The following is a 57,203-nucleotide window of genomic DNA, read 5'->3' as shown; positions in this document are numbered from 1 at the left end:
CTATCCGCCGGGCGGGCGGGCCCGGGTGCCCCTGACGGACCGCCTCCCAGTCGACCGGGAGGCCGTGCACATGCAGCCGGGCGAGTGCCGCCAGGAGCGTGCCGGGCTCCGGGTGGCCGGGCCTGGTCGTCGCGGTGAACACGCGGTCCCCGGGCTCCCCGACGGTGCTCAGCGCGGCCGAGGTGAGGTGGGCGCCGGGACCGGCCTCGGCGAAGGCGGTCACCCCCGCTTCGTCCGCGAGGTGGCGCACGGCGTCGGCGAAGCGCACCGTCTCACGGGCGTGGCGGACCCAGTAGGCCGGTGAGCGCAGGTCGTCCCCGGTGGCCGGGCGCCCCGTGAGGGCCGAGACGACCGGGATGCGGGGCTCGTGGAAGGCGGCGCGCGACATGGCCCGGGCGAACTCCGCCAGCGCCGGTTCGACCAGCGGAGAGTGGAAGGCGTGACTGGTCCGCAGGCGTTCGGTGCGGCGCCCGCGGGCCTCGAAGCGTGCCGCCACCGCCGCCACCGCCGGCTCCGCCCCGGAGACGACGACCGACCGGGGGCCGTTCACCGCCGCGACCGCCACCGGCCCGGCCGCGGCCGGGGTCCTCGCGAGTTCCGCCGTCGCCTCCTCCTCGGTGGCATCCAGGACGACCATGGCGCCGCCGGCCGGAAGGCGCTGCATCAGCCGGCCCCGGGCGGCGACCAGACCGACGGCGTCGTCCTCGGTGAGGATCCCGGCGGTGTGCGCCGCGGCCAGCTCCCCGACGGAGTGTCCGGCCAGGACGTCGGGCCGCACTCCCCAGGAGGCGAGCAGCCTGAACAGGGCGACCTCGAACGCGAACAGGCCGGCCTGGACGACATCGGTCCGGTCGAGGGCGTCGGCGGCCTTGCCCGGCTCGGGCCACAGGCTCTCGCGCAGCGGCCGGTCCCCCACGCCGACGGCGTCGAACCGGCCGCACAGCGCGTCGAAGGCGTCGGCGAAGACCGGGTAGGCGGCGTGCAGTTCCCTGCCGAGGCCCGGCCGTGCGGCACCCTGGCCGGTGAAGAGCAGGGCCAGCCGTGGGCCCGTACGAACCGGTTCGGGCGCCGTCGTCCCGGCGGCGAGCCCGTCCAGTCCGCTCAGCAGGCCGGCGCGGTCGTCCGCAGGTACCGCCGCCCGGTACCGGAGCGCGGCCCGTGCGGTGGCGGCGGAGAACACCACGTCCCCGAGGGGCTGTTCGGGCCGCTCCCGGAGGAACGCGGCCGTACGCCGTGCCTGGGCCCGCAGAGCGCCCGCGTCGGCGCCGGACAGCAGGAGCGGCGGGTGCGGAGCGGCCGGGGTACCGCCGGGCTCCCCCGCGTCCCGCTCCACGACGGCCTCCTCCAGGATCACATGAGCGTTGGTGCCGCCGATGCCGAAGGCCGACACCGCGGCGCGGCGGGGCTGCCCGGGGGCGGGCCGCCACGGCTGCTCCCGGGTCAGTGGCCGTACGGCGCCGGAGGACCAGTCGACCCCGGGGGACGGCTCGTCGAGGTGCAGCGTGCGCGGCAGCACGCCGTGCCGCATCGCCAGCACGGTCTTGATGACCCCGGCGACACCGGCCGCGGCCTGGGTGTGTCCGAGGTTGGACTTGAGGGATCCGAGCCACAGGGGCCGGTCGGCCGGGCGGTCGTGCCCGTAGGCGGCGAGGAGCGCACGGGCCTCGACGGGGTCGCCGAGCGGGGTGCCGGTACCGTGCGCCTCCACGGCATCGATCTCGGCCGGGGTGAGCCCGGCGGCGGCCAGGGCGTCGCCGATCAGCCGCTCCTGGGCGGGTCCGCTGGGCGCGGTCAGGCCGTTGGACGCGCCGTCTGCGTTGACGGCGGAGCCGCGGAGCACGGCGAGCACCGGATGGTTGTTGCGCCGTGCGTCAGCGAGCCGTTCCAGCAGGACCAGTCCGACGCCCTCGCCCCAGGCGGTTCCGTCGGCCGCGGCGGAGAACGGCTTGCAGCGGCCGTCCGGGGAGAGTGCGCGCAGCCTGCTGAACGCGACGAACGGCACCGGGCTGGCCATGACGGTGGCGCCGCCGGCCACGGCGAGGGAGCACTGTCCCGAGCGCAGCGCCCGCGCCGCCCAGTCCATGGCCACCAGCGACGAGGAGCAGGCCGTGTCCACGGTCACCGCGGGCCCCTCCAGGCCAAGGGTGTAGGCGATGCGCCCGGAGGCCACGCTGCCGGCGGATCCGAGCGCGAGGTGGGCCTCGTACGCGTGGCCCCCTCGGTGCAGCAGACGGCCGCCGTAGTCGCCGTGCATCACTCCGACGAAGACACCGGTGTCGCTGCCGCGCAGGGCGGTGGGGGCGAGGCCCGCCCGTTCCACGACCTCCCAGGCGGTCTCCAGCAGCAGCCGCTGCTGGGGGTCGGTGGCCAGCGCCTCCCGGGGGGACATGCCGAAGAAGGCCGCGTCGAAGTCGGCGGCCCGGCGCAGGAACCCGCCGCGCCGGGTGACCGAGGTGCCCGGTCGGTCGGGGTCGGGGTCGTAGAGGGCGGCCAGGTCCCAGCCCCGGTCGACGGGGAACCCGGAGGTGGCGTCCGCTCCGTCGGCGAGCAGCCGCCACAGCTCCTCCGGGGTGCGGACGTCGTCCACGGGTCCCGGGAAGCGGCAGGCCATCGCGACGACGGCCACCGGCTCGTCGGGCGGCGGGGCGTCACCGCGGGTGCCGGGCCCGGCCGGGCGGGCCGCCGGGGGCGGTGCGCCGAGCAGCGCGTCGTGCAGGAAGCCGGCCACCGCGTCCGGTGTCGGACGGTCGAAGACCAGGGTCGAGGGCAGGTCGAGGCCGGTGGCCGTCCCGAGCCGGTCGCGCAGCAGCACACCCTGGAGGGAGCCGAGTCCCAGGTCGGCGAAGGTCTGTTCGGGGTCGGGTTGGGTCCCCCGCGCCTCGTCCGCCTCGGCCGTGGCGTCGAGGACGAGGCGCAGCACGGTGCGGCGCCGCTCCCGGGCGGGCAGTGCGAGCAACCTGGCGCGCAGCCCGGCGCGGGTGTTCGCGCCGTCGTGTGCGAGGGCCTCGGCCAGCCGGGCGGCGAGGACGGTCCGTCGGATCTTGCCGGAGGAGGTGCGGGGCAGGGAAGCGCTCGGCCGGATCTCGTCCGGCACCTTGAACGCGGACAGCCGCTTGCGGCACGCGGCCCGCAGTCCGGCGAGGTCGGTGCCCTGCGGGCCGGGGACGACGAACGCCACCGGGACCTCTCCCAGCACGTCGTGGGAGCGGCCGACGACCGCCGCGTCCGCGACTCCGGGGCAGGACAGCAGCACCTGCTCCACTTCCACCGGGTTGACGTTCTGGCCGCCGCGGATGATCAGGTCGCCCACGCGACCGGTGACCCGCAGCCCACCGCCCGGTGTGCGGTGGCCGAGGTCGCCGGTGCGGTACCAGCCGTCCCGCAGGACCTGCGCCGTGCTGTCGGGGCGGTTGTGGTAGCCGCTCATCAGACCGGGGCCTCGCACCCAGATCTCGCCCTCGTCGCCGTCCGAGACGGTGTCCGCGGAGACCGGGTGGGCGATCCGGACGTCGACGCCGGGCAGCGGCTGCGGCACGCGGTCCGGGCCCGGCGTGCCGGGCCGGGCGAGCGCGATCTTGCCGCTGGTCTCGGTGGCGCCGTAGCCGTCCAGCAGCGGTGCGCCGAGCAACTCCTCCATCGAGGCGCGCAGTTCCGCGGGGCAGGGTGCTCCGGCGGTGACGCACACCCGCAACCCGCCGGGGACCGGCCGGGTCCGGCGCAGTGCGCTCACCAGCAGGTGGTAGGTGGCCGGGACCCCGGCCAGCATCGTGAAGGGCTCGTCGGGCGGCTGTCGCCGCAGAGCCTCCACGACGTCCACACCCCGGTCCAGGAGGCAGGCGCTCGCGCCGGTGGCGACCACCGCGACGACGCACAGCGAATGCGCGTAGGCGTGGTGCACCGGCAGCGGCCACAGCAGCCGGTCCCGCTCGGACATGCCGAGGAGCGGTGCGTAGGCGGCGGCGGTCGACCACAGCGCCGCCCGCTGGCTCGTCACCGCGCCCTTGCGCGTGCCGGTGGTGCCGGAGGTGTAGAGGATCCACGCCGGCTCGTCCAGGCCGAGGTCGTCGCGCGGCGGTCCTGGCGCGTCGGTCCCGGCGAGTTCCTCGTACGGCACCACGTCCGCGGGCGGCCCGGGCGACGGTGCCACCGTGCCCACGACCACGCTCACCCGCAGCGGGCGGCGCCCGGCCGCCACCCGCGTCAGCCGTTCGAGGAGCGGCGCCTCGGCCACGGTCGCCACCGCGCCGCTGTCGCCGAGGACGTGGGCCAGTTCGTCGTCGGCCGCTCCCGGGTCCAGTGGCACTCCGACGGCGCCGGCCCGCAGGGCCGCCAGGCAGCTCTCCACCATTTCCACCCGGCTGGGCAGGCAGAGCAGCACCCGGTCCCCGCGGCGTACGCCCAGCCGTGCCAGATGCCCCGCGACACGGGCCGTCCGGCGTTCCAACTGTGCCCAGGTCACCTCCCGTTGCCCGTCCCGGAAGGCGGTCCTCTCGCCCGTGCGTGCAGCGTGCGCCCTCAGCACCTCGGCCAACGGGCGGACCAGTTCCGCGCGAACCTCCGCCATGCGTACCCCTCTTGTGCTCCCGGGTCCCCCGACACCCAACGACTATAGGGTCAGCGGAGGTTCGGCTCCGTCAGGCGCTCCGGGCACGGCTCGTCGCGCGGGTTCGGGCGGAGGCGGCCGTGCCCGGGCAGGGGTGCCGGCCGGCCTGCACGTCGCACATCACCAGGGCGCAGTCCAGCGTGGCGGTCCCGGGCGGGAAATCCGGGTCGCCGAAGAAGAAGGACGCGGCGGAGCGGACCCGGGCCGCCTCCATGTGCCAGGCGCCGGGCCTGAGTTCCATCGTGTCCAGTGGTGGCAGACGGACTGGGGAATGAGGATCAAGGGTCCGCCGGCCGAGGTCACCCAGGTGTTGTCGCTGTTCATGCTGCTTCCTTGCTATCGAGGCGCGGTTGGGGTGCTGGGTGCTGATGCGGCGCTTGATCGGAGGCTGACGTCTGCGGCGTAGGCAGCCCAGTCCCCAGCTGATGCCTGCTGCCATTGGACGGCGACTTTGATGTGGGCCCCGAGCATCCGGGCGAGGATCGCGGCGGGGAGTTCGGTCGCGAAAGTGAACAGCGCGCTGGATCGATCCTGTTTGGGCCGGATTCCGATCTTGTGGAGGCGCTTGGCGATCTGGCTGTCGGTGAGAGGGCGCCCGGGGTGCCCTCCCGGGAACAGCCAGGGGACGTCGTCCGGGGTGCCGATCTTGGCCTTGCCTCGGCGGGTCGCGAGGAGCTCGCGGACCAGGCTGGCCAGCGGCGCGGGGAGGACGACCGGTGAGGTGCCGAACGTGATGGAGGCGGTGTCGTCGTCGATGTGGACGTCGTCGACGGTGAGCTGGCTGATGGTGGCAATCTTTCGTGCGTAGAGGATCAGCAGTAGTCCGGCGACGCGGTCAGGGGGCGGCAGCGTGTCGTCGTTGAGGAGGCGCCGGGCGTCGGCCCAGCGTTTCTCGCTGTCGATGGTGCTGAGCGGGGCGGTGTGGGGAAGTCGGGCGGTGTGGGCCGGTAGCCGCCGGCCACGTTGCGGGGACTGAACGGCGGCGGCTTGGTCGAGGACCCATCATGGGATCGCAGGCTGATCAGCCGGCGGGCGACCTCGGCTCCCACGCGAATGCCCGCCTGCTTGCCGGGGCCGCTGGGAATCGCGGACAACTGGCTGCTCAGCCGTCGGTCCACGCTTGCGCGCTTGGCCGGGTACAGGGCCACCAGCACATCGTGGGCTGCTTGGTCCGCTGCGGCGTCTGCACGGGCGCCTCGCGGCGCCGACACCGAGAACAAGTAGGCAGGGCCGACCCGCGTGACCGATACCACCGCGTCGTACTCGGCAGCCTGAAGGAGCGCGAAGCTGCGCGTGGGGTGAATGGTGGGCGGTTGGGCCTTCGGATCGCTCGGGACGGTGATGAGCTCACGGTTCCACTCCACGACCGACATCCCGGAGTGAGCTGAGACGATCGATCCCCGGATGGACGGGGTAGAGCAGTATCGACTGATTCAATTACGTCAGGGAGCCGATGAGTACGAAGCCCGCACGTCCACGCAATCTGCTCAGATACCTAACGATCACATCAATCGCCATGATCATTGTGGGGCTGTGCGGTTCCGTCACGATCGCGATATTCATCATACCGAACCACAGCAAGGTGATATCTACCTTGAAGAGCCACGGGGTTCAGACCAACGCGAATGTCACGAGATGCCAGCAAGCCCTCCATGACGAAAATGGTGGCGAGCTGTCTGTCACCTGCTGGGTGCGCTTTTCCCCGCCCGGCGGGCGTTCCGTTGAATCGCCGCTGCAATTTAAGACACATCAGGTGAGGGACGGCTACACCATGGTAGTCGTGTACGACCCGAACGATACCGGCACAGTCGCCCTTCCCTCGGACCTCGGCTACTGGAATACCCTCACCAGGAACACTATCGATTTGCTTTTGCTGCTCATCTCAGCAGCAATGGTTCCGCTCGGAATCGCAGGTATCGCCCTGCGGAGGCTTTTCGGGCGCTTCACGAAGCGGTACACGGAAAGTTTCGATGAAACTGAGCCATTCTCGGTAACGTCTCGTGACGGTTCGTGATCTTCGTTCAGCTGGCGCGGCCGTGTTCCATCTGGAGCAGGACGAGGGCGGCGCGGGTGATCCGGGTGATCGCCTTGGGGTCGAGGCTGACCCTGCGTAGAGCTTTGAAGGTCACCTTGAGCAGGGCGTTGGCGCGTTCGGCCACGCCGTGGACGCCTCGGATCACGGAGTTGAACGCCTTGGCCTCGTCGGTGAGTTCGCTGCCCTTGGGTCTTTTTAACTGGGTGGCGGAGGCCGGCTCCGGCGTCCTGGTAGCCGAGGTCGGTCGGGGTGGGGATGTCGAGGGTGTCGGCAAGCCGGTTCAGGGTGGCGATCACGCTGTGGGTACGGGCGCAGGTGGTGTCGTGCTCGCGGCCGGGCCGGACCGGCGAGACCCAGAGCGGTCAGCCGTCGGGTGCGGAAATGACCTGGACGTTGCCGCCGTGGTGCTTGTGCTTGCCCGACCACCACAGGTCGGCCTTGTTCGGGCCGGGGACGGCAACGCGATCGGTACGGATGACGGTGCCGTCGAGGTTGAGGTGTGTAAAGCCGGCCGCGGCCGCGCGCTCCAGTGCGGTGGACAGGTCTGGGGCATGGTCGGCGAGCACGGTCAGCCCTTCGTGGAGGTATCGGTAGACCGTCGGGACGGAGATCCGGTTGTCGCGGGCGAGTTGAGCCAACCGTGTACCGTCCAGGAACCAGCGCAGGATCAACACGCTCTGCCTGAAAGGCCCCAGGGCGCGAGTGCCCCTGCGGGTCCCGAGACGCTCGCGGTGTTCGAGCAGCAGCTTCGCGCGGGCCTCAGCAGCGGCCCGGCTGACATCGAGCACGCCGGTGCAGGTGAAAGCTTCCCCTTGATCGTGGACACCTGGAGACTGGGACGTGAGAGCCCAGAGGAAGCAGTGCCAGGTGGGAAGTAAGTACACGAAGCGGTACTCGGAGGAGTACAAGCGGCACGCGGTCGAACTCGTGCGGTCGTCGGGCCGGACGGTGACCGAGGTCGCCCGGGAGCTCGGGGTCAGCTCGGAGTCCTTGCGGGGGCGGGTGAAGAAGGCCCGCGCCGCCCAGGACACCGGACCGGCACCCGGTCCCGCGCGGGCCACCGACGACCGGGACGAGGAACTGAAACGGCTGCGGAAGCTGACCGCCGAACAGGCGAAGACAATCGAGATCCTGAAAAAAGGCGACAGCCTTCTTCGTGAAGGAGAGCGACCGGTGAGCACGGCATGCCGGTTCATCCACGCGGAGAAGGCGAACTACACCGTCACGCTGCTGTGCAAGGTGATGAAAACGGCCCGCTCCACGTCCTACGCATGGGTGGCCGGACGGGAAGCCCGCGAAACGCGGCAATGGGAGGATGAGGCCCTGGCCCACGAGATCACGGTGATCCACCTCGCGTCCCGGCGGAACTACGGCGTCCCGCGCGTCACCGCCGAACCGCGCCGGCGAGGCCGGCTGGTCAACCGCAAGCGGGTGGAGCGGGTCATGCGGGAGCACGGCATCGCCGGAAACAGCCGGCGCATCCGGCGCCGCGGTCTGACCAAGAGGAGCTAACAAAGAGCTTTGACTCGTCGGTAGGTGATCACGCAGCAGGCCAGTTCGAGGAACGCTTCGTGAATGTCGTCGCGGATCTCCCACCGGATCCGTAGGCGGCGGAAGCCGTGGATCCAGGCGTTCGTGTGCTCTACCACCCAGCGGACGGTGCCGAGGCCGGAGCCGTGTGGCACGCTGCGTCCTGCGATGACGGGCTTGATCCCGCGTTTCCACAGCAGGCGGCGGTACTTGTCGTAGTCGTAGCCGCGGTCGGCGAACAGTTGCCGCGGCCGGTGGCGGGGTCTGCCGGTGCGGCCCTTGATATGCGGTATCGCATCGAGGAGAGGCAGCAGCTGGGTGACATCGTGGCAGTTACCGCTGGTGAGCGTAATGGCCAGTGGGGTGCCGTGCGCGTCGGTGATCACGTGGTGTTTCGAACCCGGTCTGGCACGGTCGACCGGACTCGGCCCGGTTTTGGGCCGCTCCGACGGCGACCAGCTCGCTGCGCTGCGCGCGGACCGCTCCTTGTTGCCCGGGGCGGTCGAGGAGTTTCTTCGCTACGAGAGCCCGGTCAATACGTCGTCGCTGCGGTTCACGACAGAGCCGATCGAGGTGGGCGGAGTCGTCGTACCGGAGGGCGAACTGGTGGTGGTCGCTCTCACAGGCGCGTCCAGCACGACGGCCCAGCAGCTGCTGTGCGCCGTCACCTCGCACGGGGCGGTCGCACAGGTTGTGCCACGGATACCGGCGGCCTGCGCCGCGGCGGACGGCCTCGGCGCAGGTCGCAGAACCGTCGCGGCGCCCAGCCTCGCGACACGACGAGACAGGCCCACCGCAAGCAGACGTGTCCCGACCCGGACTCCCAACTCACCGACCACAGACGCGACTTGCCCGGTCGGGCCGGGCGGTGCGCCGCTGGGATCGCTCCAGGACCCGGGGCACCTGCTCGCGGAAGGTGCGACGCCGACCACGCGTGGGACACGGTTGGCGTCGCTCACACAGGTGTCAGCGACCCTCACGGCCCTGGGTCACCACCGAATGCGGGACAGGCTCTTGACACCTGCGCCGGGTCGCAGCGCGATGACCCGGCCCAAAAAGATCCTTCGGCACCACCCGGGTGTGCCCGGTGCGGCAGACTGCAAGAGTGCTGGCAACCAGGTGTGGTTCGTGGCCGACCAGGAAGAACGCGGCGAAAAGTGCCGGCCCGGTCGCACCCGTCGTCCGGCTGAACAGGACGAGAGTCCGCAATGACGTCTGCGAGTGCCTTGACGGCAATCGCACGTTGAGCCCACGAACCGAATGTGTAGGAGTAGGACTGCGATGAGCCATGAATCAACGCTGCGCCGGTTGACCGCGGCTCCCATGATCGACCTGCCCGCCGGAGAGATCGTGCTGCGGGACGAGGGCACGATGACGGACTGGAAGGCCGAGGTTGCCGTTTTCCAGTTGGCGCCGAGTCCGGTCACCCGCGAGCTGTATGCCGCTGTGCTGGGCGAGGCGCCGGAGAGCTCTGCGGGGCCTCGAACGCCGATGACCGAGGTCTCATGGAAGGACGCCGTCCGGTTCTGCAACCTGTTCTCGCAGGCGGCCGGGCTCGATCCCTGCTACTCGATGGGCGACAGCCGCGACGCGGAGGACGTGGTCTGCGACTGGGCAGCCGACGGCTACCGCCTTCCGTCCGAGGCGGAATGGGAGTTCGCCTGCCGGGCCGGGAGTTCGGACGTCCGCTACGGAGAGCTGGACGAGATCGCGTGGTACCGCGGGAACTCCGGGGGCAAGCTGCACGACATCGCGATGCGGGAGCCGAACGCGTGGGGCCTCCACGACATGATCGGCAATGTCTGGGAGTGGTGCTGGGACGTCTACGACCCCCGGGTCTACGGCCCGTACCGCGTCTTCCGCGGCGGCGGCTTCTTCGACGAGCCCCGGGGGTGCCGGGCGTCGTGCCGCCGCAAGAGCCACCCGACCCTCGCCATCGACGACCTCGGGTTCAGGCTCGCCCGATCGCTGTGAGCGCGGCGCGTGGGAGAAAAGTCCGGGAACGAGGGCCTGAACGTGGGGTGTTGTTGTGATCGACGAGTTATTGCCTTCGCCCGTCGGCACGGGCAGCACGTTCGTTGACTACGACGCGGCGCTGACCGCCCTGTACCCGCAGGAGGCCGCCGCTGTCGCGAGCGCCCGGTCGAAGCGTCGGCAAGAATACGCAAACGTCCACATGTGTGCGCGCCGCGCCATGAGAGAACTGGGCGTGCCGCCGGCGCCCGTTCTGTCGGGCGTGCGCGGTGAACCGCTGTGGCCCGATGGCATCGTCGGCAGCTTGACCCACTGTCCCGGGTTCCGGGCCGCCGCCATGGGCCGCTCCTCCACGTTCGTGGGGCTGGGCATCGACGCCGAACCCAACCTTCCCCTGACAGAGGACCTGCTGGAGTTCATCTCGCTGCCCCAGGAGCGTGCGCGCGGGTGCACGCGTTGACGCAGTCCCCTCCCGGGGAAGCTCCCCCCGGCCAACGACGGCGCAAGTTTGAGGGCGGAGGAACGTACCTCGAATCCCGGGCCAGCAGAGTGGCCGCCGGCGGCCGGATTGAAGCGTCCGGCCGATGCTGACGCCGCCGGGCCCCCGCCGTGCGGTGGAGATGGCCGGGTGGCCGGTGCGGGCCGCGAATGGGCGGGCGCATGCGCCCATTCGTTCGGGTTCTCGTCCCAGATCATCCCGAGCTTGGCCAGCCTGGTGGTCGGGCAGCGCCGAGTAGTGCTGTGCAGATGTCGAGATCTCACCGTTGGTACCGACTCCTGGGTGAACGGTGCCGGCAAGCGCCGCAGCCAAAGATCGAGAGGGAACATCATGCAGAAGCTTGTGCAACAGGCCATTGACCAGCTGGTGGAGTCGGGCGCCGAGCTGGGTATCCAGGTCGCGGTGTACCAGCACGGTGAGCTGGTGGTGGACGCGGTGGCGGGTGTCGCCGATCCGGACAGCGGCCGTCCGGTCGCCTCGGACATCCCGTTCTACAGCGCCTCCACCGGCAAGGGTGTGACTGCGACGGTGGTGCACGTGCTCGCAGACCGCGGTGCCCTTGACTATGACACGCCGATCGTGGAGCTCTGGCCCGAGTTCGGTGCCCACGGCAAGAAGAAGGCGACCATCCGCCACGCTCTGACCCACTCCATCGGCGTCCCGGCAGTGCCGTCCGACCTCACAGTGCAGGACCTGGCTGATTGGGACAGGATGTGTAGCCTGATCGCCGATTCCGAGCCCTGGTGGGAGCCCGGGACCAAGACCGGCTACCACGCGATGACCTGGGGCTTCGTGATGGGCGAAATCGTGCGCCGGGCCACCGGCAAGCCGATCTCGCAGGTACTCAGGCAGGAGGTGGCGGCTCCGTTGGGCATCGCCGACGAGCTGTTCTTCGGCGTCCCGGAGTCCGAGCTCGGCCGGCTCGCCCGACTCGAGGAGGCGCCCGGTACCGCCGCGATGATGGCAGCGGTGCCCGCCGACATGCCGATGCTCAAGGCCACGCCGCCCGCCGTGACCCCCAGCGCCAAGTACGGCAACAGCCCCGTGGTGCTCACTTCGGACATTCCCTCGGGTGGCACGATGTCCGCCCGCGCGGCGGCCAAGATGTACGCCGCGCTGCTTGGTGAGGTGGACGGTGTCCGGCTGGTCTCGGACGAGCGGCTGCGTGCGGTCACGGCCCTGGCCACGGCCGATGTCGACCAAATGGTTGGTTTCCCGATTCCGCGCGCGCTGGGCTACAACCTCGGCCGGCCCGGGGCCGACCCGCAGGAGACGCTGAGCGCTTTCGGCATGCCCGGCATGGGAGGCAGTGCGGCGTATGCCGACACGGCGACCGGCATTTCATTCGCGCTGACCAAGAATCGGTTCTTCCCCGGTCCTTCCGCCGCGGTCAATCAGATCAGTGAGCTGGTCGCGAAGGTCGCCACCAGCTGAGACTTTCCGGTCGGGCCCGGCTGCGGCCAGGCGGTGCGGGCACGGCCGGTCAGCCTCTGGGCCAGTGAGGTCTTGGTGGACTCAGCGGTGTGGGCATGTCGGCCATCCTGCCCGATCTGGATGTCGTGTCCGGTGGATGGACGGTTCGCCGTGGCCGTCGTGGATACGGCAGCCTGCCGCTGTCTTGATCCACTTCTCGCGATCGGCCTGTCTGCCATGCCCGTTGCCGCTGCCCGCTCGATCTCCTGACCGCTGCCGAACACAAGCGGCTGAAGAAGGTGTCCTGGGGCCACCGAAGCGAGTACCGGGCGCGGGTGCGCGCGCAGATCGTGCTGCTGGCCGCACGCGGCTGGGCCAACGCGCGCATCGCCCGGCAGGTCGGGGTGGACCTGGACAGCGTGTGGATGTGGCGGGGCCGGTTCGCCGAGCAGCGGCTGGCCGGGGTGGCAGACCGGGGCCGCTCAGGACGCCCGAGCGCCTTCACGCCGCTGCAGCGGGCTCAGGTGACCGCGCCGGCCTGGCAGTTGCCCGCCGAGGGCGGCGTGCCACTGGCGCGCTGGTCGGCCCCCGAACTGGCCCGGGAGGCCACCCATTCCAGGGCGGCGGAAGTTCTCATGTTGGTGCCCAGCCGTGTGGACAACGCGCTGGAAGCCATCCGTGCGGCCGTCAGCGACCCGGCACGGATCCGCTTCGCCCCCCGGCTTCACGCTCGACGGAGTCCCCGACGAGCAACTCGTCGAGCAGGCCGTGGAAGCCGCGCGCGGTGCCACGCAGGTGCTGCTCTTCCTGGGACTGCCCGAGTCGGCCGAGTCCGAGGGCTTCGACCGCACCGACATCTTCCTGCCCGCCGACCAGCTCGCGCTGCTGAACGCCGTCGCAGAGGTCGGCGCGAGCATCGTTGTCGTACTGTCCAACGGCGCCACCGTGCAGATGAACCCCTGGCAGGACAAGACCGCTGCGGTCCTTGAGGGCTGGCTGCTGGGCCAGGCCGGTGGATCGGCCCTGGCCGACCTGCTGTTCGGCATCGCCAATCCCTCCGGACGGCTCACCGAGACCGTTCCGCTGCGCCTGGAGGACTCTCCCTCCCATCTCCACTTCCCCGGCGGCGACGGCCACGTTCACCACGGCGAGGGCCTGTTCGTCGGCTACCGCTCCTACGACACTCTCGGCAGGGCGGTCGCCTATCCCTTCGGCCACGGCCTGAGCTTCACCGCCTTCTCGTACAGCGATCTCGACGTGACCGAGACGGGCCCGAACCGCTTCGCAGCCTCCTTCACCGTGACCAACACCGGATCGCGAGCCGGAGCGGAGGTCGCGCAGCTCTACGTGCACCAGCCCGTGTCGCGGCTGCGCCGACCCGTCCAGGAGCTGAAGGCGTTCGAGAAGGTGTTCCTGGAGCCGGGCGGGAGTGCCCGCGTAACGCTCGGTCTGCATGAGCGGTCCTTCTCCTACTGGTCGCCGCGCGACGGCGGATGGACGGTCGATCCGGGTGAGTTCGAGCTGCGGATCGGGGCCTCCTCCCGCGATGTGCGCCTCCGGGCCCGCGTGCGCTGCGACGGCACGGCACGCCCGCGCCGGCTCACCGCCGAGTCGACGATCGGCGAGTGGCTGGCCGACCCGGTCGGAGGCCCGCTGCTCACCGCGGCCATGGCAGCCGACCTGGACGACTCCCCTGTGCCCGTGTCCTTGGACGCCTCCGAGATCTCCGCCATGGCCGCCTCGTTGCCGCTGGCCCGAGTGCCGTCGTTCCTCGCCGGCGTCACGCACGAGCACATCTCCGCGCTGGTCGCCGCCGCCGACGGAACTCTCCCTCAGCCCCGTTGACCTCGCCCATCGCGCCCTTACCCGTCCCCAGGAAAGCACCTGATCACGAGTACCGATCGACGCCTGCCCGACAGCTTCCTGTGGGGGGCCTCCACTTCCGCGCACCAGACCGAGGGCGGCAACACCAACAGCGACTGGTGGGCCTTCGAGCACAGCGGCATCGACTTCATCAAGGAATCCAGCGGTGACGCCTGCGACAGCTACCACCGCTGGCCCGAGGACATGGATCTCCTCGCCGCACTCGGCTTCACCGACTACCGGTTCAGCATCGAGTGGGCACGTATCGAACCGGCACCGGGTGAGTACTCCCGTGCCGCGGTCGCCCACTACCGGCGCATGGTCGAAGGTGCCATCGAGCGCGGCCTGCGACCCATGGTGACGCTGCATCACTTCGCCGCCCCCCGCTGGTTCATGGAGCGTGGCGGCTGGGCCGCCACCGGTTCGGACGAATGGGGCCGCTACGAGCCGACGTTCGGCCTCATCGCCGTCGACCACAGGACCTTCACCCGCACCCCCGAGCCCTCCGCCGCCTGGCTCGGTGCCGTCGGACGCAGCCGCATCCTGCCTGCCGCGGCCTGAGATGCCCGGCGGGGCAAGCGCCGACCGCCGACAGTCCGCCCCAGTCCCGGGAGGCGGCGGACCTGACACCGCCGCCTCCCGTCAGCCCAAAGCACGTTTCCCCGCACCCGCACGAGAGGAGCCGCCCTCGTCATGAAGGCGATCATGGTGATGTTCGACAGCCTCAACCGGCACATGCTGCCGCCGTACGGAGGTGACTGGACGCACGCCCCCAACTTCGCCCGGCTCGCCGAGCGCACGGTGGCCTTCGACAACGCCTATGCGGGATCGATGCCGTGCATGCCTGCCCGCCGCGAGATCCACACCGGCCGCTACAACTTCCTGCACCGCAGCTGGGGTCCGCTGGAGCCGTTCGATGACTCCATGCCCGAACTGCTCAAGCAGAACGGTGTGTACACGCACCTGGTCAGTGACCACCCGCACTACTGGGAGGACGGCGGAGCCACCTACCACGGCCGCTACAACACCTGGGAGTTCTTTCGTGGCCAGGAAGGCGATCCGTGGAAGGGCCATGTGGCGGACCCTCCGATCCCGGAGAACCTGAAGCGGCTTCGCTCGGAGGGCTTCCGACAGGACTGGGTGAATCGCGCGTACATGCCGACCGAGGACCACCACCCGCAGAGCCTGACGTTCGACGCCGGACTGGAGTTCCTTCATACCAACCGGGCGGAGGACCGCTGGTTCGTGCAGATCGAGACGTTCGACCCGCACGAGCCGTTCTTCAGCCACCAGCAGTACAAGGGCCTCTACCCGCACGACTACAGCGGCCCCCACTTCGACTGGCCCGACTACGCCCGCGTGACACAGACCGACGACCAGGTCGAGCACGCCCGCTACGAGTACGCGGCGCTGCTGTCGATGTGCGACCGCTCCCTCGGGCGCGTCCTGGACGCCATGGACGAGCTCGGCCTGTGGGACGACACGCTGCTGATCGTCAACACCGATCACGGCCTGTTGCTCGGCGAGAAGGGCTGGTGGGGCAAGAGCGTCCAGCCCTGGTACAACGAGTTGGTCCGGCTGCCGCTGTTCGTGTGGGATCCCCGGGCGCAGGTGGCGGGCGAGCACCGGCAGGCACTGGTCCAGACGATCGATCTGGCGCCGACGCTCCTGGACTACTTCGATGTCGATGTACCGGCCGACATGCAGGGCGCGCCGCTGCCGGTCGCCGACGAGACCGCCGTCCGCGAGGCCGGGCTGTTCGGCATCCACGGCGGCCACGTCAACATCACCGACGGCCGGCACGTCTACATGCGTGCCCCCGCCACCCCGCAGAACGCGCCCCTGGAGGAGCACACGCTGATGCCGACCCATATGCGCGGGCGCTTCTAACCCTCGGAGGTGGCGGACGCCACCCTGGCGGAGCCCTTCACCTTCACCAAGGGCGTGCCGACCCTGCGCACCCGGGGCCGGACCTTCTTCAATCCCTACCAGCACGGCACGCTCCTCTTCGACCTGGCAAGCGACCCCGAGCAGCGGACGCCGATCGTCGACGACGCCGTCGAGACCTGGTCGCGCTCGCGGGCGGGCTCCTGTCCTCCGCAAGCCTGCGCGAGGTCGCCGAAGAGCTTGCCTCGCTCTGACACGACGAGCCGTGCACCGGTGCCGTCGAGCCCCCGGTACACGCCCCCCGCCTCACCCGCTCCCGCGCAGAAAGAGGTGTCGCGATGGCCGACCTTGCCCGCGATCCCGCCAGACTCCACGAGGCCGCCCAAAGGACCGTGGTCCAGGGCCGTTGGAGGCAGCTGTCCCTCCTCGGTGGCACCATGCTCATCGACAGTGCCGAAAGTGGCCTGATCGTCGGCCTGTTCCCCGTCATCCGACAAGCCCTGGGCCTGTCGCTCGGCGCCCTGGGTGTGCTGGCCGCCGCCGGTAAACTCGTCGGCGTCATCACCGCCCCGCTGTGGGTATGGGTGGCGCACCGCTGGTCCCGCAAAGGTGTCCTCATCGTCGCCACCGGGCTGTGGGGCGTGTGGGGCGTGGCGGCGGGATTCGCACAGAACTTCACCCAACTCCTCTTCCTCACCACCGTGCTCGCCGCCGGTTACGCCGCGGCCCAGCCCATCGTCACCGAGATCGTCGGCGACCTGTTCGACACCCCTTCGCGCGGCCGGGCCATCGGCCTCCTTTACGGAGCGGTCGCTCTGACCAGCTCCGTCCTGGCCGCACTCAAGGGACAACTGGCCGGCTTCGAGGACGGCTGGCGCTGGGGTCTCTGGGGGATCGGCGTCTTCAACGTCCTCTTCAGCCTGGTGGTGTGGCGTTGGCTGCGCGACCCCGGCCACGGCGCCGCCGAACCCCAGCTCGCCGACCTCGACCCCACGGCCCGCAAGGCGACCGCAAACGTCACCCGGGGCCAGATCGCGGCGCTGCTGAAGATCCGCACCTTTCTGCTCCTGCTGATCTCCCGTCTTCTCTCCGGCCACCTGCTGCTGACCGCCTTCGCCGTCGTCTACCTCGTCGACGTCTACGGCTTCACGACCCAGGCCGCCTCCATCGTCCTGCTCCCCCTCGGCATCGGCTACTTCGCCGGTACCGTGCTCGGCGGTCTTGCCGCCGACTGGGCCTCCCTCCGCAGCCCCCGCCACGGGCTGCCCGCCGTACTGCAGACAGCACAGATCGCCTTCGCCGTCGTGGCCTACTTCGGCACTCAGTTCGACTACGGTTCCCTCGGTCTGTTCGGCCTGTTCTTCGCGCTCATGGGGGTGGCTCAAGGCGTCAACCCCGGTATCAACCGCCCGATGGTCATGGCGGTGACACCGCCTGAGCTGCGCGGAGCCGCCTTCACCGTCTACGGCTCGATCGTCGAGGCCATAGCCTGGGCCATCTTCAGCCTGGGCGCCGGGTATCTCGGCGAGATCGTCGGCCTGCGGGAGGTGTTCTTGTGGGGCCTGGTCATCCTGATGCTCGTCAACGGCGCCTTCCTGACCCTGCTGTACCGCCCGTACGCCAACGACGTGCGACGCGCGCAACAGGACCTGGATCAGCGGCGAGCGACAGCCCTGTCCTGACCAGCACACCAGCCGAGGTGAGAACCATGCCCACCCCCCGACCCGTTCCCAGCTGTTGCATGTCCCCGGGCGCCGGAGCTGCCCAGGCGACACCCCTTGTGCCACCGGCTCGACGCGGCAGCGCCGAGGGCATGGCCCGCATCCCCGGAGGCCCGTTCCTGATGGGCGGCCAGGACACCCACACCCTGCACGCCGATGGCGAAGGCCCGGTCCGGGAAGTGCGCCTGGCCCCTTTCCTCATCGACATCCACGCCGTCACCAACGACGCCTTCCGCGCCTTCGCCGCGGACAGCGGATATGTCACCGATGCCGAGCGGATCGGCTGGTCGTACGTCTTCGCCGGCTTCCTCCCCGACCACCTGCGCCGAGGTGCGCCAAGCCCCGGGCACACCCCTTGGTGGTGCGCCGTGCCCGGCACTGCCTGGGCACGGCCCGAAGGGCCCGGCAGCACCCTCGACGGCAGAGGCGACCACCCAGTGGTCCACGTGTCCTGGAACGACGCCGCCGCCTATGCGCACTGGGCGGGCAAGCGCCTGCCCACCGAGGCCGAGTGGGAACACGCGGCGCGCGGCGGCCTCGAACAGCGCCGCTACCACTGGGGGGATGAACTGGACCCGGACGACGAGTACCGCTGCAACATCTGGCGCGGCCGCTTCCCCCTTCACAGCACCGCCGCCGACGGCTACCACAGCACCGCACCCGTCGACGCGTACCGGCCCAACGGCCACGGACTGTTCAACATGGTGGGCAATGTGTGGGAGTGGTGCGCGGACTGGTGGACCACCGACCATCACACCCACGGACTCGCCGACCCGACAGGCCCCACAACCGGCGACGCCAAGGTCATCCGGGGTGGCTCCCACATGTGCCACGCCTCTTACTGCAACCGCTACCGCGTCGCCGCCCGAACCGCCAACACCCCGGACAGCTCCAGCGGCCATGCCGGATTCCGCTGCGCCCGCAACGCGTGATCAAGAATTGCGCCTCGCATGGGTGATGCAGATGGGGACGGACGAGCATCCCAGATGTGCGCCGCGAACAGGTCGATGACCACCCTCTCGGGATCGGTGGCGTAGTTGAACCAGGTGACCAGGTCGTTCGAGGACGCGAAGAACAGGTCACCGGTCACGGAGCAGACCACGCTACCGCCGTCGGGCCCCGTGTCCGAAGTGACCTGAGTGAGGTGGGCGACGCGCTTGGCGAAGATACCAACGCCGTGATCGAGCCGACCATCACGCCGATGGCGGGGTTGCTGGTGGCGACGATGCAGAACACGGTGACGACCATGACGGCGATCCCACCGGCCGGCATCCGCTTGAAGGTCTTGGGCACGATGGAGTACCGGTCGAAGGCGCATGGGCCGAAAGCCACGTGCAACGCCTGAACCCACTCAACGGGACGCTCCGCATGCCCAACGTCCAGAAACCCCGTCCCGCTGACACCAAAGCGGGACGTCGCACCTGCCCCCGTTTTGGCCCACCTGCCGCGATCCTGTCACTTCCGGTCGAAGGAGAGCCATGTACCGGCGAGGCCCTGCTGGCCCGCCCCGGGCTTGGACCAGTCGCAGACACCGTCCCGGAAGATCGCCTTCAGATCCTTGAACTGGCCGTCGGTCACCGGCACTCGGTAGTCGGAGCGGATCACGGGACGCTTGCGGCACTTGACGATGTCGTTGGCCACATCGGCTCCGGCGACCATCCGCGGCGATGTCCACACCGGGTAGAGGGTGTTGCACTCGGTGTTGTCGATGCCCTCGACCTGGGGCTCCGCGATCTTCTTCGCACCGATGCCACGGGTCCAGCAGGCGTCCGTGAGACCCTGCGGCTGGTGGCGGACGATCTTCTCGATGGGGGCGTCGTTGCCGGAGTCTCCCTTGATGCCGGTGAGCCACTGGTCCATGTCGGACAGCATCCCGGCGAGAGTGAATCCGTGCCCGTTGGCGCGGGTGAGCATGACCTGGTTGGCGTGGGTGCCGTTGGCCTTGTCCAAGCGCGCCCGGGTGGAGAAGGAGTGGAAGCGCATGTGCATGTCGCCGGCCGACGCGTCGTCCGTGTAGTCGCGGTAGTCGATGATCGGAACGTCGGCGAGGCCGCCACCGCCGTTCAGCATGCGGCCCGTGCGGTAGGCCGTCCGTACCGCCTTGAGATCGGCGACGGTGCGCTCCGCGGCGGGCTTGGCGTCGTCGTCGAGGCCGCCGATGCGCCGGTTCAGGTCGATGAACCGGTCCATGTCGATGGTCCCGTTGTTCAGGGCCTCAAGTCCGTACTGGATACCGGTGTTGTCGAGCGGCCTGCGCGCCTTCCCGGTCTCCGGCACCTCGCCGTAGACGTTCACGGTGTGGCTGTAGACGTCACAGCGGGCACCGTCCGGATTGGTGTCGGGGTCGTAGCGCTGTCCCTCGGGCAGCTGGGGCGGGCAGAACACCGTGGGGTCGATACGGCCGCCCGCCCTGGCCAGGCTGCCGATGCTCTGCCACTTGCCGAACCCGGAGACCGCCTTCTGCTGGTCCTTGGTGAAAGCGTCCGGCGCGACTTCCTTGAAGTAGTGGTTCAGGAGCTGGGCGTCGCTGAGCGTCTGAATCGTCCCGAAGCCGACATCGGGGAAGCTGCAGCCGGAGAGGATGCCGTCCAGCAGACCCGGGTAGTTGTCGGCGATCTGGTGGGTCTGGTACGAGCCGCCGGAGCAGCCGTTTCCGATGGTGAAGGCCGGGTCGCCGTACGTCTCCACGAAGCGTTCCTTGACCATGCTCATGGTCTCGGCGGCCAGCAGGTCGTTGCAGTTGTTGCCGAAGACGTTCAGCGTGGACGATGCGACGCCGTAGCCCTTGCTCAGATACGTGTCGTTCATGATGCCGACGGTGTTGCGGCCCTGGACGTACCAGCCGCCGTTACAGCCCCCGCCGAAGCCGTACACGAGGCGCCCGTTCCAGCCCGGCCCACGCTGCAGCGGGTCGGGGGTGCCGGACTTCGGGTCGTGCAGCACGGCCGTCTCGTAGATGCCGCGGTTGATGGTGCCGGTCTCGACGCGGACGATGTACGGCACCTTCTTGCCCGCGCTCGTCGTGGCGGTCGCCAGGTCGGCGGGAAGGACGTTCTCGTCGGGCAACGGAACGAACTTGCCGGCCGTGGTGCGATACATGTAATCGACACGGGTCTTGACCGAGCAGTCCTTGTCGATCGGCTGCCCGAGGGTGCCGCCGGTGACCGTCTTGAACTCGGCGGTGTCACAGACGAACGGCTGCTCGTGCGGCCCGGAGAACACCGGCCCCGTGATGGGGTGGTTCTTCAGGATCAGTTGTCCGGCGTCCGCGCCCTGAGCCCTGGCCGTGAGCCTGTTGTCGCCCTTGGACAGCTCCTTCACCACGCCCATCAGCGCATTTTCGCCGGACGGCCGGAAGCTCGAGGTCACGTCCCGGCCCTCTACCTCGACCCGGACTTTGTCGGCGGCTATGGAGGCGGGCACCTCGACACGTATCAGGGCGTCGTCTCCCGACACCGTGCCGGGCCGCGACGACACGGCCGTCACCTGCAGCTTCTGGCGTTCCTGGCTGCCGGCCGGCGTCGCCGACGCGCCTACCAGCACGCCCATGAACGTTAGGCCGACAAGGCCCAGTTCGACCGGCCTCGCGGCTCCTGTGAACAACACGACGGAACTCGCCTCACTTTCTGAAGTCGGAGATCGTGCTCAGTGTGCAGACGCGGGCTGTGGGCCCGCCGGGACGGTGATGCGGATGTCCCGTTGTCATGGTGTGCGGCTTCCCAGCCAGTAACCGGAAGGGACCCGCTCCTTGTCCGGCGGCATGTGCGGCACCGGATGGGACACAAGGGTTGTACGCGGCTTTCGATTCCGCAGGAGCGTCGGCCCGCGCGGCCGACCGGCCCTGCCCGGCTACCAGTTGGTGAACGCCCCGTCCGCCGTGCGCAAGTGCGGGCGCTCGGCCGCCGCGGCCTGGTACCGGCGCGCCGCCTCCCGGTCGATGTCGACGCCGATGCCGGGCAGTTCGCTCAGCTCCACCCGCCCCGGCAGGATCGTCGGCCGCGCGGTGAAGAGGGCGGCGATGGCCGGATCGGGGTCGGTCTGGTGCTCCTGGATCGCCACATTGGGGCAGGCAAGGTTGAGTTGGAGCGAGGAAGCGGCGGTGACCGGGCCGAGCGGGTTGTGGGTGGCGAGCTTGATGTGGTGGGTCTCCGCCATCGCCGCGATCTTCTTCGCCTCGGTCAGGCCCGCGGCCACCCCGACGTCCACGCGCGCGTAATCGATGAGGTCGTCCTCGATGAGTGTCCTGAACTCCCATTTGGAGCCGTACTGCTCACCTGCGGCCAGTGGTACGCCGGTGCGGGCCCGCAGCATGCGGTAGCTGTCCGGGTTCTCACAGCGCAGTGGGTCCTCGACGAAGTACGGGCGGGCCGCCTCGATCTCCCGGCACAGGGTCAGCGCCTCCGGCGGATCCAGGCGCGTATGGACGTCGAGGATCAGCTCCACCTCGTCGCCGACCGCGTTCCGCACCTGGTGGAAGAGGTCGACCGAGTCGCGCAGACAGCGGCGGGCGTCGAGCGTGCCGTCGGCGTCGTGCGGCGAGGCGAACCGCAGATGGAGCCAGCCCTCGGCGACCAGGTCGCGGCAGCGGTCCAGGAACCACGCGCGGTCGTGGTAGCCGTCGCCGACATGCACATAGGCGGGTACGTGATCACGCACCCGGCCGCCGAGGAGTTCATGCACCGGTACGCCGAGCGCCTTGCCGCGGATGTCCCAAAGGGCCACGTCCACCGCTGCGATGGCAGCGCCGAGTATGCGGTCGGCGGGGAAGAACCCGCGCCGGAACATCACCTGCCAGAGGTGCTCGATCCGCCGCGGGTCCTCGCCGACGATCAGCTCCGCCAGGTGCTCGAGACCCCCCGCGACCGCCCGTTGGCGCGACCTGATGCCGACCTCGCCCAGGCCGTGGATGCCCTCGTCGGTGTCGACCACGACCAGCATCATGCTGTCGCCGTGGTCGGGGAGAGTCAGCACTTCCAGGCCGGTGATCTTCATTCCACTCCTCTATGAAAACGTTCCCGCAATTTCAGTACCGTTCTTGAGAACACATCATCGACAGCAGTCGAGTCGAAGCGCAAGACCCATGCATCCAGAAGGTTTTCCTCGATGAAATAGTCCTGACACACGTCTTGACACGTCATGGGAACGTTCGCAAACATCAACCGCATTCGCAGGATCCAGATGCGAGACGACCGGGGTCCCCCGGTTCAAGACGACAAGGAGGCCGTCCGTGGCAGTCACGATCCGGGAGGTGGCGAGCGCCGCGGGCGTCTCGGTGTCGACGGTGTCCCGCGCGTTCACCGCACCCGACCAGGTGCAGCCGACGACGCGGCAGCGCATCCTCGACGCCGCGGCCAAGCTCGGCTACTCCCCCAACCCGGCGGCCCGTTCACTGCGCGGCGGCGGCACCGGAACGCTCGGCCTGATCGTCCCGGACATCGCCAACCCGTTCTTCCCGCCGATCATCAAGGCGATGCAGGCCCGCGCCCGGCACCTGGGCTACACGGTCCTGGTCGCCGACAGCGACGAGCGCGAGGCGGACGAGCTGACCGCCATCGCGGCCGTATCGAAGCGGGTCGACGGCCTGATCCTGTGGGCCTCCACCCTCACCGAGGACCGGCTCCATGAACTCGCGGGCCGGATGCCGCTGGTGGTGGTGAACCGTCATGTGCCGGGCATCCCCGAGGTCCGGATCTCACTGTCCGCCGGCATCGCGCAGGCCGCCGAGCAGTTGAAGGCGTACGGTCATCGGCGCTGCGTCTTCATCAACGCGTCCCGCGCCGAGCTGAGCCGCGGGAAGTCCATCCAGGAGTCCTTCGAAGCGGTCGACCTCTCCCTGTCCGAGCTCGGCCCGTACGAGCCGCGGTTCGAGACGGGCGTGCACGCCGCCACCCTCGTCGCCGCCCACGACGCGACGGCCGTGATCGCCCACAACGACCTGGTCGCCCTCGGCGTGCTGCACCAGATGGCCAACCTCGGCGTGAGCGTGCCGCGCGACGTCAGCGTCATCGGCATCGACGACACGCTGCTCGCCTCCGTCTCCACCCCCAGCCTCACCACGATCAGGATCGACCCCGAAGAGATCGCCACGCGCGCGGGGGACCTCCTGATCGAGACGATCGCGAGCACAACAGGCCGTGCTGGACAAGGACGTGAAGTCACTTCCCCCTTCGTGGAGATCGGCTCCCGCCTGATCCCCCGTGCCTCGACGGGCCCCGCACCCGCCCACTGATCCACGGCGCACACCACCACAACGAGCAAAGCGCCGCACTACACCGCACCGAGCCCACTCCTGCCCTTCTTGGAGCCGTTATGCCCAGAAACTCCCGCTGTGCGGCCATACTTGGCTGCATGGCGCTGACCGCGACTCTCGCGAGCTGTTCCTCCCTCACCCCGAGCAGTGCCGGCGGGGACGGCGATCTCGTGCTGCGGGTGCAGGGCATGCCGCCGGCCACCGACAAGCCGGGGGTCGCCCTGTTCAAGAAGCAGGTGGCCGACTTCGAGAAGGCCAACCCGGGCATCAAGGTCAAGGGTTCGACCACGGTCTTCGACCCGCTGACCTTCTCCGCGAAGCTGTCCGGCGGCAATGTCGAGGACGTCATCAAGGTGCCGCTGACCGAGCCGCAGCGGCTCATCCAGCAGAAGCAGGTGCAGCCGATCACGGGGCAGCTCAAGGAGTGGAAGCACTTCAAGGAGTTCAACCCTCAGGTCCTCCAGCCGCTCACCGACAGTGCCGGCGACGTGTACGGCGTGCCGCAGAATCCGTACGCCCAGGGCCTGGTCTACAACCGCGAGCTCTTCGAGAAGGCCGGCCTCGACCCGGACAGACCCCCGGCCACCTGGGCGGAAGTCCGCACAGCCGCCAAGAGGATCAGCGACAGTACCGGCAAGGCGGGCTTCGTCCACGAGTCCAAGGACAACCAGGGCGGCTGGCAGCTGACGATGCTGTCGTACGCCTTCGGTGGCGAGCTGGAGAAGGAGCAGGGTGGCACGTACGCCGCCACGCTCACCGGGGAGCCGACGAAGAAGGCATTGCGGCTACTCAAGGACATGCGCTGGAAGGACGATTCGCTCGGCAAGACCCTGCTCAACAATCAGAACGACGTGATCAAGCAGTTCGCGGCCGGTCAGGTCGGCATGTTCATGGGCAGCCCGGGGACGTACCGACTGGCGAAGATGCAGTTCGGCATGGAGAACACCGACGCCTTCGGAGTGGCCCCGATGCCGCAGTCCGGCGGCGACGCGACACTCACCGGCGGCGACATCTACATGGTCCCGAAGTCCGCCGACAAGAAGCATGCGGCAGCGGCCGTCGAGTGGCTGACCTTCGCCTACGCCAAGCCGCAGTACAGCACCGGCATCGCCGCCGAGCAGGCCAAGGCGCTCTCCGCCGACCCGAAGTCCGCGGTGGGCGTGCCGACGCTTCCGGTCTTCGACAAAAAACGGCAGACCGAGATCGACGCAGCGATCAAGCCGTACGTCAATGTGAAGCTGCAGAACTTCAAGCCGTACATCGACGGTCTCTCCACGCTGAAACTGAAGCCGGAGCCGCCGTACCAGGCGCAGAAGCTGTACACCGTGCTCGACCCGGTGGTCCAGGCTGTGCTCACCAAGCGCGACGCCGACATCGACTCCCTGCTGGCCTCGGCCGAGAAGGACGTCAATGCCAAGCTCGCCGCGGACCAGAAGTAGCCGCCCCATGGCCCTGCTCACTCCGTCCCGGCGCCCGGCCGCTGTGGCCAAGGAGCCCGTTCCGCGAACCCTGCCGCAGCGACGACGTGGCACCGGCCCCCGCAAACAGTTCACGGCCTGGCTGTTCCTCGTCCCCGCGCTGCTGGTCTTCGGGCTCTTTGCCTGGTGGCCGATCGTGCGCAGCCTGCTGCTCAGCTTCCAGAAGACCAACCTCGTCGAGCCCGCGGTCTGGGTCGGCCTGGACAACTTCCGTACTCTGTTCGACGATCCGCTGCTCGGCACCGCCGTCGGGAACACCCTGTTCTTCGTGGCCCTCGGCCTGCTGATCGGCTTCCCGGCGCCGCTGATCCTGGCCGCGATCATGTCGACGGTGCGGCGCGGCGCGGGCGTCTACCGCTTCCTGGTGTATCTGCCGGTGGTCATCCCGCCAGTGGTGGCGATCCTGCTCTGGAAGTGGTTCTACGATCCCGGGAGCGGGCTCTTCAACAACGTCCTCGGCAAGGTCGGGCTCGGCCCGTACTCGTGGCTGGAGTCCTCCGACAGCGCCATGCTCTCGCTGGTCCTGGAGGCCACCTGGGCGGGCATGGGCGGCGCCGTCCTGATCTACCTCGCGGCGATGGTCGGCATCCCCGGCGAACTCTATGAGGCCGCCGAGATGGACGGCGCCGGGATCTGGCGGCGGATCTGGCATGTGATGCTGCCCCAACTCCGGTCCGTCATCGGACTGTTGCTGCTCGTCCAGCTGATCAACACGGTGCAGGTCTTCACCGAGCCGTACGTCTTCACCGGCGGCGGACCCGAGAACTCCACCCTCACGGTCCTGCTGCTGATCTTCCGGTACGCCTTCCAGGACGGCGAGTACGGCCAGGCCGCCGCACTCTCCTTCCTGATGGTGCTCGCCCTCGCCCTGCTCTCCGCGGTGTATCTGCGGGCCACCCGCAGCTGGAGCACGTCATGACCACGCTCACCACCTTCGTCTCCACCAACGACCGCCAACGCCCCGGCGTACGCGCCGCAGTGCGCTCCATCCAGGTGTTCACCCTGATCCTGCTGCTGCTCATCGGCATCGGGCCGCTGTACTGGATGGTCAAGGGCGCGGTCTCAACGCCCACCGAGCTCACCACTCAGCCCCTGGCCCTCTGGCCGGACCGGCCGGCCCTGGGCAACTTCTCGGCGGCGTACACCGATCTGAGTGTCGGCCGCTATCTGATGAACACCTTCCTGGTGGTCGGCGGATCGTGGTTCGTGCAGCTCTTCGTCTCGGCCACGGCGGGCTTCGCCCTATCGGTGCTCAGGCCGAGGTTCGGCAAGGCCGTCTACGGGGCGATCCTCGCCACGATGTTCGTGCCGTACACGGTGAACATGGTCAGCCTCTTCATGACCGTGATCGATGTGCCGTTCCTCCACCTCAACCTGGGCGACACCTACTGGGCGATCTGGCTGCCGGCCGGCACGAACGCCTTCACGGTGCTACTCGCCAAGCAGTTCTTCGACGCCCTGCCGAAGGAGCTGTTCGACGCGGCGCGGGTCGACGGGGCGAGTACCTGGCAACTGCTCACCAAGATCGTGCTGCCCATGAGCAAGCCGGTGCTCGCCGTGATCAGTCTGCTCGCGGTGATGCACTCCTGGAAGGACTTCATCTGGCCGCTGGTGGCCATCACCGACCCTGAGAAGCAGCCGATCAGCGTCGCTCTCGCCCAGCTCGCCACGCAGGCTCCGCAGGACCAGCTGATCGCCGCGATGGTGCTCGCCGTCGCCCCGCCGGTGCTCGTCTTCGTCGTCTGCCAGAAGTACATCGTCGCCGGGCTCGGCTTCACCGGAGTCAAGGGCTGAGTTCCACCGGAGCCAACGGCCGAGCCCTCAACTCCCCCACCACACCTTCCGCTTCGGAGCCTTCGGAGCATCCGGAACACCCCGACCAAGAGAAGGGCACCTCCATGTCAGTCGCCCGCCGCAGATTCATCCAGGGCACGGCCGTCGCCACCGGCGCCGCACTGCTGCCGACCGTTCCCGCGTACGCCGCAGACCCGGTCACCATCGAGGCCGACGGCATCACCCTGGTCGGCCGTAGCGACGGCAGCGTCCTCGTGCAGGACGGTGCGGGCGCCGACCGAATCCTGCTCAACCACTTCATGATCAAGGACACCGCGCTCGGCCAGCAGCGGACCTTCGGCGGTACGCCCGCCCGGATCACGCTCCCCGACGGGCGGCCCGCGATTCAGGTCACGTACACGATGGCGAGCGGCGTGTCCGGAGTCACGGTGCGCGGCACCTTCGACGTCACCCCTCACAAGGCACACATGAAGTGGGAGGTCGCCGGCTCCAGCACGCTCACACCGGCCGGCTTCATGTTCTCCCGCACGGTGTACGAAGCGAGCGCGGCGGAGTCGTACGAAGCGCTGACCGTCTGGGAGCGGGACGCCCGGGGCGGCATTCCGTACGAGGTGAACGCGGGCGGCGCGTACGTGGAGACGTGGGCGGGATCGAAGGGCTTCTTCTGCCTTTCGTCCACCAACCCGGCGAGCACGAACGCCACATGGGTCCATTCCCCCGGCACCTCGACCGGCGCGGGCACCGCGGTCACCGAGGCCGATCTGGTCCTCGGCGATCTGCGGCCGCGCGGGGCGGGAGCGCTCGCTGCCAAGAGGCCCCTCGGCGTGGAGGTGTGGACCGACCAGCCGTTCAACCTCTACACGGCGGCCGGGCAGACGATGACGCTCAAGGCGCAGGTCGTCAACGGCTCCGCCGCGGCCAGGAAGGTGACCCTGACGTGGTGGGCGCGGGACTTCGGCGGCAAGAAGATCGCCGGTGGAACGCTCTGCAAGAACCTCGCGGCGGGCGCCGCCTGGAATGCCTCCTTTCCTCTGACCTCGCCGTCGCAGAACATCGTGTTCACCGAGGTGCAGGCGGTCAGCGGCAGTGACAAGGCGCTGGCCCGCACGAATCTGAGCGTGCTCCCGGAGTTCGCGTACAAGGCGGGCAAGGAGTCGATGTTCGGCCTCGCCAACTACCCCTGGCTGCTCAAGCCCGGCAAGGACGCCGTACTCGGGCTGGTCAGGACGCTCGGCATCAAGTGGATCCGCATCGCCTACGCAGGCGCCCCGGGTATCGACACCGCGACTCTGGACGCGAACGGCATCGGGCACAACGTGGAGCTGAGCGGCATCCCCGTGGGCGGTAGTCCGGAGCAGATCGCGGCCTGGGCCGACACGAATGTCGCCAAGGCCCTGGACGCCGAGGCCGCGTACTTCGAGGTGAGCAACGAGGTCAACCAGCCCTGGATGTCTGGCCGCGGCGCCGACGCCTACGTCCGGGACGGTCTGCGCCAGGTCACCACGCGCCTCGACGCGGCGGGCTCGCGGATGAAGGTCATGAACGCCGGCCTGGGCGGCATGGACTACGTATGGACCAAGAACTTCCATGACGCGGGCGGCTGGGACCTCATCGACGCCTTCGCCTTCCACCCCGGTCGCGGCAACTTCACGCCCGACTTCGCACCGCCGCCCGAGGAGTGGACGCAGGGGTCGTCCGGCTCGTACTGGAACTTCCTCGGCGCACTGCGCAAGGCGAACCAGGTCCTTCAGGAGTACGGCGGCGACAAGGAGCTGTGGCTCACCGAGGCGTACGCGCCGACCCGGCCCAACGTGTGGTGGAGCGACACCTACCGGCACGCCGCCGAGAACACGCTGCTCACCCTCGCTCTCGCCAAGTCCGAGAAGGTGCGCGCCGTCAACTGGTACCAGCTGCACGACTCGGTGCTCTACCACCCGCAGGAGGCCGACCCGGCCAACCCCGAATACCACTACGGCCTGATGAACCGCGACACCAGCGCCAAGCCCTCGCTCCTCGCCTTCGCGACCGCCGCCCGGGTCCTGGACGAGGCCGAGTTCGTCCGGCATCTCGCCTTCACGGACCAGGACATCAAGGGGCTCCTCTTCACCACTCCCGGCGGACCGGTGTCGATCATCTGGAGCCGCAAGGACGGGTACATCCTCAACTCCGAGCACGGCGAGGATCCTTGGTACGCATCGCCCGAGCCATGGATCGACACCTGGACGACCAGGACCACGGTCGTGGCCCACTCGGGGACGGTCAACGGCAGGGTGCGAGAGCTGAACTGCATCGGCCAGGAACGCTCTCTGAAAGCCTCCAGCGGCAAGATCACCCTCACCCTCGACGGCGCCCCGCGCATCTACTACGGTCTCGCCGCCAATCCCGACTGGAAGTAAGTGACGTACGACATGAGAAATGAAACCGCACGGCACGACATCACCGTCGTCGGCGGCGGCCTGGCCGGGGTCTGCGCGGCGATCGCCGCGGCCCGGCTCGGCCGGAGCGTCGCGCTGATCAACAACAGGCCGGTGCTCGGCGGCAACGCGAGCAGCGAGGTCCGGGTCTGGGTGTGCGGCGCGACCGGCCACGGCAAGAATCACCATGCCCGTGAGGGCGGCATCATGGGCGAGTTGCTCGTGGAGAACCAGTTCCGCAACCCGGACGGGAACCCCTATTACTGGGATGCCGTGGTCCTGGACGCCGTGCGCGCCGAGCCCGGCATCACGCTCTACCTCAACACCGACGTGCGCGAGGTCGACGCCGAAGGTCCGGACGAGGCCCGGCGGATCACCTCGGTCACCGGCTGGATGATGGGCTCGGAGCGGCGGATACGTTTCGAGAGCTCGCTCTTCCTCGACTGCACGGGAGACGGCCTGATCGGCCACCTGGCGGGCGCCCACCACCGCATCGGCCGGGAATCGCGCGCCGAGTACGACGAGGCATGGGCTCCGGAGACGGCCGACGACATCACTCTGGGATCGACTCTCCTCTTCTATACGAAGGATGCCGGTCACCCGGTCAAATTCGTGCCGCCGAACTTCGCCAAGGACATCACCCGGACCTCCATCCCGCAGCGCCGCATCATCAAGGCGGGCGACAACGGCTGCGCGTACTGGTGGATCGAGTTCGGCGGCGAGCTCGACACCGTCCACGACAACGAACGCATCCGCGACGAACTGTGGTCGGTGATCCACGGCATCTGGGACCACATCAAGAACTCCGGCGAGTTCGACGCGGCGAACATGACCCTGGAGTGGGTGGGCTCGGTCCCCGGTAAACGGGAGTACCGGCGCTTCCTCGGCGACTACGTCCTGCACCAGGGCGACATCCTCGGCCAGACCGAGTTCGCCGACCGGGTCGCTTTCGGCGGCTGGTCGATCGACCTGCATCCGCCGCAGGGCATGTTCGCCACCGAGGCAGGGGCCAGACAGCTCTACGCGGACGGCATTTACCACATTCCGTTCCGCAGCCTCTACTCGGTGAACACCGAGAACCTGCTCTTCGCCGGGCGCAACATCTCCGCCAGCCATGTCGCCTTCGGCTCGACCCGCGTCATGGCGACCTGCGCCACGATCGGACAGGCGGCCGGCACGGCGGCGGCACTCTGCGCCACCGGAGATGTCACCCCGCGCGAACTCCCCGTACCCGAGCTGCACCGTGCGCTGCTGCGCCAGGATGCCTCGCTCATCGGCCTCGCCTCGACGGACCCGGAGGACCTGGCCCTGCGGGCGAGGGCCACCGCCTCATCCACCTTGAGCCGCTTGGCAGTCGAGGACTCCGACGAGCTGTGGCCGCTCGCGGCGGACGCCGGACTCGTCCTCCCCGCGGACCCGGACCTCTCCGGGGTGGAACTGCTCGTCGACGCCGACCGCGACACCGAGATCGTGATCGATCTGTACGACCCCGAACTCGGCCAGAACTACGTCCCGCGCCGCCTCGTCACCTCCACCACCCTGCCCGTCGCCGCCGGTGCCCGGCAGTGGCTCAAGACGGGCCTGGACTGGTCTCCCGAAACCCCGCGCAACGCCTTCCTGGTAGTCCGCGCCAACGACGCCCTCGCTCTGCACCGCTCCGACCGCCCGACCCCCGGCGTCCTGTGCTTCACGCGCGTCCCGCTGCGCCCGTCGGACGAATCGCCGCAGCCGCTGCGCGAGTGGACGGACACGGGTCTGCTGCGCCGCACCTTCTGCCTCCGTACGGGAGAGACCGCGGCCTACTCCCCCGCCAAGGCCACCGACGGCTACGCCCGCCCGTACGCGGGACCGCACATGTGGGTCTCCGCACCACTGGCGGACGTCCCTTCCCCCTGGCTCGAGTTGGCCTGGCCCGAACCGGTCGTTCTGGGCCGGATCGAGGTCATCGCCGACGACGACGTCAACGAGGACCTGATCAACTTGCACCACCACCGCACGCCCTTCGACACCCTCCCCACCCTCCTTCGCGACTACCGCGTCGAGGCACTGGATACTGACGGCACCTGGCGCGTCATCGCCCGTGCGGCGCAGAATCGGCGGCGACGCGAGACGCACACGCCGGCGGAGCCGGTCACCACGTCGGCGATCCGGATCGTCGTCGAAGCCACCAACGGGGCGGCGTCGGCGCACGTCGTCGCCGTGCGCGCCTACGAGTAGAAGCACCGACGCAGGAGAGTGACTGGATGGTCGGAAGAACGATGGTCACCGGGGCCGCCGGGCGGATCGGGCGAGCGGTCCTCGCGCTGCTCGCCGAGCGGGGGATCGAGGCGAACGCCTTGGTCCTCGATGATCCCGGTGATCTCGCGGCGCGCCTGGTCGTGACCGGTGACGCGGCCGACGCGAAGACCGTGCGGGCGGCTCTGGACGGCGCTGACGCGGTCATCCACCTGGCGGCGATCCCGACTCCCGCGCGCAACACCGCATTTGAGGTCTTCGCGGGCAACAGCCTCTCCACCTTCACCGTCCTGGAGGAGGCCGGGCGGGCCGGGATCCGGCATGCGGCGGTGGCAAGCTCCTGGGGTGTCACGGGCCTGCCCTGGACGGACGTCGAGGATCCGCATCCGCCGTACGCACCGGTCGATGAGGCGATGGCCTCCCAGGTTGCCGACCCTTACGGCCTGTCCAAACAGGTCGACGAGCTGACAGCGCAGATGATGGCGCGGCGGCACGGGATGAGCGTGGTGTGCCTGCGCTATCCGTACGTGGGCGGATTCGAGGAACGGCTGCACGCCCACGCCGCCCGGCTCACGGCCGACCCGGCTGCGGGGGCAAGGGACCTGTGGACGTACCTCGAGGTCCGTGACGCGGCGAGGGCCGCGCTGCTGGCCCTGGACGTACCCGGCCGTGCGGCGCACGCGGTACACCTCTGCGCCCCCGAGATCATCGTGCCGTACCCGACGGAGGAACTGCTGCGCCGCTATCACCCCACCACCGTGCTGCGGCGCCCGCTGCCGGGTCGCGCGGCGCCGGTCGACACCTCGGCCGCGCGCAGGTTGCTGGGGTTCACGGCACAGAATCTCCTCGGTCACGGGTCGGTTCCGCCGAGTTGAGATCACGACGGCCGTCGAACCACCGCAGATGGGAGAGAACAGGACGTTTCCCGAGTCCGAGTGACGTACCGAGTGACATCCGCGACGACTCCACCGAATCGTCGTCAGCCGGGCGAAGGTGAACGGCGCGCGGCCAGTGAGGTCGGCCGCCTCTGTCATCGACGCGACCCGTGAGGTCGGCCGGCTGTGCCGTGACCCGTCCCGACCACCTGTCCGCGCTCATGGGCGGGATCGGCGTCCCGGTCGCAGCCGCCCGCGGTGCCGCCATCCGGCAACAACTCCTCGAACTTCCCGCCCCCGTCGTCGCGGACGCTCTCGGCTACCACGACAGGGGCACCAGCCGCCTCCTCAAGGAGACCGGCGGGACGCGGAGCCGTACACCGCCGGCGATCACACAAGGTCACCAGTCGGTTGGACTCCTCGGAGAACTGGCGACAGTTGAATACGAGCCGCAGCGCAGGTGGGCCAGGACCAGCAGGGCCTGCCGGCCCGGCGTGAGCCACCGCCGACGCGTGCCGATCCCGTGCCGGTGTACGGACAGCTCGCGCGAAAGGTGCCGCAGGCTCGCGGTGGACAGATCGATCGACTGGGGTCTCCCCTGCTCGAACGGAGTTGAGAGCTTGGGGAAGGGCAGACAAGCAGACGAAGCTCCTGGCAGACACGGGTGATCTTGGTCGAGAACTCGTCCACCAGGAGCTTCACCAGTTCGTGCAGCCCGCCAACTGCCCACCGACACCACCGGGTTGGAAAGGGCTCACTGCCCCCAGGTGATTCGTTTCGGCCAACTGCTCACGCCAGAGGTGCGTGGCAGCGTGGCGGCGCGCGCGGGGGTTCAGTGGTCACGCGTAGAGCGTACAGATGACCTTCGCCCGGGAAAGCGGAGAAGACGACTCAGGAGGGGCCGATAGTCTTAGGGAATCTTGGTTCGGATATCGCTGCGCACGGAGGCCACAATGATGCGGTTGGAGCGGGGTTCAAGCCGACTGTACGGCGTGATGCTCATGCTGGCGGCGGTGGTCCTGCTCGCGGACCAGCTCACCAAACTGTGGGCGGTCTCCGCGCTGTCCGACAGCGAGCGCGTCGCCGTGATCCCCCCTCTGATCCACTTCCGGTTGCTGTACAACGCTGGCGCCGCGTTCTCCATGGGCACCGAGGCGACATGGGTGTTCACCCTGGCAGCGGCGGGGGCAGTGGTCGGCATCCTCTACACCGCACGCCGACTGGCCTCTGCGGGCTGGGCGCTCGTGTTGGGCGCGCTGCTCGGCGGTGCGGTATCCCACCTGGGCGACCGGCTCTTCCGCGAGCCCGGCTTGGCCCGCGGGCATGTTGTGGACTTCATCGACTACGGCCCGTTCGTGGGTAACGTCGCCGACATCGCGCTCACCTGCGGGTGCGTCGCATTGGTGCTGCTCAGCCTGCGTGGGGTGCAGCTCGCCAAGGTGCCGGGCGAGGAATCCGCCTAGCTTCTCGCCAAAACCACCGACAGGCCACACCGAGCAACGGTCTCACGTGTCATCGTGCGTGGCTCCCCCTGTCTTGACGGCGACGTCCAGGCGCGGCTCGCCGGCCCTCGCGTTGCCGCCCTCGACCTTCGATCGCGTCACGTCGTCGATGCCCGGGTGGCGGCGGGCCGACACGGCGAGGCAGGCGATGGCGCCAAGGAAGACCACGACAGAGGTCCAGTTGTTCAGGCGCAGGCCGAGGAACGTGTGGGACTCGTCGATGCGCAGGTACTCGGTCCAGAACCGGCCGACCGTGTAGGCGGCGACGTACAGGGCGAAGGTCCTGCCGTGACCGAGCGCGAACCGGCGGGCCGCCCACAGGGCCACTGCGGCGACGCCGATGTCCCAGAGGGACTCGTAGAGGAAGGTGGGATGGTACGTCGCGATGTCGAGCATGTCGGACGGACGGTGCGCGCGGTCGATCTCCAGGCCCCAGGGGAGCGTGGTGGGGCGGCCGTAGAGTTCCTGGTTGAACCAGTTGCCCCAGCGGCCGATCGCCTGGGCCAGGGCTATGCCAGGGGCGACCGCGTCCGTGAAGGCGGGGAAGGGGATGCGGCGGCGACGGCAGCCGATCCACGCGCCGACCCCGCCCAGGGCGATGGCGCCCCAGATACCGAGCCCGCCCTCCCACACGTACAGGGCTCGGATCGGCTCGCCGCGTTCGCCGAAGTACGCGTCGGGGCTGGTGATCACGTGGTACAGCCGTCCACCGGCGATGCCGAATGGCACTGCCCAGATGGTGACGTCCGCGATGACGCCCTGATCCCCGCCCCGCGCGACCCAGCGCCGGTTGCCGAGCCAGACGGCCACGAACACGCCCAGGATGATGCAGAAGGCGTACGCCCTCAACGGAACCGGGCCGAGGTGAAGGACCCCGGTCGAAGGACTGGGAAGGTAGGCGAGATCCATCGTCACTCCGTAGAAGTCTCAGTCAATCAGAAGCCCGGCTGGTGATGGCGCACCGTGCAGCGGGCCCCACCCGTGACTCGGGCCGTTTCCCAGCGGGTTGTCGATGAGGTTTCGGTGCCCGGCTGTCCGGGTTCCGGAACTCCGGGCTCAGGGCCGGCGCCTGAGGGCTGCGCCGAGTGCGGCGATCCAGATCAGCAGCAAGGGCAGTGAAATGAATGCCGTCGGGGTCAAGGCGGTGGACAGGAGCAGGTATCCGATGCCGGACGCGGTGATCGTGACGGCGAGGACCCAGCCGATGACGACCTCCCAACGCCGCAACAGTGTGCCGTGCTGCGAGGCCGCGCAGGCAGCCGCGGCGAGCGCGGCGAGCGCGAACATCTTGACACCGTCCGCACGCTGGACCGCCTCGAACAGTGCGCCCGTCCTGCCCGGTGACGCTGGATCAGCTCCAGGTACTGCGATCAGTTCCAGGGCGAGTTGCACGAATGCGAGCGCCCCCGCGACTCTCCCGGCCCATCCGGCCGTGCGAGCCGCAGTGTTGCTGGTACGGCGGGCCCAGTCGAGCAGTCCAGATCCGACGACCACCAGGCTGACAGCTGCCACACCGTGAACGAGCAGCGCCTGGGCCACAGCCTGGACCGGCCGGTCGGCGTACGCGGTCGTGATCCCGACGTGTGTGTCACCGACTTCGGGTGTGGCTCCCCATGCGGCAGCGAGCCCGAGAATCCATGCCGCGGCGTGTATGAATCCGGCGGCGCGGGCGGTGACGCCGGTAGCAGGATCCTTGGCGATTGCGGTCATACGGTGTCTCCCCGGGTCTTGTTTCGGATTGCCTGGACGAACGCCTCGCAGCCGGTGCGCCATGCGGCGTCCAGGTCTGCGCCGGGCGGGAAGCGGCCGTCGAGTTCGAGCACGACCATGCCGTGCGCGAATGCCCAGAACGAGCGCGCGATGTCGATGTCGCCGTGCACCGCGCGGGCCAGCGGCGTCGCCGCGCGATCTTCGAGTCCCTCGGGGAGTGCGGTGCGGGCGAGCGGCCGAGTATGGGCGATGCGGTAGAGGTGCGGACTGGCGAGAGCGTGCCGTCGGTAGGCGCGGGCGAGCACAAACAGGGGCGGTTCGACGCCGATCTCGGCTTCGGCGGCCTCCAGATCCTCCGCCAACTGGGTCATCCCCTGCGCCTGGAGCCCGGCCTCGACAGCGGCCTTGTCAGGAAAGTGCTTGTACAAGGAAGGCGCCCGGATGCCGACACGCTCGGCGATGCGCCGCATCGACAACGCATCCGGCCCTTCGGCGTCGAGCAGTTCCCGGGCGGCGGCCATGATCTGCTGCGCACGGTCAGCCACGGCGGGCCGTCCGCGCGATCGCGATGCCGGTGGGCCGTCCGGATCCGGAAGCCGGCATCCGAACGACGAGTGGGAACGGGGATGCGGCGAGCCCGGGACACCGGATTCCCCCGGTGCGCTTCGCAGGGTTCCGTGGGAACGGGCCCGGTCCAGCGAGGAACACGAGCGCGGCGACGGCCGGCGGTTGGTGCTCCTCCCCGGGGACCGCCAACGCCCCGGAGGGGAGCGCTAGTGCCTCCCATGGACCCCGCAGGGTCCGGATCGGGACACTGCCGCACGGGGTGCTGCTGGCTGTAGCGGTGTTCACTGGGCCCTCTCGCATTGCAACCGACCGACATAGCTAACACTGTTAGCCACGCGACGCCACGTTATGGCTATCGGTGTTAGCCGTCAAGTTCGGAGGGTGCCGAACTCCGACCGACCGAGCCTGAACGTCAAGTCCTGCTCGGCGAGTTCCGCCTGACCGTCAACCCCAACCGCGGGCGGCGCTCAACTGCTCCTTGCAGGGGTGACGGAAGAGCCGCGAACAGGCCGCAGAGCTGGCAAGCGCGTCTTTGATCGCTTCGCGGCGTTCCATGCCTGCGGGGCGTGGTCAAAGGTGTCGGCTATGGGCACAGGATGCAGGACCGGGCTGACAGTCCTGGTGATGACACGGCAGTACCCCGGGCCAGAGCGCCGATCCGGGGTACAGGGGGCTGGGGTGAAGAACTGTGTCCAGCAGAACGTGGTCCGGCTTGACTGCGCGCACGGCGGCCTTTTCAGACCTGCGACGGCTGTGACCGGGCATTCCGCGCGCCGGAGCCCGGACGCTGCGGGGACTGCGGATTCGGCAACCGTCTTCGTGTGGCGGCTGCGATCCGCAGTGTCTCCCGGAATCAACACCGCCCTGATCTCTCAGTCACCGTCGCTTTGATCATCCGGTGTGTGCAGGGCGAACCCACGAGGCCGTCCAGCGATGGCGCCAGAACCGGGGCAAGCGCATCGGCGTACGCCTCCGAGACGTGGCTGTCGTCGCGGTAGACGGCGGTGTCGGCGACGACTACGGGGCAGATGCCGGTGCGGGGGGCGCAGAGCCAGGGGGTGGGGTCGATGACTGTGGTGGCCGTTGCGGATGCGGCGCTGCGGAGGGCGGTACCGCGGGTCGCGTTGCGGGTCGCGTCCGGCAAGTGGTTCGCGCAGGCGCGTAGTTGCAGGGAGTTCCTGGCGGCGCAGTCGATCGGGTCGCCCTTGGGCCATGGGGTGTCGAGCAGGGCGGCGACCCGGACGCCGGAGGTACCCAGGTTGCGGAAGGTGTTCTCGAAGCCGGTAGTCCATTGGTGGAGGGGGTCGGCTGCGGGGCGGGCCGGGTCTCCGGCGTCCGAGGAGGAGACGACGACCAGGTCGGGGCGCAGGGTCTTGATCCTTGCCATGGCGTTGGAGCGCCAGGTGTCGCAGGCGGTGTACGGCTTGTGGCCGCTGACGATGGTCACGTCGGCGACCTTGCAGGAGGCCTTCGTCAGCGAGACCAGCTTCCAGCCGCGTGTGGTTGCGAGCCGTTGCAGGGCCGGGAACCACTGGGCCGCGTGGGAGTCGCCGAAAAGGACGACCGTACGGGAGGAAGTCCGGTCGCCGTAGACGCAGGGCCGGGTGCCGGTGGCGGCGTGGTCGACATGGCAGCCGTCCCGGTAGACCGCGGAGCGGGAGGACTTCACCTTCGGCAGGGGCGGGGCCAGGTTGCTCGGCAGGGCGGTGGGGGACGACGCCAGGAGTTCGGTGAGACGCGCCTGCGGGGCCGGTGCGTCGGAGAGAGCCTGCGCCAGCGCGGGCGCGGGGTCGCCCACCTCGATCGTCGGCGGGACCGCCGTCGCCGTCAGGGACAGCGCCGAGGCGCCGGCCGACAGCGCGGCCCCGAGAACCAGGGCGCGGCGGGGGTGCCTGCGGAAGGCCCGGTGGAAGCGGACCGGGTTCTCGACGAGGCGCAGGGTCAGCCACGCCAGGCCCAGCGCCGCCGCGGACAGCCCGAGCGCGAGCGGCACGTCGGCCGTGCCGTCTGCGCGGCCCAGCGCCGCCGGGGCTATGACCAGCAGCGGCCAGTGCCACAGGTACCAGCCGTACGAGAGTCCGCCGAGCCACACCAGCGGTCGCCGCCGCAGCAGCCGCCCCGCGCCGTGCGGGGTGGGCGCGCAGCCGCCGGCCAGGACGAGCGCGGTACCGGCGACCGGCAGGAGGGCGTGGTAGCCGGGGAAGGGCGTCTCGTCGTCGTACCAGACCGCTGCCAGCGTGACGCAGGCCAGGCCGAGCCATGTCAACGGGGCCGCGAGGGCGGCGGGCAGCCGTTCCAGCCGCCCGGTGCCCAGCGCCAGGAGCGCGCCGACACCCAGTTCCCAGGCCCGGGTAAGGGAGCCGAAGTATGCCCAGGGAGCCGAGGAGTTCGTCACGAGGACGCCCGCCGCGAACGACCCCAGGCACAGTACCCCGAGCGGCACCGCGACCAGTCGGCGCCGACCGCGGGCGACCCGCCAGGTGAGCAGCAGGAGCAGCGGCCACACCAGGTAGAACTGCTCCTCCACGGCGAGCGACCAGAAGTGCTGGAACGGCGATGGCGGGCTGTTCTGGGCGAGATAGTCCGTACCGGCCGCCGCCAGCCGGAAGTTGACCGCGTACAGCGCGCTGGCGAGGGCGTCGCCCGCGTACTCGGCGAGCCGCGCCTTCGACAGGAACAGCCACGCCCCGCCCAGCATGACGGTGATGACCAGGGACGACGCGGGAAGCAGCCGCAGTGCCCGGCGGGCGTAGAAGGAACGGACCGACACCCGGCCGGTGGTGGCGAGTTCGCGCAGCAGCAGCGACGTGATGAGGAAGCCTGAAATCACGAAGAAGACGTCGACACCGATGTAACCGCCGCTGACCTGGGACACGCCGGCGTGGGAGAGCACCACCAGCCCGACGGCCACCGCGCGCAGCCCCTGGATGTCGAGCCGCAGGGCGTGGCCTTTGGGCGGTGCGGATCTGCCGCTCGCCGGGACGGTACATATCTCGGCGGACGTGATGCTCGACATCAGGTGACTCCTCGGGGTGACTGAGATGCTTCGGCTAAGAAGATCGGTCCGGCCGCCGCACGGGGTTCCGCTGTTGTCGCCCCAACTTCGCCTCAGCCGCGAAGGTTCAACCGTGTGAAACCATCGGTTCACCCCCATTCAGCCCGGTGGCAAGAGACATCGAGCCTTTTGAGCGTTGCCACTCCAGGGTGAGGACCGCCGCAGCAATGGAGGACATTCGATTCGGACTACACCGGGCCCTGCGGAAGATTCGCCAGGACTTCAGCTGGGCCACACCTTGTTCCACCGGTGCCCGCGCCGCAGAGAGCGCGGTTGACTGTGTGCTGGGTCAGCGACAGCTCCAAGGTCCGACACCTCATCAGCCGTGCGCGGCACAGCCGGACCGCGCGGGCGCACGCCGTGTCCAGAGCTCGAAGCTCGTGAGGAAAAACGCGTCACCGTGCGGCAGCTCATCCATCGAGGACCTCGAACCCGACGGACCCGCGAGGGCAGAGCGTGCGAGGACCGGCCGGCAACCAGCGCCACCGGTCTTTCCACAGACCACCCCCTATCCGCTCTCGGACAGGTGACACTGCTCCAGCCGGAGGTGAATGACCTCGGCCGGCCTCATGGCCGCGTAGTACATGCGGCCGAAGAATGCCTCCGAGTAGGGCCCCGGGCTGCTGCGCCACGCGGCCTCTCTCAGGCCAGGATCAAGTGAGCCCGCAGACAGACTGTCGGAATTCTTCTGAAACTCCGGCTGCCTCTGGGTGCCACCGGAGACCGGAAGGCCCAGCCCGCGACGGAACAGCAGGCAGCAGCAGCTCCGTTACCTCCTTACGAATCCCAAGCGGCACAGTCCACCGCGTCCGCAGGGGGCCATAGCGCGGACCTCGTGTCTGCGGGATCTGCTCACGGGCATCCACCCCGGCCTGGAACGCGCCGTGGACCCCACGACGAAGTCCGGACTCATCCTGCCGGGCCGCTACGTCACCGCGAGCGAGATCCGGCGCGCCGGAACCACCCGCATCGCTGGCTACCTGGGCAGGCACGGCGTCAGCAAGCAGACCGTGGCGTAGGCCCTGGCGGACGCCGCCGTGACCTCCGCACAGGTCCACCGCGTCGCGTCTCCCCGTGAACGGCGCACCGCCGAACTCATCCGCGAACTCGCCGACGAGCTGGCGGCTGGCAAGGCCCGCCTCAAGGCACTGGAAGACGAGATCGAACAGCTGGTCACCGCCCACCCTGACGGGACCCTCATCCGCAGCCTGGCGGGAAGTGGGGCTGGTCTCCCCGGCGACGGCGGCTGCGACTCAACCGTTCCCTCGGGTGGGACGTCCCATTTTCTCCCGGAAACGCGTGGGACGGAATCTTTGTCCGACGGCCAGGAAACGCTGAGCGACACAGGGTCTCACTCAGCCGATCCTGAAGACACCCTCATAGGAGAGTCCATGAATCGCACGATCCAGCGCAGCCTCGTGGCCGCGATTGCGGCGATCGCGGTGTTGCCCGCTGCAGTCGTTTCCGCCGACACCGCCGCCGCGCAGCAGCGGCACACGGCGCCTCACCAGCAGATGCCCCACCGACGCACGACCGCGCCCCAGCTGTGTGCGCCCAGCCACTCCACGACCCGGCCCGTTACCTGCACCGGCTACGTCCAGGGCCGTGTGGTAACCCGCCACATGCCGCTCATGATCCGCTCCGGCCCGGGCACGGGCTACCGGGTCATCGGCTCGCTGCGTCCCGCCAGCACGGTCCACATCCCCTGCAAGAAGTACGGGCGCAACGTCCGCGGCAACCACCGCTGGTACAAGCTCTCCCACAGCAAGGGCTACGTCTCCGCCCGCTACGTCCGCAACGTGAGCGCCGTCCCCTGGTGCTGAGCCGCTGTGCCCGCTCGTCCCGCTCACGGGGCGGGCGGGCCCGTTCCACAAAGCTCACGAGCAAGCGAGGAGACCCCCATGTCCCTTTCCCTTCCATCCAGTCCGGGCCGCAGAGCCGTCCTCGGCTTTGGAGCTGCGGTCGCACTGGCCGCCACATTCCCCACCGGCAGGGCAGAAGCCCAGCCGAAGGCTCAGCCGGCCAGCCTGGCGCCGGCGGGCAAGCCATGGATCCAGGGTGTACGGCTGCGCCACTCCACGGTGCTGCAGTCCTTCGCCTTCGACGAGCGGCACGGCCACATGTACGCGCTCCAGGTCATGGGGGGCGGCGTCCGACTGCCGGGCGAGCTGCGCGCGTACACCCATGCCGAGCGCGCGGCCCGCGGCGACATGTGCCTGAACCGGCTCACCATGGGCGGCGCGCTCACCGGCGATATGTACCTGCTGGGCTTCGGCCACGGCAGCGCCCTCGGCGTGGAGGACACGGCCCGCCGCGCCGGCGCTCTGTGGACGGAGTGGGACGCACAGCCGGCCTCCGGCTACGGCCGTGGCATCTGCCGCTTCACCTTCACCGCGGGTCGGGTGCTGACCCGCACCAGCAGCAGGATTGCCACGCATCGCCCGCTCCCCGGCTCCACGAATAACCAGGTGGCCCTCGACCCGGCGCACAACCGGCTGCTGCTGCGGTACAAGGTGGGCGGCGTACCGCGCTACGGGGTGTACGGGCTCAAACAGTTCGCGGCCGGGGACTTCCGGCAGGTCACCGGCTTCGCTCAGCCCGGCGCCGAACTGGGGGTCCCCTTCCAGGGCATGGCGCTGTACGGCCCGTACGCCTACCAGCTGCTCGGCCACGGATACGGCGCTGACAACCCCGCCGGCTCGGCCGGCGACGTCCGTCTGTTCCGTATCGACGTGCGTACCGGCCGCGTGGTGCAGCAGGTGCTGGACCACACTGCGAGGGGGCTCTACCCGCGCGAGCCGGAGGGCCTTGCTGTGCTGCGCCGGGGCGGGCCCTGGCTGTGCCTTGGCTTCACCCAGGGCCCGCCCTCGGACCGCGCCTTCTCTCTGTACTACAAGCCGATCGCCCGATGACTCCGGCCGTGCGTGTGGCCGCCCTGCCCCCGGGGCACACATCACGCGATCCGGGGTGATCCGGATGCCGGATGGAAGGACTGGGAACGGCATGAAGGAGCAAGCGACGGCTCGCTGGCAGCATCTGCCCGACTCGCTCGGCCCCGACGGGCTGCTGCTGGTGGAGCGGCTGCGCGACCTCAAACAGCAGACCGGGCTGAGCCTGGCCGCGCTGGCCACACGCACCGCCCACAGCAAGTCCTCATGGCACCGTTATCTCAACGGCGTCAAGCTCCCGCCGCGTACCGCTGTCGAGGCGCTGGGGCGACTCGGGGGCACGGAGATGGCGCCGCTGGTCGCCCTGTGGGAGAACGCCTGCCGGGCCGAGACCAGACCGCTGAGCGCGGCACCCCAGCCCCCTGCGCCCCAGCCCCCTGCGCCGCGGCTGCCCCTCGCGGTGGCTGCCCGGACACGACGGCTGCGGACGGCCGTCGTGCTGGCTGTCTCCGCCACGCTGGGCGCCGTGGCCTGCGCCGTGGGTGCCCCGGCCCTGTCGGGCGGCAGCCCGGAGCGGCAAGCGGCGTCCTGCCGTAAGGAAAGCTGCCGGGGGCAGTATCCGGGCTTCTCCCGCTGCAACCGGGATGCCCGCACTGAGAGCACCATCACTGAGGATGCCTACGCCGTACGGCTCCGGTTCAGCCCGTCCTGCGCCACCGTCTGGTCCGAGGTGGAGACGGACGGGCGCGGTGGCACCCTAGAGGTCTCGATCCGATCCGGAGCGGACGAGCTGCTCGCCTCGCACCGGGACGGAGTGACGCACGGCAAAAGCAGCCCGATGCTGCCCGCGACCAGCCCGAAGGGGGCCGAGGCGTGCGTCGAGATGGCGGACCGACTGGCCTGCACCGGGGCCGTACACCTCTCCGCGGATCTGCCGGAGGCCCGCTGACGCTCTCCTCCACCCATGTGCCTTGTGCGGGTGGGCCCGTGAAGCTTTCATGAAGCCCTACGACGGAGGATGCGGCGGGTAGATCCGGGTGCCGACGTCCCCTACAGGCTGCTCTTCGCCGCCCGGCCCCTGCGCCAGCGCCAGCGGGATCACGATCGCCTGCCACGGCCGACCGGCCATGACGAGGCCCCGGCGACCCACCGGGGAGCCCGCCGACCACGTCGCTGGTGTTCTGGCGCAGCGTCTGCTCCTGCTTGGCCCGGCACCGCGGCCCTGGTCTCCCACGTGTCGCCTCCAGCGGGTATCCGGCCGCCTGCAGGGAGCGGCAAACCGGGCCACCCTTGGGCAGGCCCGGAGCAACTCGAAGATGATCGGCAGGACGGAGAGGGCAACGAACTGACCTGGCCATTTGCCTGTCAGGCGCCTTTCACCAGTCCACTCAGAGCAGGGCCCCGTTTACGTTAACTCCCAGCTTCTCCCACCGCATTGAACGCACCGCGGAGGTACTCGACCACATCGGCATGTTTCTCGACGATCGGCTCTCGTCGTTCGACCTGTGGCTGGAGCGCAAGCTCGACGGCCTCGCGGCGGGCATCCGCCGCGACGTTGAGGACTGGTCCCGGCTCCTGCACGAGGCGCGGCGCGTCGTCCGCCGGTGTCCCACGTCGGGTGAGGGACTGAAGGTGTCAGCGTGCCCCGGACACGACTGGACATGCATCGGACGGCTCAGCGGTAGTCGGACTTCTGGTCGAGGAAGGGCTGCGCCACGACAATCCCGTCAGCCGGGGACGCTACACCCCTGGGGCTCGTGGCGGCGGGCGGCAGCATGCGCCGGTGCGGAGATTGGTGAAGCTTCCCTGGATCCCCAGCGACGAGGAGTGGCGGGCCGTGCTGGCGGTAGCCGCCGCCGAGCCGGTGCGCACCCGTCTCATGCTGGCGTTGGCCTACGATGCGGCCCTGCGGCGGGAGGAGTTGTGCTCGCTGCGCACCGACTCGGATGCGTCGGTCGGGCATGAGGTCGGGCGCCCCGGGGTGCGTCGTCGAAGGCGACGACGTCAAAGACGCCGGGCCGCCGGGCTTGGGGCTGCTTCATCTGGCCGATACCAGGAGCCGGGTGATCACCGACGCCCGTGGGAGCGGTGCGACGGGCCGGGTCAGCCGGAGACCGTCCTGACCACGCCACTGGGCACCGGCCGATCAGCGCCCTGGTGCCGGTGGCGGGCGGGCCGCCAAGTGGTGACGAGGGCTGCGGTGAGGAGGAGTTCGGCGATGTCGCCGCCGTAGTACATGATCTCCGCGCCGCCTTGGACCTGGTCGATGGGTGCGTGAACGTTGATGAGGAAGCCGCCGTAGATCAGCTGGGAAATCGTGGCATGCGCCGCGACGGCGATCCCGAGGACGACGAGCCGGGTGGGGACGCCGGGCCGGGTCGGGGCGGGGTCGGGGCCGACGATGATCCAGGCGAACAGGCAGCCGGACAAGAGGAAGTGGGCGTGCATCAGCCAGTGCAGTACGGGATGGTTCATGGTTGCGTTGTACAGCGGAGTGAAGTACAAGAGCGCGAGGATGCCGGTGCTCAGGACCAGGGCGGTGACCGGGTGGGCGAGCACGCTGGCCGGGCGGCTGTGCAGAACGCCCATCAGCGCGCGGGCACGGGCGGCGGGCAGGTTGCGCAGCAGCAGGGTGACCGGCATGCCGAGCACCAGGGCCAGGGGCGCGTACATGCCGATGAGCATGTGCTGGGCCATGTGCCCACGGAAGTCGCCGTGGGCGAAGGGGGCCAGCGGTGGCAGCATTGCTCCGGCGAGCAGGGCGCATCCGGTCAGGAAACTCGCCGTCCGCCAGCGTCCCCAGCCCTGGACGGGATTGCGGTGCCGGGCCCGGCCTGCGAGGAGAAGGTAGGCGGCGGCGATCAGGACGACTGCGGCTGGGGGCAGCAGCGTCTCCCACAGACCGCTACCTGCGCCATGGTCGTGCATGTGGTGATGCATGTCGACGTCCATCAGGCGTGCCGGGCGGGCCGCTCGGAGGCGTCGGGGTCGAAGGGTCGGCCGCTGCGCTGGAGCAGGTAGCCGCCGATGAGCAGGAGGAGGCCCAGGAGCAGGAAGCCCATGTCCCACCAGATCTGGTGGGGACCGCCGTGGACGTGGTGGATGCCGAGGATCTGATGGTCCAGGAGACCCTCGACGATGTTGAACAGGCCCCACCCGACCAGGATCCACCCCCACAGCACCCGGGAGGTCCAGACCCGGCGACGCTGATGAGTGACCCGGGAGTACAGGATGCCCAGGCCCAGGATGACCGCGACCCAGCAGATGGCGTGGAAGATGCCGTCCCACACGGTGTTCATCTCCAGACCGGAGACCGTGTTCGCGGGGTAGTACTTCACGCCGATGCGGTCGTGGTTGGTGCTGGTGAGCATGTGGTGCCACTGGAGGAGCTGGTGGAGCAGGATGCCATCGACGAATCCGCCGAGCCCCACCCCCAGCACGATTCCCGGCAACTGGATGCTCCTGGGCAACGTGCCCTCTCGTGTCTGACCGGTGGTGGTGGCCATCGCCTGTCCCGTCTGATCTGTCCTTCGGATACGTGAGCCTGAACCAATACGTCTTCCCGCCCTGATCCGCCCATCACGAACGGGCGTCCTTTCGGCCGTATGACACCGCCATTCGAGGAACGGCGCGCTCGGGTCGTGCTTGTGGGCAAGGCCGGCGGTGAAGCTTCCCCTTGATCGGCACACCACGTTCGACGGCACCCGGTGCGGCAGCCACACTCCGCTCCCCGAGCACGAGACCTCCCGGGGGCCGGCCCTGGCGGTCTTCGGCGGCAAGCTGCATCTCGTCCACCGAGGCGGCAACGACAACTACCTGTGTCACGCCACCTACAACGGCACCTCCTGGACGCGAGACACCAGGCCGGGTGGCCACGAGACGGCATCGAATCCGGCGCTGGCTGTCTACGACAACAAGCTCCACCTGGTGCACTGCGGCGACAAGGACGACTCGCTGTGGCACGTCATCTACGACGGCTCGTGGGGCCCGGACCGCAAGTTCAGCGGCCACTTCAGCCTGGAAGGTCCTGCGCTGGCCGTGTTCCGCGGGGAGCTGTACTGCATCCACCGTGGCTACGGGAGCGGTGACCAGAACCTGTGGTGGACCAAGTTCCGCACCGGCGGCGTGTGGACCGCCGACCAGAAGTTCCCCGGCCACCTCAGCGGCGCAGGCCCCGCCGCCGCCTACCGCGACGCGAACGCCGAACATGACCAGTTGGTGGTCGTCCACCGCGGCTGGGGCAAGAAAGCCGCCGGCACCGACACCGCCGAAGACGAAGCCCGCCTGACCGCAATGGCCTCGCCGCCGCCGGCGAGCATCACCGCCAGGTCGGTGGCGATCAGTCCCGGGTCATGTCCGGTCCCACGAGGCCGCAGCGGCCCGAGAGCGGTGGAGTACGCGGAGGTCAGCCCCGTGGCATCGGTGAGATCCGCCAGCCAACCTGCCCCGGCATGACCAACCACCCTCGAACCATCAGCACTCACATAGCTCCTGGGACGCAACCCGATGCCCTGCACGTAGAAAGTGCGCTCCGCCTGGACCGAAAGAACCCCTCAGCAAGGTTCATCGTCCCAGGTCAGGATGGCACTTTCGCGTTTCTGCCTCGCTAGCCACCAGACCCAAGCGAAACAGCGAGGTCAGTGCTTTTGGTTCACCTACTCAGTGATGCGGTACACGTCGTCGGCAACGATGTTTTTAATTCTCACCGCCGTAGCCTCTCCGTTGCGCATTCCGCATCCGCGGTGGTGCCGGTGGTGTCGAGGGCGGTGATGTGTGCGGCTGAGGGTGGGCGGCACCGGGTGGGTCGGCGGGGCGGTCGAGCGCCCCCGATAACGGCGGGCACGGACCGACTGTCGACGCTTCCGCCGGCGCCTCCGCCGACGCTTTCATCAACGCCGCTCGTCACGCCGTCCGCTCCCGGTCCGCATGATCATGTCGGTGTTAGGCTGACGATCTTTGGCGGAATGACAGCCACCGTAGAAATGAGGTCGGTGGGTGGTGCCCTGCGGCGCCGCCGGGTTGGGGGGACATGCGCACACTGCGCCCGTTGCAGGCTCTCGGTCTCTCCGCGACAGCGGAGGCCGCCTACCTCGCGCTCGTTGAACGGGGTCCGCAGACACTGACCGAGCTCACCGACCGGCCGGCGCTGGTCGGGTCGCCGCTCGACGGCCTCAAGGACGCCGTCGCCGAACTCAGCGACATCGGCCTGGTGTCCCGTACGGACGGCAGGCTGACCGCCCAGCCGCCCCGCGCGGTGCTGGAGGCGGTCGCCGAGCGGCGCGCGCGCCAGGCCCGGATCGCCTACGAGAGCGCGACGGCCCTTTCGCAGTACTGGCTCGACCACACCGCCGGAGCGAGCTACGTCGAGGTCGTCGACACCTCCGAGCGGCGCGGGGAGATCCAGTCACGGGTGCACAACGGGGCCGTGTCCCAGGTGCGCGCGCTGTCCATAGGGCCGGTGGGCGGGAGCGACCTGGTGCCAGAGGTAGGCCCTGGCACGCTGGACGCACTGGACCGCGGGATCGACTACCGGGTGGTGTACAGCGCCAACATCCTGCAGGACCCCAAGGCGCTGGAAGTGGCGCACGAGTGCGTCACCCGGGGAGAACAGGCCCGGGTCTTCCCCGATGTCGCGCTGAACGTGCTTGTCTGCGACGACCGTTTCGCCGTGGTTTCCGTCGCCGCCCCGAACCGTACGGGACACCACAGTGTCATCGTGCAGCCGTCGGGGCTCCTGGACGGGCTGATCGGTGTCTTCGAGTCGTACTGGCGGATCGCCGTTCCGCTCCCGCCGGCCGGTGAGGCCGTCAAGAGCGAGGCGACCCCCGGGGGGCGGCAGCTCCTGAGCTACCTCAGCGCCGGGCTGACCGACGAGTCGATCGCCCGTGAGTTCGGGGTGAGCGAGCGCACCGTCGCCCGGCGCATCGCCCGCCTCCAGGAGATGCTCGGCGCCAAGACCCGGTTCCAGCTCGGCGTCCAGGCCAGCCGTCGCGGCTGGCTGTGACGCGGTCGGGCTCGTGGCATGGACGCGTGGGCGCGCGCGACGGGCCGGTGCGTGATCCGGCCCGCCCCGCGCGGGTCCTCAGCCGCTCAGGTGTTCATCGCCCCGCGGCGTGGTGGTGACCGTTACTTGCTGTCCGGCTTGACCAGGTCGGGCAGCTTGGCCTCGAAGAGCTTGTCGAACGCGAGGGCGGGCAGGATGTGGCCCTGGTTCGGCGCCTCGTTGGCCACGCCCGCCGCCCAGGTCGCCGAGTTGAGCCGCTGGTCGGGCGTGCCGTGGTGGCCGGAGCTGGTGAAGCTGCAGTCGCCGACCTGGTAGAACGACTTCTCGGACTTGAGGACGCGGGCGGCGTTCAGCGACTCGCCGCGGGAGTGGGTCAGATAGTACGTGCCGAACGCGTCCGCCATGAGCTCGGTGCGGCGGGTGGCCTCCGGGCCGGTCAGGTCGCTCTCGAAGAGGTTCTTCTGGTACTGGACGTGGTGACCGAACTCATGGCCCAGGATGCCGCGCGGCGCGACGTCGCCCAGCTTCACCGCGTTCATGCCCTGCAGGATGCCGTCACCCATGATGATCCGGTCCCTGATGCCGAGCGGCTCCGGGTCGTCCTTCTCGCTGTAGGCGAAGGCGTTGAAGGTGAAGATCGGGTTAGCGCCGCCCTGGAGGACCGGCTCCGAGTCGACCAGCTCGATGAACATGTCGGCCAGGTCGAGGTTCTCCTCGGGCGTGCCGCCGTACAGCACGGAGAGCGTGCGGGCGAGCCGGTCCGGGCTGGTGAAAACGTCTGCCCCGTGCATGGGGATCAGCTCGATGCGCGCCGAGTCGATATCCCAGAAGCGCTTGAGGTTCTTCATCTCGGAGTTGAGCTGCTGGGTGTACTCACCCTTGACGCCGAACGTGTTCGACGACGACTCCTTGCCGTAGATCAGCGCGTCGTAGGTGGGCATGTCGAAGCCGCCGAAGAGCGAAAGGATGAAGATGGTCCACGGGTCCTGGGCGCCATCGAGGAGGGAGTTGGCGTACTTCGACAGGTCGGTCGTCTGGCACTGGTAGTCGCCGGGGTTGATCGCGTTGTCGCGGATCTGCTGCCACTCCTCGCCCTTCAGACCGTACTTGGCCTTGGTCGCGTCGAGGCGGGCCTCCCAGTCGGCGGGCAGCTTGGCCAGGATCCGGTCGACGATGGCCTGGTGCTGCGGGTCCATGGAGGAGGTGTCGATGGAGGACTGCAGCGACCGGCTCGCCGCAGTCGTGACGCCGGTCGCGTCAGCGGCGTGCGCGGGAAGCGCCATGCCAAGGCCACAGGTCGCGGCGATCGCCAGGCTCGCTGCCACAGACAGGATCTTCTTCACGAGGTCTCCTTTCGAGGGTGCCCGGTAGGGCATCCAAGGCGACGCCCAGTCTGTAAGCCCAACTCCCGGATCAAGAATGGTCGTTCACTGTCTGAAACCGGCATGTCTGGAACCTGACAGCCTCATGGATCCCGTCACGCGTCCGCTGCCGGCGGCCCGGTCTCCGCGCTTCCAACCGGTTCGACCGAAACCTGCCCCTCGCACGCGACGGGCGGGGGCGGCGGGCAAACCGCAGTCAGCGGGCTGCGGAGACGAAGCCCAGGTCTTTCCTGATCCGCCAGGCCAGGTGGGCGCCGGTGGCCCGGGCCAGACCCAGCAGTTCGTACCCGGAGAAGTTGCGGTCGGCCGCCAGCAGCATGTCCGGCCGCAGGAAAGCCAGCAGCTGGCGGGCGAGCCGCTGCTCGCTGAACGTGGCCACGCGTCGAAGGCCGCGTCGACCAGGGCATGGGTCCCGCACTCGGTCAGCGCCATCAGACGTACCTGCGGGTGTCCGCTCTGATTGACGCCGCCTTTGCCGGTGAATCCGAACTCCCGTGCAGTGGCAGGGGTGTCGGGGACGTCCAGCGCGGTCCGTCCCAGGCGAGCAGCCGAAGCCCGAACGCGAACGCGCCCGAGGTCGCCCAGCCGCTGCCGGGCCCGGGTCAGGGCCGAACTCGTAGGCAGGCGCTGCACGCACACGCCCGGCAGGTGCCGCAGTTTCTCCGTCAACGTGCGCAGAACCGACCGGTATCCCGGCGGCCCGGCGCTGTCGGAACTGCTGAACAGGCACAGACCCAGGACGAAGTAGACCACGGTGCGGGCCGGCAGCAGACGGCGGCGGCACTCGACCACTGTCGGCCGCCGCGCGAGTCCCGATAACTCTTCCGAGAAGCGTGGCCGTCAGGACAGGACCGCGTGATCGCCTCCGGATGAGGGCGGAGAGGTCAACGTGGCCAGGTAGTCGTCAAGGAGCTCGGCCTGGCGGTGAGGTGGGAACGCCGGGGGATCGAACAGCGCCTGTACCACCAGACCGAGCACGAAGGACTGGGCGCCGGCCGCGATGCGGGCCGGGTCGCCATCGGGCAGTTCGCCGAGTTGTTGGGCTGCGGCGACCAGGTCGCGCAGTTTGTCGCGGCTCTGCGCGTACTTGCGGGCGTAATCGCCGCTCAACTCGGGGTTGGCGAGCGCGGCGTCCCAGGAGGACACCCAGATCCGGTTGCTGTCGGTGGCCTCGTCAGTCAGCGGCAGGACGTCCAGCAGCGCGGCCCTCACGGCGGACAGGCCTTTGTCGGCGGCGCGCCGAGGGCGGGAGGCACTTCGCCGTTCGAGCAGGTCGAGGGCGTACACAACCAGGTCGCGTTTGGCGGGAAAGTAGTGGGTGAGCAGGCCGGTGGTGGCGTCGAGCTCGGCGGCGACGGCTCGCATGGTCAATCCGCCGAACCCGTGCGCGACCAACACCCGCCAGACCGCCTCGGAGACGTCGCGTCGGCGAGCCTCATGGTTCCCCTTGGTGCGTGGCATGCTGCTACGGTACATAACCGTAACGCTTGTTATGTGAATGGGGTCATCATGTTCTCCTTTTCTTTGCGGGACAACGCCCGCCTCCGCCCGCTGGAGATATGGCATGCCGAGGAGTTCGCCGCCAACCTGGACCGGGCCCGCGAGCACATCCGGCCGTGGGTCGGGCCGGGGTTCGTCACCGACGACCTCGACGGGGCGCGGGCCACACTGCGCCGGTACGCCGAGCGCCAGGCCGCGGACGGCGGCCGCCTCTTCGGTATCTGGCTCGACGGAACGCTGGTCGGCGGCGTGATGTTCGTGGACTTCGACGCCGGCTTCGGTTCCTGCGAGATCGGCTGCTGGCTGGAGCCGGCCGCCGAGGGCCACGGCCTGGTCACAGAGGCGTGCCGCGCGCTGCTGGAGTGGGCGTTCACCTCCCGGGGGATGCATCGCGCCGAGTGGCACTGCCGAGCCGACAACGAGCGCAGCTCTGCGGTGGCCCGGCGGCTCGGCATGACGCTCGAAGGCGTACGGCGCGAGTACTGGCCCTACGGCGGCACCCGTCACGACAAGCAGATGTGGGCGATCCTCGCCCCCGAATGGCGAAACCATCACCAGTGACCGGAATCCCCGCCACGCACCCACGGCGGTGGCTGTGGGCCATCGCGGTGGATGCTCACTCGCGGGCGATGACGGCTTTGGCCAGGTCGCCCTCGGCCGCGAACTCCCACCCCTCGGGGATCTTCGCCGCACGGCAGCGTTCCCCGTCCCCCGTCCAGGACTTGGGCAGGTAGAGCTCCCCGTCGACCTGGGCTCTGCCACGCTCGGTGGCGTAGGCGGCGAACACCCCGACCTGGCAATCGTCGACCTTCCCCGACATGCCGGTGTACCGCCGACCCACCCCCGTGTCTGAGCGGTGTCACGTTCTGCGCTCGGCAGTCAGCGTGCGAGATTACGCAGCAGTCGCACGTATCGGCCCCAGTGGGCCGGTCGTGCCACCGTTCCGGTGCAGGCGAGTTCTGCGCGGTCCAGGCTGTCCTCCAGGCATGCGTCGTGGAGTGGCCGCCAGATGAGTGGCCAGGTGAGCCGGGCCGGGCCGCGAGTGTTCATGGCGAGGGTGTGGCGCAGCAGTGTCTGCTCCTTGTCGACGGCCAGGACGGTGTATTCGTGGAATCCGTGGAATCCGCGTGGCCCGCTGAAGGTGAGGCGCACCCAGGTGGAGGGGACGTAGGCGGTGACGGTGTAGCGGACGGGACCGTGCCCACCGACCGCCCCGGCCGCCAGGGGGCGGTCGAACTCCATAGGGGGCCATTGCTCTCGCGCCCACAGTTTGTCATCGGTGCCGGCAAGGGTGTCGATCAGCATTCCCACCTCGCTCTCCTTCCTGGCCAGCAGGCGTTCGTGAACGTTGTAGACGCCCATGCGTCCTCCCCCGAGCCCGTTATAGAGAGTTGTCTCTAATATTGTGGAGGATACTCTCTATTACATGGCAAGACCACCGCGCTTCGATATGAACCAGCTCCTCGACGCTGCCGTGCGACAGGCCGCCGCGCTGGGCCCGGCCGGGGTGACCATGTCCGCGGTAGCCAAGGAGGTGGGAGCCCCGAGCGGTTCGGTCTACCACCGGTTCGCGGGGCGGACGGCTCTGCTCGCCGAAGTGTGGTTGCGGACGGTCGAGAGCTTCCAGGAGGGCTACTTCGAGATCCTCGAAGCGGATGCCGACGCGCAGCGGGCCGGGCCCGCGGCGGCCCGCCACGTTGTCGCCTGGAGCCGCACCCACCCCGAGGAAGCCGCTCTGCTCCTCTACGGCGCTGAGGACTTCGGGCGCTCCAACTGGTCCGAGGAACACCTCCACCGTGCGAACTGCGGCAACCAGCGCGTGCGCACCGCCCTCGCCTGCGTCGCTGTGGCTCTGGGCGCCGAGGGCCCCCAGGCCACCGAGTGTGTCGCTCTCGCCCTGGTCGACCTGCCCCTAGCACTGGTACGCCGCCACCTGCGGGCCGGAACTCCCCTCCCCGCATATGCCGAGGATCTGGCCGAGGAATCCGCCACCGCGCTGCTCGGCACATTTCATGCCAGGTCGGCCTCTACCGGCTGAAGAACCGCCTCTTGGCAATGGAGCGGGACACCAACGTCGCCTGACGACTGGCCCCGCCGCTGCATGCTGCCGTCAACTCGGTTGTCCTCGGCTGCCGTTCGACGGCCGAGGTGACGGCGAACGCGGCGGCCGCCCGCTCCCCGATCCCGGACGAGCTCTGGCAATGGCAAGGATGAAAGGGAAGCGCGTTCGGATCCTGGAGAAGTCGATACTGAGGCAGAGAACGGATTCAGCGCCCGGGTTGGTGTGCCGATACGAAGCAGTTCGTCGGCCGGACCTCGGGCGTCGAGTTGCTCCAGGGTTCGCGCATGGAGACTGAAGGCGCGGCTCAGGTTGGATTCGTAATCGCGTCGCTCCAACAGCGTGACATCGGCTCCGGACTTGGCGTAGGTCACCCGCAAGGAGGAGGCCGGTCGGGCCGGCCCCGACCACCAGAACGTCCGCGTCCGATGCCCCGTATTGGTTCGAAGAGGCACTCGGTGACATGTCCGCTGTGTTCATGCTTCCGAGTGTCAGCCCTGTTGGAGGGCGGTGCACGGCGAGATACCGACCGTCGGCACAGCCACTGGCGTACCACCGGCGCGTGTTGCCACCGCGTCCACCACCGACCCGGAACCGCGCGGTCCGGGGCCGGCAATGCTGTCTTGAGGCGATTGTTGTACCCGGACTGCTGTGGCAGGTACGGGAACACCGGCGCGAGGTGCCGCCTCGCGTACCGCAGCCAGCGTGCCTCGGAGTGGAACCCCAGCAGGGCGTGCGCGACCGCGAGCGTGACCACCTCGGCATCAGTGAGCTTCGGCAGCCCGCCCATCCATCGATTAGTCTCCAGTTCGTCGTCGATCTTCACGTACAGCGCGGTCAGCAGGATATCCAGTTCGTCGTTCACGCCACGATCTTGGACACCCCGTTCGCATTCCTCAACGCGCCGTCAGGCGACACCGCTACTCGGGCTCTCCGTGCGTCCGGACCTCCGTGCGGCCAAACCAAAGACGAGACCGCCGACCATGAACCAGGGGTTCCACAGCAGCAGCGTCCACAGCCGCTGTTCCGGGCTTACGTCTATTTCCGAGCCCGCAGCGTCAGTCAGCAGCAGCACCTCGACGGCGATGCCACGTACTAGCAGCACAGCGCAGACACACCACCCCAGGGCCTTGGCCACCCGTCCTGCCAGGCCACGAGGCCGCGGCCTGGCGAGAAGCCATCCCAGCACACCGCCGACAAGGCACAGCAATCCCACGCCCCACAAGCCCACCGCCACGAACCACCCGGGGCGTTCCTCGGCCAAGGGCCCTGCCGAGACACTGAGGCCCCAACTGCCGCCCAGCGCCCAGTAAAAATGGAGCACGGCGAAAGCGACCGCCCAGGCACACGCGATGCGTCCCCACAGCCCCGGCGTTGTCTTGTCATGCGGATCTTCATACATAGCGAGGAGCATGCCACTGCTGCGGCACGCCGCCACCAGCGTCGCGAGAAACCAGCACGCCCACCTTCCAGTCGGCCACAACGTGCGACCGAACACATCGGACTTGATCGTCTGGGTGCGCGCCCCGTTTGATGAGACGAAAGGCGGAGCTGGAAATGTTGCGTAACGGTCTGGAGCCTTGGCATCTGCTGATTGTGGCGATCGTCGTCATCGTGCTGTTCGGCTCGAAGAAACTGCCGGACACCGCCCGGGCGGTGGGCAAGTCGCTGCGCATCCTCAAGAGCGAGACCAAGGCCATGAAGGAGGACGGAGCGACGAGCACCGCCTCCGATCCCGACCCGTCCGCGCAGGTCGCACCTTCGGCGATCCGGACCACAGGCGAGCCGACTCCGGCCCGGCCGGCCACGGAAAGCACCAACACCACCCACTGAACCGCACGCGGCGGCGCCGTCAGGGGCTGGCGCCGTCGAAGCCGTACCTCAGCGGCTCACTCCGCACCCCGGGATCCCGGCGGTAGACATAAAGCGCCTCCACCCGCACGCCGCCCGGCGGGGCCTCCAGCCGGCAGGGGTACGTCACCTGCAGCACCGAGGGCCGGCCGGTGACCCGCATCCACAGCCCGTCCGCGGGGCCGCCGTCAAGCACCGCGCTCTCCGAGCCCGTCAAGTCGTTCGCACCCATGCGCATAGTTTAATTATTGCGCAAGTTTTGAACTATTGTGAAACTCGTCACTCCGGGGCTCCGCCAAGCGGCCCCGAACGCAGCTCGACTTCGCCGAGAAGCAGCACACATGGGCGTCAGCCCCGCCAAGGGTCACAACGTCGTCCTCAACCGCGCGTGTGAGGGCCGGGCGGTCACGTGGACCGGGTCGGTACGACCAGTGAATCGGGGTCCTGCACGGTCGGGATGATCTGCGGGCACAGGACAGGCCCGTAATCGAGTACGTGCTGCGCGGGCGCTCGCTTCGGTACCAGGCCACCGAGGCCGAACGCCGTTCCCCCGACCCGCACCACCACCTATGCGCCGTCGTCGACCTGGCATTCATTGCTTGATCCGGCATTAGCCTCGATCTTTCGTGATTGGTCGTCAGCTTCGGCTGGCGGCCAATGCGTCGTTGTGGAGCGTGTGCGGGCATACGGGTGGCCCGATCGTCGCATCGGGTGGGCGCCGGATTCCACGGTTCCGGTCGGTGGCTCTTCTGCTCGTCGGGACGGGTTGTTGCTGGTCAGCGTGGGTTCGGGAGGGTGTCGAGCCGTCTGATCGCGTCTGTGATCACGTCGGTCCATGGCCAGTGGTGGGCGAATCGCAGGTGCCGTTGGCGGGCGGTGGTGATGAGTTGGGCAGCGGCGGAGAACAGCCGCAACCGCAGGCGGCGGGGCTCCCAGAGGCGGGGTTTGCCGGTCAGAGCGAGCATCGGCATCCAGGCGAGCAGGTCGAGGGCGAGCTGGACGATCTCCAGCCAGATCCGGTTCTGTGCGGTCTCGTGCAGGGGCAGGTTCCGCAGGCCGGTGGCCCGTGCGTTCCGAATGCGGTCCTCTGCCCTCGCCCGTCGGCGGTGCCTCAGTTCCAGGTCCGTGATCTTCCCGCCCGTCGTGTTGGTGGCGAAGCAGGTGAGCCGCAGGCCGTCGGCGTCGGTGAAGCGCAACTGGGCGCCGGGGTGGGGCCGTTCCTTGCGGACGATCAGCCGCATTCCCTTCGGCCAGCCCTTGAGTGTGTCGCCGTCGAGTTCGGCGGTCCAGGCGCCGTCGCGGATCTCGCCGCCCGGCTCGACCGCTGGGGTCCAGGCGGAGGCCGGGACCTTCAACACGGCCTGATGAATCTGCTCAGTGATGGTCATCCCGACCGAGTACGACAGCCACCGGCCCCGTTTCGTGAGCCAGGCGAGGAACTCATGGGTGCCGCCCGCGGAGTCGGTACGGATCAGTGTGGACCGGCCGCGCCGGTGACGCTTGGGGAGCTGGGCCAAAGCGAGTTGAGTGGCGGTGATGTGGTCGGCGGCGGTGTTGGATCCCGCGTTCCCCGGCCGCAACAGTGCTGCCACCGGCTCCCCGGTGCCACCGCTTCCGTGGTCGACGAAGCCCATCAGGGGGTGATGTCCAAACGACTTCTTCCAGGTCGCGGCCGCGTCCTGCTTGTCGGAGTGGGCCAGGACCAGCACTCCGTCCAGGTCCACAATCACCTGGCCGCCCCTATCCGGCGCCGCATCTTTGGCCAACGTCCAGACGTACTCGCGCACTTCGGCGCGCGCCGAGCGGATCGCGGTCAGGGCCTTGTCCCCGGCCGCGGCGAGGGTGTCGATCAGCCGGGAGACCGTTGGGTCGGAGGCCACCGGCCCGAACACGGCCGGCTCGGCCCGCAGCAGTCCCGCATCGGCCAGGCAGTCCCCGCCCAGCGCGACCGCGAGAGCCACATCCAGCAGGATCTTGCCCGGATCGTGCACCGCCCGAGGCCGCCGCCACGGCCTCAGCGCCGCCGATATCTCGGTATCCAGGCCGGTCTTACGGGCAGTCTCGACCAGCAGTACTCCGCCAGCCTGCGAGACCACCCCGCTCCCGCCGCCCTC

At 69.3% G+C, this 57,203-nt stretch carries 43 protein-coding genes and 13 pseudogenes (2 of these 56 cut by a window edge); 28 read left to right on the top strand and 28 right to left on the bottom strand.

Annotation, left to right across the window (positions count from 1 at the left end):
- The 3 genes from OG609_RS41840 to OG609_RS41830 form a co-directional block, all read right to left on the bottom strand.
- On the bottom strand, nt 1-4,564 hold the 5' portion of the coding sequence (locus OG609_RS41840; RefSeq protein ID WP_327277547.1) for a type I polyketide synthase. The gene continues 3,590 nt to the left of window position 1, outside the view; the window shows 4,564 of its 8,154 coding nt (coding positions 1-4,564); it begins with the start codon at nt 4,562-4,564; the stop codon falls past the left edge of the window.
- A gap of 70 nt (nt 4,565-4,634) precedes the next feature.
- Nucleotides 4,635-4,844, bottom strand: a complete 210-nt coding sequence (locus OG609_RS41835) for a hypothetical protein (RefSeq protein ID WP_327277546.1) — start codon at nt 4,842-4,844, stop codon at nt 4,635-4,637.
- A gap of 571 nt (nt 4,845-5,415) precedes the next feature.
- Nucleotides 5,416-5,967 (bottom strand): hypothetical protein, encoded by a 552-nt coding sequence (locus tag OG609_RS41830; RefSeq protein WP_327277545.1) that lies wholly within the window; start codon nt 5,965-5,967, stop codon nt 5,416-5,418.
- A gap of 89 nt (nt 5,968-6,056) precedes the next feature.
- Between OG609_RS41830 and OG609_RS41825 the strand changes: the two genes are divergently transcribed.
- Nucleotides 6,057-6,617, top strand: a complete 561-nt coding sequence (locus OG609_RS41825; protein ID WP_327277544.1) for a DUF3592 domain-containing protein — start codon at nt 6,057-6,059, stop codon at nt 6,615-6,617.
- A 7-nt stretch (nt 6,618-6,624) separates the two neighbouring features.
- On the opposite strand, the pseudogene OG609_RS41820 reads toward OG609_RS41825, so the two are convergent.
- A pseudogene (locus tag OG609_RS41820) lies at nt 6,625-7,426 on the bottom strand (HARBI1 family protein).
- Nucleotides 7,427-7,505: 79 nt separating this feature from the next.
- Here OG609_RS41820 and OG609_RS41815 point away from each other — a divergent pair.
- Nucleotides 7,506-8,150, top strand: a complete 645-nt coding sequence (locus OG609_RS41815) for an IS3 family transposase (RefSeq protein WP_327277543.1) — start codon at nt 7,506-7,508, stop codon at nt 8,148-8,150.
- On the opposite strand, the pseudogene OG609_RS41810 reads toward OG609_RS41815, so the two are convergent.
- Nucleotides 8,147-8,605: pseudogene (locus OG609_RS41810) on the bottom strand (IS5 family transposase); the annotation flags it as partial. The gene OG609_RS41815 and the pseudogene OG609_RS41810 sit on opposite strands and share 4 nt — an antisense overlap.
- 168 nt (nt 8,606-8,773) lie before the next feature.
- Nucleotides 8,774-9,122, bottom strand: a pseudogene (locus OG609_RS41805) (hypothetical protein); the annotation flags it as partial.
- Nucleotides 9,123-9,449: 327 nt separating this feature from the next.
- Here OG609_RS41805 and OG609_RS41800 point away from each other — a divergent pair.
- From OG609_RS41800 to OG609_RS41760, 9 genes and pseudogenes are all read left to right on the top strand, one after another.
- Entirely contained in the window at nt 9,450-10,142 is a 693-nt protein-coding gene (locus OG609_RS41800; RefSeq protein ID WP_327277542.1) for a formylglycine-generating enzyme family protein, read from the top strand.
- A gap of 55 nt (nt 10,143-10,197) precedes the next feature.
- Nucleotides 10,198-10,602, top strand: a complete 405-nt coding sequence (locus tag OG609_RS41795) for a 4'-phosphopantetheinyl transferase family protein (protein ID WP_327277541.1) — start codon at nt 10,198-10,200, stop codon at nt 10,600-10,602.
- A 168-nt stretch (nt 10,603-10,770) separates the two neighbouring features.
- Nucleotides 10,771-12,075 (top strand): serine hydrolase domain-containing protein, encoded by a 1,305-nt coding sequence (locus OG609_RS41790; protein WP_327277540.1) that lies wholly within the window; start codon nt 10,771-10,773, stop codon nt 12,073-12,075.
- Nucleotides 12,076-12,353: 278 nt separating this feature from the next.
- Nucleotides 12,354-12,563 (top strand): annotated as a pseudogene (locus OG609_RS41785) (helix-turn-helix domain-containing protein); the annotation flags it as partial.
- Nucleotides 12,564-12,732: 169 nt separating this feature from the next.
- Nucleotides 12,733-13,899 (top strand): glycoside hydrolase family 3 C-terminal domain-containing protein, encoded by a 1,167-nt coding sequence (locus tag OG609_RS41780; protein WP_327277539.1) that lies wholly within the window; start codon nt 12,733-12,735, stop codon nt 13,897-13,899.
- Between the two features lie 42 nt (nt 13,900-13,941).
- Nucleotides 13,942-14,361 (top strand): annotated as a pseudogene (locus OG609_RS41775) (family 1 glycosylhydrolase); the annotation flags it as partial.
- 249 nt (nt 14,362-14,610) lie between these two features.
- Entirely contained in the window at nt 14,611-15,807 is a 1,197-nt protein-coding gene (locus tag OG609_RS41770; protein WP_327277538.1) for a sulfatase, read from the top strand.
- A gap of 335 nt (nt 15,808-16,142) precedes the next feature.
- Nucleotides 16,143-17,486 carry an MFS transporter gene (locus OG609_RS41765; RefSeq protein ID WP_327277537.1) on the top strand — a complete coding sequence of 448 codons (1,344 nt, stop codon included), beginning with the start codon at nt 16,143-16,145 and terminating at the stop codon, nt 17,484-17,486.
- Between the two features lie 26 nt (nt 17,487-17,512).
- The gene (locus OG609_RS41760) at nt 17,513-18,457 is read left to right on the top strand and encodes a formylglycine-generating enzyme family protein (protein WP_443066184.1); all 945 of its coding nucleotides are present in this window, start codon (nt 17,513-17,515) and stop codon (nt 18,455-18,457) included.
- A gap of 44 nt (nt 18,458-18,501) precedes the next feature.
- Here OG609_RS41760 and OG609_RS41755 read toward each other — a convergent pair.
- From OG609_RS41755 to OG609_RS41745, 3 genes and pseudogenes are all read right to left on the bottom strand, one after another.
- Nucleotides 18,502-18,836: pseudogene (locus tag OG609_RS41755) on the bottom strand (SulP family inorganic anion transporter); the annotation flags it as partial.
- Between the two features lie 144 nt (nt 18,837-18,980).
- The gene (locus OG609_RS41750; protein ID WP_327277535.1) at nt 18,981-21,074 is read right to left on the bottom strand and encodes a DUF6351 family protein; all 2,094 of its coding nucleotides are present in this window, start codon (nt 21,072-21,074) and stop codon (nt 18,981-18,983) included.
- Between the two features lie 300 nt (nt 21,075-21,374).
- Nucleotides 21,375-22,517: a mandelate racemase/muconate lactonizing enzyme family protein gene (locus tag OG609_RS41745; RefSeq protein WP_327277534.1), complete on the bottom strand. Its 1,143-nt coding sequence runs from the start codon at nt 22,515-22,517 to the stop codon at nt 21,375-21,377.
- A gap of 235 nt (nt 22,518-22,752) precedes the next feature.
- Here OG609_RS41745 and OG609_RS41740 point away from each other — a divergent pair, with 235 nt between their 5' ends.
- From OG609_RS41740 to OG609_RS41705, 8 genes are all read left to right on the top strand, one after another.
- A complete protein-coding gene (locus OG609_RS41740) occupies nt 22,753-23,754 on the top strand; it encodes a LacI family DNA-binding transcriptional regulator (protein ID WP_327277533.1) in 1,002 nt (333 codons plus the stop codon).
- Nucleotides 23,755-23,873: 119 nt separating this feature from the next.
- Nucleotides 23,874-25,214, top strand: a complete 1,341-nt coding sequence (locus OG609_RS41735; protein WP_327277532.1) for an ABC transporter substrate-binding protein — start codon at nt 23,874-23,876, stop codon at nt 25,212-25,214.
- Between the two features lie 7 nt (nt 25,215-25,221).
- Nucleotides 25,222-26,172, top strand: coding sequence for a carbohydrate ABC transporter permease (locus tag OG609_RS41730; RefSeq protein ID WP_327277531.1), 951 nt, complete (start codon nt 25,222-25,224; stop codon nt 26,170-26,172).
- Nucleotides 26,169-27,047 (top strand): carbohydrate ABC transporter permease, encoded by an 879-nt coding sequence (locus OG609_RS41725; RefSeq protein ID WP_327277530.1) that lies wholly within the window; start codon nt 26,169-26,171, stop codon nt 27,045-27,047. Before OG609_RS41730 ends, OG609_RS41725 begins: the two co-directional genes overlap by 4 nt.
- 104 nt (nt 27,048-27,151) lie before the next feature.
- Nucleotides 27,152-29,443, top strand: a complete 2,292-nt coding sequence (locus OG609_RS41720) for a hypothetical protein (protein ID WP_327277529.1) — start codon at nt 27,152-27,154, stop codon at nt 29,441-29,443.
- A 12-nt stretch (nt 29,444-29,455) separates the two neighbouring features.
- Nucleotides 29,456-31,678 carry an FAD-dependent oxidoreductase gene (locus OG609_RS41715; RefSeq protein WP_327277528.1) on the top strand — a complete coding sequence of 741 codons (2,223 nt, stop codon included), beginning with the start codon at nt 29,456-29,458 and terminating at the stop codon, nt 31,676-31,678.
- Nucleotides 31,679-31,704: 26 nt separating this feature from the next.
- The gene (locus OG609_RS41710; protein ID WP_327277527.1) at nt 31,705-32,571 is read left to right on the top strand and encodes an NAD-dependent epimerase/dehydratase family protein; all 867 of its coding nucleotides are present in this window, start codon (nt 31,705-31,707) and stop codon (nt 32,569-32,571) included.
- 956 nt (nt 32,572-33,527) lie between these two features.
- A complete protein-coding gene (locus OG609_RS41705; protein ID WP_327278363.1) occupies nt 33,528-34,034 on the top strand; it encodes a signal peptidase II in 507 nt (168 codons plus the stop codon).
- A gap of 42 nt (nt 34,035-34,076) precedes the next feature.
- On the opposite strand, the gene lgt is transcribed toward OG609_RS41705, so the two are convergent.
- The 3 genes from lgt to OG609_RS41690 form a co-directional block, all read right to left on the bottom strand.
- Nucleotides 34,077-34,982 carry a prolipoprotein diacylglyceryl transferase gene (gene lgt / locus OG609_RS41700; protein WP_327277526.1) on the bottom strand — a complete coding sequence of 302 codons (906 nt, stop codon included), beginning with the start codon at nt 34,980-34,982 and terminating at the stop codon, nt 34,077-34,079.
- Between the two features lie 147 nt (nt 34,983-35,129).
- Nucleotides 35,130-35,783 (bottom strand): hypothetical protein, encoded by a 654-nt coding sequence (locus OG609_RS41695; protein WP_327277525.1) that lies wholly within the window; start codon nt 35,781-35,783, stop codon nt 35,130-35,132.
- Nucleotides 35,780-36,304, bottom strand: a complete 525-nt coding sequence (locus OG609_RS41690; RefSeq protein WP_382909464.1) for a TetR/AcrR family transcriptional regulator — start codon at nt 36,302-36,304, stop codon at nt 35,780-35,782. Before OG609_RS41690 ends, OG609_RS41695 begins: the two co-directional genes overlap by 4 nt.
- Nucleotides 36,305-37,075: 771 nt before the next feature.
- Between OG609_RS41690 and OG609_RS41685 the strand changes: the two are divergent.
- Nucleotides 37,076-37,150 (top strand): annotated as a pseudogene (locus OG609_RS41685) (helix-turn-helix domain-containing protein); the annotation flags it as partial.
- A gap of 53 nt (nt 37,151-37,203) precedes the next feature.
- Here OG609_RS41685 and OG609_RS41680 read toward each other — a convergent pair.
- Nucleotides 37,204-39,366 carry an acyltransferase family protein gene (locus OG609_RS41680; protein ID WP_327277523.1) on the bottom strand — a complete coding sequence of 721 codons (2,163 nt, stop codon included), beginning with the start codon at nt 39,364-39,366 and terminating at the stop codon, nt 37,204-37,206.
- Nucleotides 39,367-39,472: 106 nt separating this feature from the next.
- Nucleotides 39,473-39,688 (bottom strand): annotated as a pseudogene (locus tag OG609_RS41675) (hypothetical protein); the annotation flags it as partial.
- Nucleotides 39,689-40,289: 601 nt separating this feature from the next.
- Here OG609_RS41675 and OG609_RS41670 point away from each other — a divergent pair.
- The 4 genes from OG609_RS41670 (at nt 40,290) to OG609_RS41655 (ending at nt 43,242) form a co-directional block, all read left to right on the top strand.
- The gene (locus OG609_RS41670) at nt 40,290-40,424 is read left to right on the top strand and encodes a hypothetical protein (RefSeq protein WP_327277522.1); all 135 of its coding nucleotides are present in this window, start codon (nt 40,290-40,292) and stop codon (nt 40,422-40,424) included.
- Nucleotides 40,425-40,796: 372 nt separating this feature from the next.
- Complete coding sequence (locus OG609_RS41665) at nt 40,797-41,228, top strand: SH3 domain-containing protein (RefSeq protein ID WP_327277521.1); 432 nt, start codon at nt 40,797-40,799, stop codon at nt 41,226-41,228.
- A 78-nt stretch (nt 41,229-41,306) separates the two neighbouring features.
- Nucleotides 41,307-42,317, top strand: coding sequence for a phage baseplate protein (locus tag OG609_RS41660; RefSeq protein WP_327277520.1), 1,011 nt, complete (start codon nt 41,307-41,309; stop codon nt 42,315-42,317).
- Nucleotides 42,318-42,408: 91 nt separating this feature from the next.
- A complete protein-coding gene (locus OG609_RS41655; RefSeq protein WP_327277519.1) occupies nt 42,409-43,242 on the top strand; it encodes a helix-turn-helix domain-containing protein in 834 nt (277 codons plus the stop codon).
- A gap of 1,154 nt (nt 43,243-44,396) precedes the next feature.
- Here the strand turns inward: OG609_RS41655 and OG609_RS41650 are convergent.
- The 3 genes and pseudogenes from OG609_RS41650 to OG609_RS41640 form a co-directional block, all read right to left on the bottom strand.
- A complete protein-coding gene (locus OG609_RS41650) occupies nt 44,397-45,233 on the bottom strand; it encodes a cytochrome c oxidase assembly protein (RefSeq protein WP_327277518.1) in 837 nt (278 codons plus the stop codon).
- 11 nt (nt 45,234-45,244) lie between these two features.
- Nucleotides 45,245-45,799, bottom strand: a complete 555-nt coding sequence (locus tag OG609_RS41645) for a DUF2243 domain-containing protein (RefSeq protein ID WP_327277517.1) — start codon at nt 45,797-45,799, stop codon at nt 45,245-45,247.
- Nucleotides 45,800-46,582: 783 nt separating this feature from the next.
- Nucleotides 46,583-46,810, bottom strand: a pseudogene (locus OG609_RS41640) (IS1380 family transposase); the annotation flags it as partial.
- 512 nt (nt 46,811-47,322) lie between these two features.
- Here OG609_RS41640 and OG609_RS41635 point away from each other — a divergent pair.
- The gene (locus OG609_RS41635) at nt 47,323-48,297 is read left to right on the top strand and encodes a helix-turn-helix transcriptional regulator (protein WP_327277516.1); all 975 of its coding nucleotides are present in this window, start codon (nt 47,323-47,325) and stop codon (nt 48,295-48,297) included.
- 122 nt (nt 48,298-48,419) lie between these two features.
- Here the strand turns inward: OG609_RS41635 and OG609_RS41630 are convergent, their stop codons facing one another.
- The 4 genes and pseudogenes from OG609_RS41630 to OG609_RS41620 all read right to left on the bottom strand — a co-directional run bounded on the left by OG609_RS41630 (nt 48,420) and on the right by OG609_RS41620 (nt 51,140).
- On the bottom strand, nt 48,420-49,640 hold the full coding sequence (locus OG609_RS41630; RefSeq protein WP_327277515.1) for a hypothetical protein: 1,221 nt from the start codon (nt 49,638-49,640) through the stop codon (nt 48,420-48,422).
- A gap of 235 nt (nt 49,641-49,875) precedes the next feature.
- Nucleotides 49,876-50,058: a hypothetical protein gene (locus OG609_RS41625; protein WP_327277514.1), complete on the bottom strand. Its 183-nt coding sequence runs from the start codon at nt 50,056-50,058 to the stop codon at nt 49,876-49,878.
- 209 nt (nt 50,059-50,267) lie between these two features.
- Nucleotides 50,268-50,471 (bottom strand): annotated as a pseudogene (locus OG609_RS46550) (transposase domain-containing protein); the annotation flags it as partial.
- A gap of 48 nt (nt 50,472-50,519) precedes the next feature.
- Nucleotides 50,520-51,140 carry a TetR/AcrR family transcriptional regulator gene (locus OG609_RS41620; RefSeq protein WP_327277513.1) on the bottom strand — a complete coding sequence of 207 codons (621 nt, stop codon included), beginning with the start codon at nt 51,138-51,140 and terminating at the stop codon, nt 50,520-50,522.
- 48 nt (nt 51,141-51,188) lie between these two features.
- On the opposite strand from OG609_RS41620, the gene OG609_RS41615 reads away from it, so the two are divergent.
- Nucleotides 51,189-51,740, top strand: a complete 552-nt coding sequence (locus OG609_RS41615) for a GNAT family N-acetyltransferase (RefSeq protein WP_327277512.1) — start codon at nt 51,189-51,191, stop codon at nt 51,738-51,740.
- Nucleotides 51,741-51,801: 61 nt separating this feature from the next.
- Here OG609_RS41615 and OG609_RS41610 read toward each other — a convergent pair.
- Nucleotides 51,802-52,032: pseudogene (locus OG609_RS41610) on the bottom strand (transposase); the annotation flags it as partial.
- Nucleotides 52,033-52,058: 26 nt separating this feature from the next.
- Complete coding sequence (locus OG609_RS41605) at nt 52,059-52,541, bottom strand: SRPBCC family protein (protein WP_327277510.1); 483 nt, start codon at nt 52,539-52,541, stop codon at nt 52,059-52,061.
- 64 nt (nt 52,542-52,605) lie between these two features.
- On the opposite strand from OG609_RS41605, the gene OG609_RS41600 reads away from it, so the two are divergent.
- The gene (locus OG609_RS41600; protein ID WP_327277509.1) at nt 52,606-53,217 is read left to right on the top strand and encodes a TetR/AcrR family transcriptional regulator; all 612 of its coding nucleotides are present in this window, start codon (nt 52,606-52,608) and stop codon (nt 53,215-53,217) included.
- Nucleotides 53,218-53,385: 168 nt separating this feature from the next.
- Here OG609_RS41600 and OG609_RS41595 read toward each other — a convergent pair.
- The 3 genes and pseudogenes from OG609_RS41595 to OG609_RS41585 all read right to left on the bottom strand — a co-directional run.
- A pseudogene (locus OG609_RS41595) lies at nt 53,386-53,703 on the bottom strand (FAD-dependent oxidoreductase); the annotation flags it as partial.
- Between the two features lie 127 nt (nt 53,704-53,830).
- Nucleotides 53,831-54,103: pseudogene (locus tag OG609_RS41590) on the bottom strand (IS982 family transposase); the annotation flags it as partial.
- A gap of 42 nt (nt 54,104-54,145) precedes the next feature.
- On the bottom strand, nt 54,146-54,640 hold the full coding sequence (locus OG609_RS41585) for a DUF3995 domain-containing protein (protein WP_327277508.1): 495 nt from the start codon (nt 54,638-54,640) through the stop codon (nt 54,146-54,148).
- A 155-nt stretch (nt 54,641-54,795) separates the two neighbouring features.
- Here OG609_RS41585 and tatA point away from each other — a divergent pair, with 155 nt between their 5' ends.
- On the top strand, nt 54,796-55,071 hold the full coding sequence (tatA, locus tag OG609_RS41580) for a Sec-independent protein translocase subunit TatA (protein WP_327277507.1): 276 nt from the start codon (nt 54,796-54,798) through the stop codon (nt 55,069-55,071).
- Between the two features lie 19 nt (nt 55,072-55,090).
- Here tatA and OG609_RS41575 read toward each other — a convergent pair whose 3' ends face one another.
- Together OG609_RS41575 and OG609_RS41570 are read right to left on the bottom strand one after the other, a co-directional pair.
- Entirely contained in the window at nt 55,091-55,321 is a 231-nt protein-coding gene (locus OG609_RS41575) for a hypothetical protein (RefSeq protein ID WP_327277506.1), read from the bottom strand.
- A gap of 544 nt (nt 55,322-55,865) precedes the next feature.
- Nucleotides 55,866-57,203, bottom strand: the 3' portion of a protein-coding gene (locus OG609_RS41570) for an IS1380 family transposase (RefSeq protein WP_327270970.1). Its footprint extends 39 nt past the window's final position; only the last 1,338 of its 1,377 coding nucleotides appear in the window; its start codon lies beyond the right edge, outside the window — the gene reads right to left on this strand; the stop codon is at nt 55,866-55,868.

Origin of the sequence: Streptomyces sp. NBC_01224, from assembly GCF_036002945.1 — a bacterium.
GTDB lineage: Bacteria > Actinomycetota > Actinomycetes > Streptomycetales > Streptomycetaceae > Streptomyces.
Note: the sequence above shows the minus strand (reverse complement) of the source record. Positions and strands in the feature narration are given on the sequence as shown.

Excerpts from the sequence above, each read along its gene's own strand:
- OG609_RS41835 (WP_327277546.1), bottom strand. The coding sequence starts at position 4,844 with ATGGAACTCAGGCCCGGCGCCTGGCACATGGAGGCGGCCCGGGTCCGC.
- OG609_RS41825 (WP_327277544.1), top strand. The coding sequence starts at position 6,057 with ATGAGTACGAAGCCCGCACGTCCACGCAATCTGCTCAGATACCTAACG.
- OG609_RS41800 (WP_327277542.1), top strand. The coding sequence starts at position 9,450 with ATGAGCCATGAATCAACGCTGCGCCGGTTGACCGCGGCTCCCATGATC.
- OG609_RS41770 (WP_327277538.1), top strand. The coding sequence starts at position 14,611 with ATGAAGGCGATCATGGTGATGTTCGACAGCCTCAACCGGCACATGCTG.
- OG609_RS41765 (WP_327277537.1), top strand. The coding sequence starts at position 16,143 with ATGGCCGACCTTGCCCGCGATCCCGCCAGACTCCACGAGGCCGCCCAA.
- OG609_RS41760 (WP_443066184.1), top strand. The coding sequence starts at position 17,513 with ATGCCCACCCCCCGACCCGTTCCCAGCTGTTGCATGTCCCCGGGCGCC.
- OG609_RS41750 (WP_327277535.1), bottom strand. The coding sequence starts at position 21,074 with ATGGGCGTGCTGGTAGGCGCGTCGGCGACGCCGGCCGGCAGCCAGGAA.
- OG609_RS41745 (WP_327277534.1), bottom strand. The coding sequence starts at position 22,517 with ATGAAGATCACCGGCCTGGAAGTGCTGACTCTCCCCGACCACGGCGAC.
- OG609_RS41735 (WP_327277532.1), top strand. The coding sequence starts at position 23,874 with ATGGCGCTGACCGCGACTCTCGCGAGCTGTTCCTCCCTCACCCCGAGC.
- OG609_RS41730 (WP_327277531.1), top strand. The coding sequence starts at position 25,222 with ATGGCCCTGCTCACTCCGTCCCGGCGCCCGGCCGCTGTGGCCAAGGAG.
- OG609_RS41725 (WP_327277530.1), top strand. The coding sequence starts at position 26,169 with ATGACCACGCTCACCACCTTCGTCTCCACCAACGACCGCCAACGCCCC.
- OG609_RS41720 (WP_327277529.1), top strand. The coding sequence starts at position 27,152 with ATGTCAGTCGCCCGCCGCAGATTCATCCAGGGCACGGCCGTCGCCACC.
- OG609_RS41715 (WP_327277528.1), top strand. The coding sequence starts at position 29,456 with ATGAGAAATGAAACCGCACGGCACGACATCACCGTCGTCGGCGGCGGC.
- OG609_RS41710 (WP_327277527.1), top strand. The coding sequence starts at position 31,705 with ATGGTCGGAAGAACGATGGTCACCGGGGCCGCCGGGCGGATCGGGCGA.
- OG609_RS41705 (WP_327278363.1), top strand. The coding sequence starts at position 33,528 with ATGCGGTTGGAGCGGGGTTCAAGCCGACTGTACGGCGTGATGCTCATG.
- lgt (WP_327277526.1), bottom strand. The coding sequence starts at position 34,982 with ATGGATCTCGCCTACCTTCCCAGTCCTTCGACCGGGGTCCTTCACCTC.
- OG609_RS41695 (WP_327277525.1), bottom strand. The coding sequence starts at position 35,783 with ATGACCGCAATCGCCAAGGATCCTGCTACCGGCGTCACCGCCCGCGCC.
- OG609_RS41690 (WP_382909464.1), bottom strand. The coding sequence starts at position 36,304 with ATGGCCGCCGCCCGGGAACTGCTCGACGCCGAAGGGCCGGATGCGTTG.
- OG609_RS41680 (WP_327277523.1), bottom strand. The coding sequence starts at position 39,366 with ATGTCGAGCATCACGTCCGCCGAGATATGTACCGTCCCGGCGAGCGGC.
- OG609_RS41665 (WP_327277521.1), top strand. The coding sequence starts at position 40,797 with ATGAATCGCACGATCCAGCGCAGCCTCGTGGCCGCGATTGCGGCGATC.
- OG609_RS41660 (WP_327277520.1), top strand. The coding sequence starts at position 41,307 with ATGTCCCTTTCCCTTCCATCCAGTCCGGGCCGCAGAGCCGTCCTCGGC.
- OG609_RS41655 (WP_327277519.1), top strand. The coding sequence starts at position 42,409 with ATGAAGGAGCAAGCGACGGCTCGCTGGCAGCATCTGCCCGACTCGCTC.
- OG609_RS41650 (WP_327277518.1), bottom strand. The coding sequence starts at position 45,233 with ATGCATCACCACATGCACGACCATGGCGCAGGTAGCGGTCTGTGGGAG.
- OG609_RS41645 (WP_327277517.1), bottom strand. The coding sequence starts at position 45,799 with ATGGCCACCACCACCGGTCAGACACGAGAGGGCACGTTGCCCAGGAGC.
- OG609_RS41635 (WP_327277516.1), top strand. The coding sequence starts at position 47,323 with ATGCGCACACTGCGCCCGTTGCAGGCTCTCGGTCTCTCCGCGACAGCG.
- OG609_RS41620 (WP_327277513.1), bottom strand. The coding sequence starts at position 51,140 with ATGCCACGCACCAAGGGGAACCATGAGGCTCGCCGACGCGACGTCTCC.
- OG609_RS41615 (WP_327277512.1), top strand. The coding sequence starts at position 51,189 with ATGTTCTCCTTTTCTTTGCGGGACAACGCCCGCCTCCGCCCGCTGGAG.
- OG609_RS41605 (WP_327277510.1), bottom strand. The coding sequence starts at position 52,541 with ATGGGCGTCTACAACGTTCACGAACGCCTGCTGGCCAGGAAGGAGAGC.
- OG609_RS41600 (WP_327277509.1), top strand. The coding sequence starts at position 52,606 with ATGGCAAGACCACCGCGCTTCGATATGAACCAGCTCCTCGACGCTGCC.
- OG609_RS41585 (WP_327277508.1), bottom strand. The coding sequence starts at position 54,640 with ATGTATGAAGATCCGCATGACAAGACAACGCCGGGGCTGTGGGGACGC.
- tatA (WP_327277507.1), top strand. The coding sequence starts at position 54,796 with ATGTTGCGTAACGGTCTGGAGCCTTGGCATCTGCTGATTGTGGCGATC.
- OG609_RS41575 (WP_327277506.1), bottom strand. The coding sequence starts at position 55,321 with ATGGGTGCGAACGACTTGACGGGCTCGGAGAGCGCGGTGCTTGACGGC.